This window comes from Alteromonas sp. P256 (assembly GCF_036864455.1).
GTDB lineage: Bacteria > Pseudomonadota > Gammaproteobacteria > Enterobacterales > Alteromonadaceae > Alteromonas.
In genome coordinates this window covers 576,714-634,384 of the sequence record NZ_JAZETM010000001.1, presented here as the reverse complement: position 1 = coordinate 634,384, position 57,671 = coordinate 576,714, and the positions used below count along the sequence as shown (strand labels likewise).

Annotated in this window: 44 protein-coding genes and 1 pseudogene (2 of these 45 cut by a window edge); 27 read left to right on the top strand and 18 right to left on the bottom strand. The window is 44.8% G+C overall.

The window, feature by feature from the left end; all coding sequences use genetic code 11:
* Positions 1–543: the 3' portion of an undecaprenyl-diphosphate phosphatase gene (locus V7R39_RS02760; protein WP_334027903.1), read on the top strand. The gene continues 258 nt to the left of window position 1, outside the view; 543 of the gene's 801 nt are visible here — the last part of the coding sequence; its start codon lies off the left edge, out of view; it ends in the stop codon at positions 541–543.
* 100 nt (positions 544–643) lie between these two features.
* Positions 644–1,015, top strand: a complete 372-nt coding sequence (locus tag V7R39_RS02755; RefSeq protein WP_334027901.1) for a histidine triad nucleotide-binding protein — start codon at positions 644–646, stop codon at positions 1,013–1,015.
* Between the two features lie 100 nt (positions 1,016–1,115).
* Here the strand turns inward: V7R39_RS02755 and V7R39_RS02750 are convergent, their stop codons facing one another.
* Entirely contained in the window at positions 1,116–2,816 is a 1,701-nt protein-coding gene (locus V7R39_RS02750; protein ID WP_334027899.1) for a dipeptidyl-peptidase 3 family protein, read from the bottom strand.
* Between the two features lie 380 nt (positions 2,817–3,196).
* On the opposite strand from V7R39_RS02750, the gene V7R39_RS02745 reads away from it, so the two are divergent.
* The gene (locus tag V7R39_RS02745) at positions 3,197–4,033 is read left to right on the top strand and encodes an HDOD domain-containing protein (protein WP_334027897.1); all 837 of its coding nucleotides are present in this window, start codon (positions 3,197–3,199) and stop codon (positions 4,031–4,033) included.
* 154 nt (positions 4,034–4,187) lie between these two features.
* On the opposite strand, the gene V7R39_RS02740 is transcribed toward V7R39_RS02745, so the two are convergent.
* Entirely contained in the window at positions 4,188–5,360 is a 1,173-nt protein-coding gene (locus tag V7R39_RS02740) for a benzoate/H(+) symporter BenE family transporter (RefSeq protein ID WP_334027895.1), read from the bottom strand.
* A 192-nt stretch (positions 5,361–5,552) separates the two neighbouring features.
* On the opposite strand from V7R39_RS02740, the gene V7R39_RS02735 reads away from it, so the two are divergent.
* A complete protein-coding gene (locus tag V7R39_RS02735) occupies positions 5,553–6,152 on the top strand; it encodes a helix-turn-helix domain-containing protein (protein WP_334027893.1) in 600 nt (199 codons plus the stop codon).
* Positions 6,153–6,217: 65 nt separating this feature from the next.
* Here V7R39_RS02735 and rdgC read toward each other — a convergent pair whose 3' ends face one another.
* Positions 6,218–7,129 (bottom strand): recombination-associated protein RdgC, encoded by a 912-nt coding sequence (gene rdgC / locus V7R39_RS02730; RefSeq protein ID WP_334027891.1) that lies wholly within the window; start codon positions 7,127–7,129, stop codon positions 6,218–6,220.
* A 206-nt stretch (positions 7,130–7,335) separates the two neighbouring features.
* A complete protein-coding gene (locus V7R39_RS02725) occupies positions 7,336–9,066 on the bottom strand; it encodes a HAMP domain-containing sensor histidine kinase (protein WP_334027889.1) in 1,731 nt (576 codons plus the stop codon).
* Positions 9,067–9,285: 219 nt separating this feature from the next.
* Between V7R39_RS02725 and phoB the strand changes: the two genes are divergently transcribed.
* From phoB to V7R39_RS02665, 12 genes are all read left to right on the top strand, one after another.
* A complete protein-coding gene (gene phoB, locus V7R39_RS02720; RefSeq protein ID WP_032095733.1) occupies positions 9,286–9,975 on the top strand; it encodes a phosphate regulon transcriptional regulator PhoB in 690 nt (229 codons plus the stop codon).
* A gap of 69 nt (positions 9,976–10,044) precedes the next feature.
* Complete coding sequence (gene phoR / locus V7R39_RS02715) at positions 10,045–11,346, top strand: phosphate regulon sensor histidine kinase PhoR (RefSeq protein ID WP_334027886.1); 1,302 nt, start codon at positions 10,045–10,047, stop codon at positions 11,344–11,346.
* 69 nt (positions 11,347–11,415) lie between these two features.
* On the top strand, positions 11,416–12,507 hold the full coding sequence (locus V7R39_RS02710; RefSeq protein ID WP_334027884.1) for a PstS family phosphate ABC transporter substrate-binding protein: 1,092 nt from the start codon (positions 11,416–11,418) through the stop codon (positions 12,505–12,507).
* A 16-nt stretch (positions 12,508–12,523) separates the two neighbouring features.
* The gene (locus V7R39_RS02705; protein WP_334027882.1) at positions 12,524–13,348 is read left to right on the top strand and encodes a prolyl hydroxylase family protein; all 825 of its coding nucleotides are present in this window, start codon (positions 12,524–12,526) and stop codon (positions 13,346–13,348) included.
* A gap of 99 nt (positions 13,349–13,447) precedes the next feature.
* Positions 13,448–17,536: a hypothetical protein gene (locus V7R39_RS02700; RefSeq protein WP_334027880.1), complete on the top strand. Its 4,089-nt coding sequence runs from the start codon at positions 13,448–13,450 to the stop codon at positions 17,534–17,536.
* A 94-nt stretch (positions 17,537–17,630) separates the two neighbouring features.
* On the top strand, positions 17,631–20,381 hold the full coding sequence (locus V7R39_RS02695) for a TonB-dependent receptor domain-containing protein (protein WP_334027878.1): 2,751 nt from the start codon (positions 17,631–17,633) through the stop codon (positions 20,379–20,381).
* A gap of 140 nt (positions 20,382–20,521) precedes the next feature.
* Positions 20,522–21,280 carry a DUF3450 domain-containing protein gene (locus V7R39_RS02690; protein ID WP_334027876.1) on the top strand — a complete coding sequence of 253 codons (759 nt, stop codon included), beginning with the start codon at positions 20,522–20,524 and terminating at the stop codon, positions 21,278–21,280.
* Positions 21,281–21,293: 13 nt separating this feature from the next.
* The gene (locus tag V7R39_RS02685) at positions 21,294–22,658 is read left to right on the top strand and encodes a MotA/TolQ/ExbB proton channel family protein (RefSeq protein WP_334027874.1); all 1,365 of its coding nucleotides are present in this window, start codon (positions 21,294–21,296) and stop codon (positions 22,656–22,658) included.
* 2 nt (positions 22,659–22,660) lie between these two features.
* Complete coding sequence (locus V7R39_RS02680; RefSeq protein ID WP_032096297.1) at positions 22,661–23,179, top strand: MotA/TolQ/ExbB proton channel family protein; 519 nt, start codon at positions 22,661–22,663, stop codon at positions 23,177–23,179.
* 31 nt (positions 23,180–23,210) lie between these two features.
* Entirely contained in the window at positions 23,211–23,618 is a 408-nt protein-coding gene (locus V7R39_RS02675; RefSeq protein ID WP_334027871.1) for an ExbD/TolR family protein, read from the top strand.
* A gap of 3 nt (positions 23,619–23,621) precedes the next feature.
* A complete protein-coding gene (locus V7R39_RS02670) occupies positions 23,622–24,230 on the top strand; it encodes an energy transducer TonB (RefSeq protein WP_334027869.1) in 609 nt (202 codons plus the stop codon).
* Between the two features lie 9 nt (positions 24,231–24,239).
* Positions 24,240–25,562, top strand: a complete 1,323-nt coding sequence (locus tag V7R39_RS02665) for a tetratricopeptide repeat protein (protein ID WP_334027867.1) — start codon at positions 24,240–24,242, stop codon at positions 25,560–25,562.
* Positions 25,563–25,857: 295 nt separating this feature from the next.
* Here V7R39_RS02665 and V7R39_RS02660 read toward each other — a convergent pair whose 3' ends face one another.
* The 5 genes from V7R39_RS02660 to V7R39_RS02640 form a co-directional block, all read right to left on the bottom strand.
* Complete coding sequence (locus V7R39_RS02660) at positions 25,858–26,952, bottom strand: response regulator (RefSeq protein WP_334027865.1); 1,095 nt, start codon at positions 26,950–26,952, stop codon at positions 25,858–25,860.
* Positions 26,942–29,521 carry a hybrid sensor histidine kinase/response regulator gene (locus V7R39_RS02655; protein WP_334027863.1) on the bottom strand — a complete coding sequence of 860 codons (2,580 nt, stop codon included), beginning with the start codon at positions 29,519–29,521 and terminating at the stop codon, positions 26,942–26,944. The genes V7R39_RS02660 and V7R39_RS02655 overlap by 11 nt, the downstream gene beginning before the upstream one ends.
* Positions 29,518–30,690 (bottom strand): FIST signal transduction protein, encoded by a 1,173-nt coding sequence (locus V7R39_RS02650; protein WP_334027861.1) that lies wholly within the window; start codon positions 30,688–30,690, stop codon positions 29,518–29,520. The genes V7R39_RS02655 and V7R39_RS02650 overlap by 4 nt, the downstream gene beginning before the upstream one ends.
* 299 nt (positions 30,691–30,989) lie before the next feature.
* Complete coding sequence (locus tag V7R39_RS02645) at positions 30,990–32,561, bottom strand: AMP-binding protein (RefSeq protein WP_334027859.1); 1,572 nt, start codon at positions 32,559–32,561, stop codon at positions 30,990–30,992.
* Between the two features lie 138 nt (positions 32,562–32,699).
* Positions 32,700–33,155, bottom strand: coding sequence for a hypothetical protein (locus tag V7R39_RS02640; protein ID WP_334027857.1), 456 nt, complete (start codon positions 33,153–33,155; stop codon positions 32,700–32,702).
* A gap of 50 nt (positions 33,156–33,205) precedes the next feature.
* Between V7R39_RS02640 and V7R39_RS02635 the strand changes: the two genes are divergently transcribed.
* The 4 genes and pseudogenes from V7R39_RS02635 (at position 33,206) to V7R39_RS02625 (ending at position 38,636) form a co-directional block, all read left to right on the top strand.
* Positions 33,206–34,447, top strand: coding sequence for a PQQ-dependent sugar dehydrogenase (locus V7R39_RS02635; protein WP_334027855.1), 1,242 nt, complete (start codon positions 33,206–33,208; stop codon positions 34,445–34,447).
* A 415-nt stretch (positions 34,448–34,862) separates the two neighbouring features.
* Positions 34,863–37,673 carry a bifunctional aconitate hydratase 2/2-methylisocitrate dehydratase gene (locus V7R39_RS02630; RefSeq protein WP_334027853.1) on the top strand — a complete coding sequence of 937 codons (2,811 nt, stop codon included), beginning with the start codon at positions 34,863–34,865 and terminating at the stop codon, positions 37,671–37,673.
* A gap of 243 nt (positions 37,674–37,916) precedes the next feature.
* Positions 37,917–38,069: pseudogene (locus tag V7R39_RS17770) on the top strand (hypothetical protein); the annotation flags it as partial.
* A gap of 162 nt (positions 38,070–38,231) precedes the next feature.
* Positions 38,232–38,636 (top strand): hypothetical protein, encoded by a 405-nt coding sequence (locus V7R39_RS02625; RefSeq protein WP_334027851.1) that lies wholly within the window; start codon positions 38,232–38,234, stop codon positions 38,634–38,636.
* Positions 38,637–38,712: 76 nt separating this feature from the next.
* Here V7R39_RS02625 and V7R39_RS02620 read toward each other — a convergent pair whose 3' ends face one another.
* Positions 38,713–39,555: a DUF4198 domain-containing protein gene (locus V7R39_RS02620; protein WP_334027849.1), complete on the bottom strand. Its 843-nt coding sequence runs from the start codon at positions 39,553–39,555 to the stop codon at positions 38,713–38,715.
* A 217-nt stretch (positions 39,556–39,772) separates the two neighbouring features.
* On the opposite strand from V7R39_RS02620, the gene V7R39_RS02615 reads away from it, so the two are divergent.
* The 5 genes from V7R39_RS02615 to lysC all read left to right on the top strand — a co-directional run bounded on the left by V7R39_RS02615 (position 39,773) and on the right by lysC (position 45,526).
* Positions 39,773–40,720, top strand: a complete 948-nt coding sequence (locus V7R39_RS02615; RefSeq protein WP_334027847.1) for a DNA ligase — start codon at positions 39,773–39,775, stop codon at positions 40,718–40,720.
* Positions 40,721–40,895: 175 nt separating this feature from the next.
* Positions 40,896–41,636: a transglycosylase SLT domain-containing protein gene (locus tag V7R39_RS02610; protein ID WP_334027846.1), complete on the top strand. Its 741-nt coding sequence runs from the start codon at positions 40,896–40,898 to the stop codon at positions 41,634–41,636.
* A gap of 189 nt (positions 41,637–41,825) precedes the next feature.
* Positions 41,826–43,562 (top strand): hypothetical protein, encoded by a 1,737-nt coding sequence (locus V7R39_RS02605; RefSeq protein WP_334027844.1) that lies wholly within the window; start codon positions 41,826–41,828, stop codon positions 43,560–43,562.
* Positions 43,563–43,660: 98 nt separating this feature from the next.
* On the top strand, positions 43,661–44,113 hold the full coding sequence (locus V7R39_RS02600; protein WP_334027842.1) for a DUF192 domain-containing protein: 453 nt from the start codon (positions 43,661–43,663) through the stop codon (positions 44,111–44,113).
* Positions 44,114–44,176: 63 nt separating this feature from the next.
* The gene (gene lysC / locus V7R39_RS02595) at positions 44,177–45,526 is read left to right on the top strand and encodes a lysine-sensitive aspartokinase 3 (protein WP_334027840.1); all 1,350 of its coding nucleotides are present in this window, start codon (positions 44,177–44,179) and stop codon (positions 45,524–45,526) included.
* A gap of 39 nt (positions 45,527–45,565) precedes the next feature.
* Here lysC and V7R39_RS02590 read toward each other — a convergent pair whose 3' ends face one another.
* The 8 genes from V7R39_RS02590 to V7R39_RS02555 form a co-directional block, all read right to left on the bottom strand.
* Positions 45,566–46,147, bottom strand: a complete 582-nt coding sequence (locus V7R39_RS02590; protein WP_334027839.1) for an SOUL family heme-binding protein — start codon at positions 46,145–46,147, stop codon at positions 45,566–45,568.
* 263 nt (positions 46,148–46,410) lie between these two features.
* A complete protein-coding gene (locus V7R39_RS02585; protein ID WP_334027837.1) occupies positions 46,411–48,435 on the bottom strand; it encodes a HAMP domain-containing methyl-accepting chemotaxis protein in 2,025 nt (674 codons plus the stop codon).
* Positions 48,436–48,763: 328 nt separating this feature from the next.
* Positions 48,764–49,579: a symmetrical bis(5'-nucleosyl)-tetraphosphatase gene (locus tag V7R39_RS02580; protein ID WP_334027835.1), complete on the bottom strand. Its 816-nt coding sequence runs from the start codon at positions 49,577–49,579 to the stop codon at positions 48,764–48,766.
* Positions 49,580–49,588: 9 nt separating this feature from the next.
* Positions 49,589–49,963: a Co2+/Mg2+ efflux protein ApaG gene (gene apaG, locus V7R39_RS02575; RefSeq protein WP_334027833.1), complete on the bottom strand. Its 375-nt coding sequence runs from the start codon at positions 49,961–49,963 to the stop codon at positions 49,589–49,591.
* A gap of 7 nt (positions 49,964–49,970) precedes the next feature.
* Positions 49,971–50,798: a 16S rRNA (adenine(1518)-N(6)/adenine(1519)-N(6))-dimethyltransferase RsmA gene (gene rsmA, locus V7R39_RS02570; protein WP_334027831.1), complete on the bottom strand. Its 828-nt coding sequence runs from the start codon at positions 50,796–50,798 to the stop codon at positions 49,971–49,973.
* Entirely contained in the window at positions 50,795–51,781 is a 987-nt protein-coding gene (gene pdxA / locus V7R39_RS02565; protein ID WP_334027829.1) for a 4-hydroxythreonine-4-phosphate dehydrogenase PdxA, read from the bottom strand. Before pdxA ends, rsmA begins: the two co-directional genes overlap by 4 nt.
* A 14-nt stretch (positions 51,782–51,795) precedes the next feature.
* On the bottom strand, positions 51,796–53,079 hold the full coding sequence (surA, locus tag V7R39_RS02560) for a peptidylprolyl isomerase SurA (protein ID WP_334027827.1): 1,284 nt from the start codon (positions 53,077–53,079) through the stop codon (positions 51,796–51,798).
* Positions 53,080–53,140: 61 nt separating this feature from the next.
* Entirely contained in the window at positions 53,141–55,375 is a 2,235-nt protein-coding gene (locus V7R39_RS02555) for an LPS-assembly protein LptD (RefSeq protein WP_334027825.1), read from the bottom strand.
* Positions 55,376–55,798: 423 nt separating this feature from the next.
* Between V7R39_RS02555 and djlA the strand changes: the two genes are divergently transcribed.
* Both djlA and xerD read left to right on the top strand, forming a co-directional pair.
* Positions 55,799–56,674, top strand: coding sequence for a co-chaperone DjlA (gene djlA, locus V7R39_RS02550; RefSeq protein ID WP_334027823.1), 876 nt, complete (start codon positions 55,799–55,801; stop codon positions 56,672–56,674).
* A gap of 96 nt (positions 56,675–56,770) precedes the next feature.
* On the top strand, positions 56,771–57,671 hold the 5' portion of the coding sequence (gene xerD, locus V7R39_RS02545) for a site-specific tyrosine recombinase XerD (RefSeq protein WP_334027821.1). 26 nt of this gene lie beyond the right edge of the window; the window shows 901 of its 927 coding nt (coding positions 1–901); the start codon lies at positions 56,771–56,773; its stop codon lies beyond the right edge, outside the window.

Genomic DNA, 57,671 nt, shown 5'->3' with positions numbered 1-57,671 from the left:
TGGTATGTCATTATTGCGACCATTCCTGCGGTTATTGTGGGTTTTCTTATGAAGGACTGGATTGAAGACAACGCCCGCACGGCGCTGGTTATTGCCGCAACAACCATTATTTTTGGCCTGGTATTGTGGTACGCTGATGCGACTGCTAAGCGAAAGCACGAGCTTGATACACTTAACATGAAACAAGCGATATTCATTGGCTTGGCACAAGTGTTGGCGTTAATACCCGGTACGTCCCGTTCGGGAATAACCATGACCGCAGGACTGATGCTTGGCTTAAAGCGTGAAGCATGCGCCCGTTTTTCTTTCCTATTGTCTATACCAGTAATACTGGGTGCAGGCTTATTGGCAACCTACGATTTGATTGAAGCCAACGAGGCGGTGGACTGGCAAGCATTAATGTACGGCGCTATGTTCTCTTTTGTGAGTGCCTATCTTTGCATTTACCTATTCTTAAGCTGGATTGCGCGCATAGGTATGCTTCCTTTCGTGATATACCGTCTCGCGCTTGGTGCAATACTTTTATGGTTTGTCTTTGCTTAACCTGTGGTTGAAAAGCTAAGCGAGAAAAAAAGCAGTGCGTCAGAACGGCATAACGCTAAAAGGCGCGTCAGAGTTAAGAGTGAATAAAAGGAGCAACAGGATGTCGGACACTATTTTTACCAAAATTATTAATAAAGAAATCCCCGCGGACATTCTTTACGAAGATGACATGGCGTTGGCGTTTAAGGATATTAATCCCCAAGCTCCAGTACATTTTCTTGTTATTCCCAAAAAGGCCATTGCCACAATCAACGATATTACTGCTGACGACAGGGAAATGGTTGGTCATTTATCGGTGGTGGCGGCAAAGGTCGCTAGCGATTTAGGTGTTGCCGAGCAAGGCTTTAGAACCGTCATGAACTGCAATGAGTTTGGTGGCCAAACGGTTTACCATATTCACCTGCATGTACTGGCTGGAAAACCGTTAGGATGGCCTCCGTACACAGAAGATATGAAACAGCACGTTGAATAGCGAGCTCCCTACAAAACAATGAGATAATGAAAAACGCCGCGTTATTGAGCATAACGCGGCGTTTTTTTCATATAAAGTATAAGTAAAAATGAAAGTATGATTACTCGGATAACCCCAGTACTTTTTTGCCCTGGTTAAAGTGTATATCCACTGGAATATTGGCATCGCTTAAACGAGCTAAGTCAGAGCTAAGCTGCGGCTTAATTACGCCCATTGTTTCGACAAGTTCGGCAACGCCATCATAGTCACCATCACCTTGGAGGGTAAGAATTAACTCTGATAACGCTTCAACGGCTGCGCCCATTTTTTGCATGTTGACACGATACAGTCCGTCTTCAGTCTTTTCAAAGGCACCTTGCTGTGCAAAAAAGTTAAACCTAATCATATTTGCTTTACCGTGGGCTGAGCTTGCACCAAAGCGAACCGAGCGGAATATGCCTGCCATAAAGGTGACGTAATAATCCTCTAGTGAGCCCTCTGTAATCTCACCTTTCTCAAGCAGACTTTGCACCATGTAGAGACCTAAAATATCGGCTTTGCCTTCTTCTAATGCGGAGGCGTGCTCCTTTAACGCTTGGCGAACGGTGCTTGAACCATCAAGAGTATTCTTTATGCCTAAGCCGTGAGCCACTTCATGGAACATGGTGTTGGCAAAAAAGGCGTCGAAAGTAATATGCTGACGCTGCTCAGGAACAATAAGAGTCTCTGCTATAGGCACAAGGATATTGTCGAATTTTGCCTGCATAGCATTTTTAAGTTGTAGTCGACGAGTCCCTTTTTCTAGCTGTACACGTTCATCATTGGGCAAGTTAATGGCGATGGTTTTACTGCCCGCATTAGAGTGACCTGCATAATAAATTACATCATAAGCATTAAGGTCTGCGTCAGACCCAGGCACTTCTGCTTTGTAAGCTTTTGCTACTGGCAGTCCTTGCTGTAACTCGGGTAAAAACGCAGCATATTTAGCCAGTTTCTTGCTCCATGCTAAATCTTTCACTAGTACGTATGCTTCAAACGCGGCGCGATAGCCAAATAACTGATCCTCATAGGATTCAATGGGGCCAATCACTAACTCAATAGGGTTGGTTTTCATATCCATCCACGCCATATCAGAGGCAAGGTAGTCATCGGTTAACAGTGCATCTGCTCGCAGTGTTAAGTACGCCTTAAAACTTTCATCTTCAGCAAGCTCTGCCGCTTCAAGAAGAAGATCAGAGGCTTCCATCAAATCACTTTTAAACGCTTCTGAATAAGGCTCGGAATATAAATTTCCCGCCTCATCGCGCTTAACCATAGAGTATAGCCCCTGCTTGTCAGCAAACTCTGCGGTAGCAAATTCAGCCTTTTCCATGTCATGGGGATAAAACTGTGCGCCAGCGTATTTCGCATCGAAGCCACTCATAAAGGGTGTATCGCCATTTAAACGATCCCAAGGACCGTAGTTAATTGAAGCGAAATGACGTAACTCTTCACTTTCAATCCCGCTTAAAAAAGACGCTTTGCTGCCAAAAAATGCCTGTTTCCAAAATAGCTCATCCATTATTTTTGATGCATCAATGAGAAGCGAAAGCATTTTGTGCTGATTATCGCTCAGATGGTCTAAATTAGCGGTAAGGTCGACGGGGTGATAAATGGTCAGTCTTGACTCATCCACCAGCAGGGTCTGCTTTGTGTCCGCCGTGTCTTCAAGCGCAGTGTTTGCAGAATTAGTGTCTGTGGGTTGGCTGCATGCGCCTAACAAAAATACACCGGCAAGGGCAGCTGCTACAGGAGATAGACCTGTTCTTATTATTTTTTTCATTGGTTGTTTTACCGTCTGTCGTTAGTTTTATTGATTGTACTAATTTGATTTTACATCAGAGGCAAATAGCTTCTACTATTTACTTTGTTGTTTGAAATCAAAAGTATTTTATTGTCTATTATCTATACTGTTATGGATGGCTTGTTCGCCTGTATATTTAGTTGGTCGAAATCGAAACACTGCGATAGTATGGTTAACGTTATACTATTATAAAATGCCTGTCCCGCTGAAAATACGAAGGGATGTTGTAATAAAAATGAAAGTCGAACGCACAACTATCGATTATGCCGCTAGCGAATCGCGCTTTACTGCATAAACGATATTAATATTTTAGTAAGTGATTGGCTTGAACAAGCCATAAAAAGTCTAAGGGTAGAACTATGTCTACACAGAACGCGCTCTCAACTATTCTTGTTGAAAAAATAAATAATGACACGCTTGTACTGCCTACGCTTCCAGCAATTGCGTTAAAAGTAAGAAAAGCGGCAGATAACCCTGATATAAACCTTAATGCAATGGCTGATGTTATTGGCCAAGACCCATCACTAGGCGCCCGCATGATTAAGATTGCGAATAGTGCGTACATGGGGCGTAGCGTAAAAGTAACGTCGATTGGTCAAGCCGTTACGCGAATTGGTCTTCGCCAAATTAAAAATATTTCTACTGCGTTGGCCATGGAACAGCTGTTTGTGTCAAAAAATGACATCGTCACGCGCTATTTGCAAAAAGAATGGGCGAGTACCGTTGGTATCGTTGCAAACTCAATGGCGGTGTTACAGCTTTATATAGCGAGAACGAAAAAACGTGAGTTGAGTCTGGATACCATGACGCTGGCCGCATTAGTTCACAATATTGGTGTGCTTCCTGTATTAACTGAAGCCGAGCGTCACCCAGAAATCTTTGCCAACCCCTCATTCCTCGATGTGGCAATAGATAAGCTATCTGGTCGAGTGGGTGCGAGCATTATGAAAGAATGGGAATTTGACGAAACCTTTGTTAACGTTTCACAGCACTGTAAAGACCTGAGCTTTATTCCTGAAAACGTAGACTATATTGATTTTGTTCGCGTGGGCGCAGCCCTATCAGGCGCGATGGATAGTCAAAAAGATGCCGTACTCAATTTAGCCATGCAGCGGAACGTGGTTGATGACATTAGCGTGTTGCACAGCGATGAGTTTACAGAGCTGTCAAATTCAGCGAAACAAATATTCATGTAAAGCGTATGGCTTTAAGGCCTTTGCACCTTATTTAAAAGGTATTGAATTGAAAGAAAGCCAGCACACATATTTGTGGTAGACATTGTCTATCCGAAAATACGCGCTGGCTTTTTATTGAGCGAAGCTATATTGAAGGTCAATGAAAAAGAACAAACTAAGAAGGCTTACTTTCCCTTTTTTGCACAAAAAGTAATCCGAGTCCAAGTCCAAGCCCCCACACCGCAGAGGGTAACGAAAGCAAGCTGAATCCAGATGCCGTGCACAGCAGTGTTAACAGTGCCGGTGCGCGATGAGACTGCGTTTCCATACTTTTGGAAAATGCCCCCTGAAGTGTTGCTAGCAAAGCCAGTCCTGCTAATAGATGAATGATAACGTTAGGCATGCTGACAAACAGTGCCACGATAGCCGACGCACAAAGGCCAACTATTACATAAGCAATACCAGCAGCTATTGCAGCTTTGTAACGTTGCTGCTTATCGTTGTCTACCTCATTTCCCATACAAATTGCAGCAGTAATCGCGGCAAGATTAAACGTGAAGCCGCCAAAAGGGGCGAGTATTCCTTGCACAATAGCGATGCCTGAAAGTATGGGTTTATGGTCTGGAGAGTACCCGTGGATGTGGTGAATGGCGATGCCCGGTAAGTTCTGCGATAGCGTTGTAATGATAAATAGCGGTACGCCTAAACCGATGGCGGCTGACCATGACAATGTGGGTGTGACCCACACAGGCCAAGGGGCATCGAAAACAAAACTGATGTCTGCGTTGCTGGCCTGGCCGTTCATGAAAACGGTCACTATGAGAGACAGAATTAATAGCACCAACATTAAATATTGAGGAAAAAGTCGACTGCCGGCTATATAAACCACTAAAAATGACGCAACGATATAGGGATACTCATTCACATCACTAAAAATAGCGAGGCACAGGGGCAGTAAAATACCGGCAAGAAGCGCACTAGAAATGGCGGGTGGAATACGGCCAATTTGTTTAAGTAGAAGTCTGCTTTGCGCTGTTATCAGCGATAGAAAAGCACACACTATAAAAGCGCCGATAGCGTCGCTATAAGAGTATTGCTCTACTGTGGTAAGTAAAAAGGCGGCTCCTGGTGTCGACCATGCCGTTACCACGGGGACTTTAGTGAACCATGAAAAGGCAATACAAGTCACCCCCATGCCAAGCCCTAAGGCTAGTAGCCAACTTACCACCATAGCGTCTGATGCGCCGGCACGCTTCGCGACGTCTATAACAATGACAACAGCACTGCTATAGCCAACAATGACAGCGGTGACCCCCGCGCTGATATGCCGTAAAGAAAATCCACTCATTGTTTATGCCTTCGTTTGAACGTGTTTACTGCGCTAATGTTGAAAAGTGATCGCCGCTATTACAATGTTGTGCGTTATAACGCACAACTTTCACATGGTAAGAGTAGCACTTGTGCGCTATAGCGCACAAGTGCAAAAAGTAACGTATACTGAGCCGAAAGGTTTTAATGATTTCTTGGCAATAAGGTAGGTATGTTGAAAGATAGCGGAAGTAAAATTACCCATAATGTGGCGCAAAATTTACGACGGGTAAGGGGCGAAAGAGAGCTATCACTCGATAGTGCGTCTCAGTTAACCGGCGTATCAAAAGCCATGTTAGGCCAGATAGAAAGAGGGGAGTCGAGTCCAACCATTGCTACGCTGTGGAAAATAGCCACTGGACTACAGTGCTCTTTTTCTTCGTTCTTAGGGAATACTGCAACAACACAAACAAGCAGCCAAGAAAGCAGTCAGCAAACCAGTAATGAAAACAGCGCACTGCAACCGCAGGTTGAGTTGATTGCCGACCCTAATATGCAGGTTGTAACCTTATTCCCCTTTGATCCGCTCACGTCATTTGAGGTGTTTGAATTGGTTTTAACTCAACACCATGAGCAACACTCCACAGCCCACCAAGCAGGTGTAACTGAGCGTATTCATGTTATGTCTGGCGTGCTAAGTGTGATGCAAAAAGGCCAGTGGGAAACGCTAAAAGCAGGGGAGCAATGCGTATTAGCGGCAGATCAGCCGCATGCTTACAGAGATGATGCGGGTGAGACTCGATTTATCGCAATAATACACTACCCTCAATAATACATTACCCCCAATAGCTGTCTTTGGGGGTAATCAACACGCTTTAGAGTGTGTGTTAATGAAAACTACAGGTCGTTGTCATTCAGTTTCAATGTATCTCGAAGAAAGTTTAACAGCGTGGTTATTTCCGCTGACATCAGGGCAAACTCTGCATCTAAACGAGCTTCAACCTGATCTTTAGGAACGTCGTCAGTTTCTTCTTTAATGCGATCGGTAAATTTAATGCGTTTCACCGCACCATCTTCACACATTATCGCCGATAGACTTTCAGCATATTCAAACGCCACTTTTTGAACAAGTTTACCTGCAGATAAATGCAGGCTAATTTCGTCGCTATCAAGAGGCTGATTTTTACAGCGAATGACACTGCCAGTGTCGTCAGCAGATTTTAATTCTGCTTCTTCAAGCAAATCGATGTTATCTGGCGTCGCGTCTGTTACCCAATGCGTTAACTCGCTTTGCAGGCTATGACGGGTAAATGGCACTACAGGCAGTGAACCAATCGCCTTTCTTACCATAGCGAGAAACGCCTCGGCTTTGCCATCTGATGAGGCATCCACTACCACTAAGTTGTCCGGTAGCGAAATAAATCCATGGGTATAGCTATTTTTTGTGAATGCTTGTGGTAGCAGGCGCGTTTGAATTTCTTGCTTTAAATCTGTTTTGGCTTTTTTGCCAACCGCAGCGCCAGTTTCCATTTCTATCTTGGCAACCATTTCTTCAAGTTCAGCATTAACAACCGCTGCAGGTAAAATCTTTTCCTGCTTTTTCAACGTTATCCAATAGCGCTGCTGAACACAGTGAAACATGGTGCCCGACTTGCCAGCTTGAGAAAAAGGTGAAGCAAATCCCATAGTCGCCATATCTTGGCTGCCGCAAGGCCTAAAAGCATGCTCGTTAAGCTTGCGTTCTAAATCGTCATCATCGAGCGACAGTGGCTGTGTTAATTGAAATGCTTTTATATTTTTAAACCACATAGAAGGGAAGATCTCATTCAAAAATTAGGGCGCAAGCGTATCAACCTACGCGTCACCGCGCAATTGGAAATGCATGGTTAGAAGTGCTTGGGCAGCCTTGCACGTTTTCAATTGAGCAAGGCTTGCAATGAAAAGCGGTAGAAAAAGCTTGTGCGCCTTAGTGCGTGTTGTTAGCCCAACATTTGTAGAGCAACGTTCAACACGTCTTAATGTTGGCTTATTGGAAACGTTATGGTGTAACGAAGGCCTTTACCTAGCTCACTTTGGGCATCAATTTTACCATTCAACGATTGAGTGACTAAGTTATACACAATATGCGTACCTAGGCCACTGCCACCTGAGCCTCGTTTAGTGGTAAAAAAGGCATCAAATAACTGAGAGAGTTCGTCTTTCGCTAGGCCTTTACCATCGTCTTCAAAATGCATGACTACTTGGTCATCAACTGCTTCAACATTTAAATTGATGTTTCCAACTGCTTTATCTTCAAATGCATGGTTAAGAGAGTTTATAGTAAGGTTGCTTACAATTTGCGCTATGGCGCCCGGTGCGCAGGTGACTATTAGTTCTGGCGGGCAATTTACCGTAATATTGTGTTTAGTTTGTTTGTAACCTGACTGTAGGGATTGAAGCACTTCGGCAATATATTCGCCTAGGTCAAAGTCGCGCTCATTCTCGCTGGTTTGGTCTACGGCGACTTGTTTAAAGCTGGCAATCAAATCTGACGCTCTGCCGAGGTTGTTAAGGAGCAATTTAGCAGTCTGGTCGGCCTCATCAATAAAACTTGCCATGCTTTTACTGGTTAAGCTGGTGTCTTCAAAGTCTTGCTTAAGGTTAATAAGTCGCTCTTGTAGAAAGCTTGCAGCAGTAACACTGACCCCAAGAGGTGTGTTGATATCGTGGGTAATGCCGGCAACAAGCCCGCCTAGCGACGCCATTCTTTCTGACTCAACCAATTGCTTCTGCGCTTGATTCAAGGTTTGCATAGAGCCGGCCAGCTCATCGTTTTTCTTGCGCAATTCGCTTTCAATATACTGCCGATTCTTGTTTTCTTGACGTAACTCTCGCTGGTGGGAGATAAGCTCATCTTTTTGTTGCTCAAGGTCGAGCATGATTTGCGACAATGATGCAGTCTTTTTCGCCACCTCTTGTTCGAGTACCAAGTTTTGGTCGTCTAGTTTTGTGTTTGCGGCGGTAAGCTCATCTTGAGCGCTTTTTAGCTTGTGATTTGAGGCAATTAAGTCATCAATGACACTATTGTATGAGTCTCTTAATTGCAGTAGTTCGTTGTCGTCTTTTACTTCAAGAGTTAGTTTACTCTCTTCTGGGCGTTCGGGGTCGAACCTGCCCATTTGTTCAGTAATATTCTGCAGAGGCTCCGATAGCATAGTGCGAAAGGCCGTCATAAATAGAAAAACAAGAAAGGTGGTTTTCACAATCGCGTTGCCTATAAGGAAAAATACCCCTACCTCAATTCGACTGAAAATAGTGTCGAAACTAGAATATAAGGTGACATCGCCAACGGTAGACTCTCGGCCTGCGAACTTAAACACCAGAGGAAAGCTGTAACTAAATACGCCACCGGAATGGTCTTCAATCACCTCACGCTCTACTGGATTAGGTGAACGACTTTTACGAATGCCTTGCTCGGTAATAAAGTTGCCGTTTTCGCCACGTACTTGCAAACCCTCTACAATGGGGATAGACATAAGGCCTTCGGCAATTGCTCTTACCTGGTCATCGTTAATTTCCCACATGGCGCGGGTTAAGCTAGAAGAAAATGTATTTTTAAGGGTTTGAAGCTCTTCTTCAACGTGGTTTTTTGTACTGAGATATTCGGTGAATATTTGACCCACTGTCACAATAAGTGTAAGCGCAAAATATACTGAAAGTACTCTTGTTAAAAGCTTCCTTGATAACCCTGTTTTAACCGCAGCCATCGATAAACTTGCCCCTGTCTAAAATCGAGTAGTGTAGCTCTTTGCGCTTTTGCCTCGTAAGAATATGCAAATTTCTATTAATTAACAAGATTATGTGTTCAAACTATGTACTGAGTAGAATATATGCAAAACTTGACACATAATTGTAATGACTTTAATAAAAATGTCACAGACCACATTAATAATAGCGAAAAATTAGAAATGACTAGGAAAACAAACATGTCTCGCACAATATTGGTGGTTGAAGATGAAGCCCCCATTCGTGAAATGCTAAAATTCGTTTTGGAACAATCGAGTTTCACTGTAATTGAAGCAGAAGATTTTGATATTGCCAAAGAGAAAGTGTGTGAGCCATATCCTGATCTTATTCTGCTTGACTGGATGTTACCTGGTGGTAGTGGTGTACAGCTGGCCAAAAGCCTAAAGCAGCATGAGTTCACAAGAGATATTCCAGTGATTATGCTTACCGCAAGAGGCGAAGAAGAAGATAAAATTCGCGGTTTAGATGCAGGTGCAGACGACTATATTACCAAGCCATTTTCCCCTAAAGAATTAGTCGCCCGAATAAAAGCTGTCATGCGCCGCGTAACGCCAACGTCAAACGAAGAGCCTATCGAATTCAATGGCCTTAAGCTTGAGCCGGTTTCTCACCGCGTTACGGCAAATGATGAGCCATTGGATATGGGCCCGACAGAGTTTAAGCTACTGCACTTTTTTATGACGCACCCAGAGCGCGTGTACAGTCGAGAGTTACTGCTCGACAATGTGTGGGGTACTAATGTGTATGTTGAAGATAGAACGGTAGATGTGCATATTCGACGATTGCGCAAAGCTATCTCGAGTCATGGTCATGATGCTATGATTCAAACCGTTCGTGGAGCCGGATACCGCTTTTCAGGTAAGTCTTAACGCCCCACACTAGGGACACATTGTGCTATTGGCCATGTGTCCGTAAATTTCTGTAACACGAGTTCCACTATGTACTACCCCTTCTCATGGTTCAGAAGTACAGTCCGTTTATTATTATTCTTGATGGCGTTTGCCATTGGAGGATGGTTAATTAACGATATGGTATTTGCTGTGGCCTTTGGCGCTGTCATTTTACTGCTATTTAATTATTGGCATTTGTACAAATTAAATCGCTGGTTGTGGCATAGCCGAAAGATGTCCCCCCCCACAGTACGTGGCGTTTGGGAGCACATTTATGAAGGGATTTACTATTTACAGCGCAGAAACCGCAATAAGCGAAAAGAGCTTGGTGAGCTGGTAAAGCGCTTTAGGGAAGGTTCAGAGGCATTGCCTGATGCTGCCGTGGTAGTTGATTCTAAGGCCTGTATTTTATGGTGTAACCGATTAGCAAGACTTGAGCTTGGGTTGAAGTGGCCAAAAGACGCCGGGCGTCGGCTCGACAATTTAATTAGACACCCAGAGTTCATTCAATACTTTCATGCGGGAAATTATAAGTACCCCATTGAAGTACCCTCGCCGACAAACGCTAATAAAACCTTCGAATATCGAATTATGCCCTATGGTGAGGAGCATTTGCTGCTCATTGCCCGAGATATTACCCGCGTATCCCAATTAGAGGCCATGCGCAAAGATTTTGTCGCCAACGTGTCTCACGAACTCCGCACGCCGTTAACGGTAATTAACGGATACTTAGAGATAATGCCGGAAAGTGACGATGCTAATCCCTTCATGAAAAAAGCCATGCATGAAATGGAAACCCAAACTCATCGAATGCAAAATCTGATTGAAGACCTGCTAGTGCTGTCCAGAATAGAAGCCAGTTCAGAAAGGGTATACGAAAACGTCGTTAATATTGGTTCTATGCTTGCGCTAATAGAGCGGGAAGCCCAGGCTCTCAACAAAGAAAAGCAACATACAATCAAATTTCATATAGAAGATGACTTGTTTGTATATGGCGTGGAAACAGAATTACGCAGCGCTTGTTCTAATTTAGTATTTAATGCCGTGCACTACACGCCTCCAGGTGGTGAAATCAATGTTTATTGGAGTCGTCAACCTGCCGGTGCCCAGTTTTCTGTAATTGATAATGGTGACGGCATTGAGCCAACGCATTTAAATCGACTTACCGAGCGTTTTTATCGGGTTGATAAAGCACGCTCTAGAAAAACCGGTGGCTCGGGATTAGGGCTTTCTATTGTGAAACACGTGCTTAGCCATCATAATTCGTTTCTCGATATAAGCAGTGAGATTGGTAAAGGCAGTCACTTTTCATTTGTGTTAGACAATGAGCTTATCGCCGAGCAATCGTGATTTCAGGTAATGAGTTCTGGTTTATAAATAAAAGCGTGTGAATGCAGGTGGGTGAATGAAGGCGTTTGAATGAAAAGAGTGAGTTTGGTCAACAGGGTTTCTTCGTTATGTATGGTGACTGTATTAGCTGCGTTAATGATTGCGAGCGCCGCGCAGGCCAGCATCATACATGCCAGTAGTGCGCAAAAGTCATTGACCAACGCAGCAAGTAATGGGAATGAAACGCCAACTGTTTCGACTAAGCCGACGATACCCAGCTACGAGAGAGTGCCAGGCGTTGCCGGTAAACTCTCCTCAGTAGGGTCTGACACACTTGCCAACCTAATGACGTTTTGGTCGCAAGAATTTAAAACTTTATATCCACAGGTGGGGTTTCAAATTCAAGCATCGGGCTCATCAACTGCACCGCCCGCGCTTATTGAGGGGACGGCGACGATCGGGCCAATGAGTAGGGCGCTAAAGCCCAGTGAGATTCGCGACTTTATCAATGTGCATGGTTATCCACCGACGGTATTAAAAGTAGCCATGGATGCGATTGCTATTTTCGTGGATAGAAGAAACCCGCTTCAAGGTATGACGTTAGAGAACGTTGATGCCATTTTTTCTCAAACGCTATATTGTGGTGCAGAAAAGCAAATTAACCGCTGGTCCCAATTGGGCGTGGATCAAAGTGGATATCGGTCCCCAATTCGACTTTATGGGCGCAACTCGGTATCGGGTACGTATGGGCTGTTTAAAGTGACGGCTTTGTGCGATGGCGATTTTAAAAACATCGTGAATGAACAACCGGGGTCGGCATCGGTAGTATTATCAGTAGCGAGCGGAACCGGCGCTATTGGCTACGCAGCATATGGTTATAAGACTGCCGGGGTAAGGGCGCTCGCGTTGGGTGAAACTTTGGATAGCTTGATTCCTCTTTCTATCGATACAGTGCGAGATGAGACGTATCCCTTTGCGCGTTTTCTCTATTTGGTGGTGAATAAAAAGCCGGGAGAGCCGTTGCCAACGCTTGAACGAGAGTTTATTCGCTATATTTTATCGCAGCAGGGACAAAACCAAGTCATTCGAGATGGGTACTTTCCCATTCGTGAAGATGTATTGTTACGGCAGCGTCGTCTATTAGACGATGAGAAGCAAAGCATTGGAGTAGCGAGTGAATAGTACGTGGAAGCGCTGGGTGTTAGAAAATACGCTTAAAGGCGTAAGCGGAACAGAACTTTATTTTACGCTAATAAATCATGGATTTGTGCATGATCAAATTGTGCCTTTATTAGGAGCGAATTTATCGGAAAGCCAAAAACAGCAATTGGCTAACAGGTATAGAGTGTTGGTACCAAAACCGGCTTTTCTCGGTGATGAAAAAAGTGCTGATTCTTACTCTTCCAATATTACAAATTCTGACACAGTTGATTATGAAACCTTTGGGAATAGTGATTTTTGTGTCTATAAGCTAACTGGGTGCTTCGATTCAGATTTGTGTGACGCGGCCGTCAACAGCATAAAAAAAGGGTTGAGGCCCTCCACCATTACCACAGTGAGTAGTGATAAGCCTCAACAATACCGTACTTCCAGTACATGTGACTTCGCCAGCCTTGAAGCCGATTTGGCAGAACGTTTGAGCGAAAAGTTAAAATCTTTAATGGGCAAAGTGCACGATACGTCCGAACCCATTCAGGCACAACACTATGATATAAACCAGCAGTTTAAACAGCATACCGACTACTTTGAGCCGGGTTCTTCTGAATATAGCAAGTTTGCCGGTCGTAGGGGACAGCGTAGTTGGACATGTATGGTGTATCTCAATTCAGTTGAAAATGGTGGCGAAACTGAATTTTTGCATTTAAAAAAACGCTTTTCACCAAAACAGGGGGACGTTTTGGTATGGTGTAACGTTCAAAAAAACGGCGTTGTAAATCCTAAAAGCCTTCATCAGGCGCATCCTGTAAAGTCAGGAGAGAAATACATAATTACCCAATGGTGCCGCCTCCCTGCCCCCAAATGAACCTTTTGTTACACTGTCATAGTGTAACAAAAGTGTCATTAATCTTAGGTAGTCTTCTTCGCTGATTAGTACAAGATCTTATTTCCAGCGGAGAAATTAATGTTTATAAAGCAAAGCTTCAAAATATCTGCAGTAGCAGCGGCACTTGTGTTGGCTGGTTGTGGCGGCGACATCAATATCAGCGAAGGCGACGTTATCGACAATTCTGATAACTCTTCTGTTGTTAACAACCCAGCTCCAACCCCTACACCAACACCTACTCCAACACCAACACCTACTCCAACTGATGCAAATAACCCGTTCACTCAAGGTTTAGCAACAGATGTTTCTGCAGAGTTCCCTTCAATTACTGACAAGCCAGTTTATCGTCTTAATGAAGGAACTACTTTTGTAGAAGACGTTACTTTCACAGCTGACGCTCATTGGGTTTTACAAGGTCGTACAGCAGTTGGCGGCGATAACGTAGACTCTGCAGTGCTTTCAATTGAAGCAGGCACTACTATCATCGGTGAATCTGGTGAAGATTTCTTAGTAGTTCGTCGTGGTTCACAGATTGAAGCTGAAGGCCGTGCTGATGCACCTATCGTATTTACATCGGTTCAAGATGTAACAGGTCAAGAGACAGACATCGGTCAGTGGGGCGGTTTAGTTGTTCTTGGTCGTGCTCCTGCTAACAGCTGTGGCGACCAAGTTGGCGAAACAACAGAAGACGAACTTGCTAACTGTGGTGTAGCTGCAGAAGGTGACGCCGGTCAATTCGGTGGGAACATTGCTGATGACGATTCTGGTTCAATTCGCTATGTTGTAGTTAAGCACGCTGGTCGTACACTAGGTAATGGTGACGAGCTTAACGGTATTACGCTAGCGGGTGTGGGTTCTGAGACCACAGTGGAATATATCCAAGTACACCAAAACCTTGACGATGGTCTAGAGTTCTTCGGTGGTACTGTAAACGTAAGCCACGTTGTACTAACTGCAAACGGTGACGACAGCCTAGATTGGTCTTTCGGTTGGACTGGACACGCACAATATATTTATATCCAACAAGACGCTGCTGCTGGCGACAATGCGTTTGAAGCAGATAACAGCGAATTTGATGCCGCAGCGCGTCCTCTTACTAACCCACGCATCTCTAACGTGACTGTAGTTGGTGCACCTGAAACAAACGGTGTGCGTCTGCGTGCAGGTACTGCGGGTAAAATCAGCAACTTACTTGTTGTTGGTCCTGAAGGCTATAGCAATTGTCTACGCGTAAACGGTGACGAAAGTGTTGCCAATGCAGAAAGTGGCGAACTTGCTATTACTGGCAGCATCGTTTCATGTGCTGACGACGCAGAGCAGTTCACATCAGGTGACATCGGTGGTGTTTCAACGCAAGCGTGGTTCCTTGCTCAAGAAAGCAACCAAGTACTTCCTACTGCTCAGCTAAGCCTTGCTGCAAACGGCTACGCGCCGCTGGCTGATTCTGTATTGCTAACTAGCGGTGTAGACCCTCGCGATATCGAGCCAGAGTTCGAAAATGCACAATATGTTGGTGCCTTCGACGGTCAAAACAACTGGATGACAGGCTGGACAGTAGGTATCAATGGCGGTTTCCCAACTGACGTTCAAAATGCATTTGACCAAGGCCTAGCGGTAGACGTTTCCTCTCAGTTCCCACAGATCACTGACAAACCAGTTTACTTGGTAGACAGAGACGTTACGTTCACATCAGACGTTACTTTAACCAATGACGCACACTGGGTACTAAGCGGTCGCACTGCTGTTGGTGGTGATAACGTTGATAGCGCGACTTTGTTTATCGAAAATGGAACAACTATCATCGGTCAGGCTGGTGAAGACTTCCTAGTGGTTCGTCGTGGTTCTAAAATCGAAGCGCTTGGTCTAGAAAATGCGCCAATCACAATGACGTCTATTCAAGACGTTACTGGCGAAGAAACTGATATTGGTCAGTGGGGTGGTTTGGTTGTTCTTGGTCGTGCTCCAGCAAACAGCTGTGGTGACCAGGTGGGTGAGACTACAGAAGATGAGCTAGCGAACTGTGGTGTTGCTGCAGAAGGTGACGCAGGCCAGTTCGGTGGAAACGTTCCTACTGACGATTCAGGTACTATTCAGTACGTTGTAGTTAAACATGCAGGACGTACGCTAGGTAACGGTGACGAGCTAAACGGTATTACGCTTGCTGGTGTTGGTTCAAGCACTAACGTTAATCACATCCAAGTGCACAAAAACTTAGACGACGGTCTTGAATTCTTCGGCGGTACGGTAAGCGTTCGTTATGTTGTATTAACTGACAATGGCGATGACAGCTTAGATTGGTCTTTCGGTTGGACAGGTAATGCACAGTTTGTTTACGTTCGTCAGAACGAGGAAGCTGGCGACAATGGCATCGAAGCTGATAACAGTGAATTTGATGCTGGCGCACGCCCTCTTACTAACCCAACTATCGCAAACATGACTATTGTGGGTGATAACACGAACAACGGCGTACGCCTTCGTGCAGGTACTGCAGGTAAGATTCATAACTTAGTGGTAACTGGTCCTGATGGTTATCAAAACTGCTTACGTGTTAATGGTGCAGAGTCAGAGGCACTTGCCACATCTGGCGACCTAACCATGACTCACTCAACAGTGGCATGTACAGAGGCGACAAACTTTGGCAACGATTTTACTCGCAACTGGTTTACTGGCCAAGACAACAACTCGGTAAGCACAGCAAACGCGCTGCGTTTAAGTGTAGACGGCAGAACACCACTTGACGGTTCTCCGCTTCTAGGTACAGGTCTTGACCTATCAGAAACTAACGGTTTCTTCGTTCCAACTGATTATCAAGGTGCATTCGGCGGAGAGAGCGATTGGACTGAAGGCTGGGCATTCTTACCAGGTAACTTCCCAACTAATCTTCAAAACGCCTTTGAACAAGGTTTGGCAACTGATGTTTCAGCTGATTTCCCGCAAATCACTGACAAGCCAGTTTATTTACTTGGTGCTGACAGCACGTTCACTGCTGACGTTACACTAACTAACGATGCGCACTGGGTGCTTAACGGTCGTACAGCAGTAGGTAACGACAATGTTGACCCTGCAACGCTATGGATTGAGCAAGGTACTACAATCATTGGCCAACGTGGCGAAGACTTCCTAGTGGTTCGTCGTGGTTCTAAGGTACAGGCTTTAGGTACAGCTGCTGCACCTATCGTGATGACTTCTATCCAAGATGTAACTGGTGAAGAGACTGACATTGGTCAGTGGGGTGGCTTAGTTGTTCTAGGACGCGCACCAGCAAACAGCTGCGGTGACCAGGTTGGTGATACTACCGAAGACGAACTAGCAAACTGTGGTGTAGCTGCAGAAGGTGATGCTGGTCAGTTCGGCGGCAACGTTGCTGACGATAATTCAGGTACTATCAACTACGTAGTAGTTAAGCACGCAGGACGCACGCTAGGTAATGGCGACGAGCTTAACGGCATTACGCTTGCGGGTGTTGGTTCTGGTACTGCTATCGACTACATTCAAGTGCACGAAAACTTAGACGATGGTCTTGAGTTCTTTGGTGGCTCAGTAAGCGTTAAGCACGTGGTATTAACTGCAAACGGCGATGACAGCCTTGACTGGTCATTCGGCTGGACAGGTAACATCCAATATGTACTCATTAAGCAGGACGAATCTGCAGGTGACAACGGTATTGAGGCTGATAACAGTGAGTTTGATGCCGCTGCAAGACCGCTTACTAACCCTAACGTGGCTAACCTAACTGTTATTGGCGACAATACAACTAATGGTGTTCGTCTACGTGCAGGTACAGCTGGTTCACTTTTCAATGTATTGGTTACTGGTCCTGAGAATTTCGGTAACTGCCTACGTGTAAACGGTACAGAGTCTCAAGCACTAGCTACCGACGGTACACTATCAATGCAAAGCTCAGTAGTAGCATGCTCTGAAGCTAATAACTTTGACTCAGACTTCTCTCGTGACTGGTTCACAGGTGAAGCTTCAAACAGAGTTGTTGCTCCAGATGGTCTAGGACTAGCTACAAACGGTTACCAGCCTGCGGCAGGTTCGGTTCTTCTAGAAGGTGCTACTGATGTTCAAGAAATCAACAGCTTCTTCGACAGTGTTGACTTTGTTGGCGCGGTAGGCGAAGAAAACGACTGGACTGAAGGGTGGGTTACTGTAGGTCTGGAATAGTCACATAAATCGCACGACGCAATGTGGCGCTCTCTAAGAGCGCCACGTTTTATGCGTTAAAGCACGTGTTGTTCTAGATTTTCGGAGTTTAATAATGAGTGATATTTCCCGCTTACTATCGAGGCCATCTCGCCTTGGTATAGCAGTGTGCGCCGCCCTAGCGTTTGGCACTACCACACCGTCTCTTGCATTAGCTCAAGAAGCTGAGGCATCTGAAGACGAAGTTATTGAAGAAGTAGTTGCTACGGCTTCTCGCTTAAAAGGTACCGCTACAGCAGTAATGCAAGAACGTAAGAATCAAGCGTTTGTTGCAGATATTTTGGGTGCTGAGCAGATAGCCCGTACGGGTGATGGCGACGCTGGTGCAGCACTTCGACGTGTAACCGGCCTAACGTTGGTAGATGGCAAGTTCATTTATATTCGTGGCTTAGGTGAGCGTTATTCAAGTACGCAGTTAAACGGCATGTATGTGCCAAGCCCCGATCCAACTCGGTCGGTAGTACCCCTCGATTTATTTCCATCGGACATTATTGAAAGCTTGAGTGTGCAGAAGTCATTTTCTCCTGATATGCCTGCACATTTTGGTGGTGGTAATGTTGACATTCGTACCAAATCAATTCCAACAGAGTTTATATTTAGGCTGTCCGCTGGTATTGGCACCAATACGAACAACTTCGATGATGGATTTTTCTACGATGGCGGAAGCGATGATTGGACAGGACGTGACGATGGAACACGCGCACTACCTACTAGCATTAGCAGTCGCTTAGATGCCGCGCAGTCAAGCGCTGGTATTGAAGGTAGTTTGTCTTTTCCATTAACCCTTGAAGAACGTCAGGAAATGCTGTCGGACATCAACTGGGATATTGGCCCTGACCAAATAAGTGTCGACCCCAATACCACAGCTCGTGCAACGTTGGGTAACTCCTTTGAGACTGACTACGGTAAGTTTGGCTTTCTCTCATCGGTTTTCTATCGCAATGAATGGAATGTAAAAGACCAAACGATTGGCGCCAATATGGGTACCGTTGGGTGTTCTGAGCTACCTGAAGAACAAGTGAGTGGAACCAAGTGTTTTGCTCAGTTTTTTGATGGTGTTCAGACTGAGCAAGCAGTCACTTGGAGTGGCATGCTGAACTTTGGTTATGAATATAGCAATAATCACCGGTTCTCTCTAAACAATGTGTTGCTGCACGATATGAGTGACCGTTTGAGACAGCGTGATTTTACCGACGTAAACGAAACAGTTGCCGGAGTACGCGAGTTTGAGCGCGTCGATATTGTGTATGAAGAACGTCGTATGTCTTCCACACAGTTGAAAGGTGAGCACACTTTCCCAGAATATAATTTTGCAACATTCGATTGGTATGTTGGTACCAGTCGTGCACGCCGTTACTCGCCAGGTAATCTAGACCTGATATTTGAGTTGACGATTGAAGACGGTAATGTTGTTCAGAAGCAATTGCAAAATGTATCGGCTACCAGTGTAAATCTTGAATGGCAAGACTTACGCGACGTAGCGGACAACTTTGGCTGGGCAGCGAGCTTCCCGTTCACAATTGGCAGTGCGGAAATCGACCTTAAAGCGGGTGCTGATTTTTATGACAAGGGTCGTAAAGCTACCAACATTCCTATTGAGGTTACGCATCGCTCGTTAGACCAAGAGTTATCACGCGGTGACAGAATTGATGAGATTTTTTCGCAAGAGCGAATTAACAATCCAGATTTTTATCGCAGCGGTTCAGGTCAAGGCTTATTCCTTTCAGGTATGGCCGACGGTGATGAGTTCTCAGCTGGTATGAAGCTAGACGCTTATTACCTAATGGCAGATGCATTTATTGACCAGAAGTGGCGCGTAAGCGGTGGTTTCCGTTACGAAGATTTCCGTCAAGTATCGGTACCATTCACTGCGCACTCTAATCAATTTTCTGAGTCTGTAGAGGATTTAGTCGACTTTACCTTCCAAGAAGACGACTTTTTCCCATCATTAGGTTTAACCTATATTCTTGACGATGAAATGCAGTTCCGCTTCAACATCAGTCAATCTACGATACGTCCAGATTTACGTGATGTGAGCTCAAGTTTCTTTATCGACCCAATCACACAGTTCCTTGTTCGAGGTTCGCCTTTGCTGCAAAGCTCGAAGCTTGACAACGCTGACTTGCGTTGGGAGTGGTATCGGGATGGTGGCGATAACGTCTCTGTAGCGTTGTTCTACAAAGACATTACTAATCCTATCGAGCTTATTGAGTTGGGAACCGTTGGTGGTGCAGCACCTAACTTGCTGACAGCCAATGCTGAGCAGGGCGATTTGTACGGCGTGGAGGTTGATTTCCTTCAGGGGCTTAACACCCTTGGTGAGAAATTCGATAACTTCTTTTTATCCGGAAACTTCACGCTGTCAGATTCTAACGTGACCATTGGTGCCATCGATGACGATGAAATTTCATTGTTTGAAAGCCAAGTACTAGATGCGCTTGACGCTACAAGTGCTTCTAATATTGTAACTAATAATGAGCGTCGCTTGGTGGGTCACAGTGAATGGGTTGTGAATTTACAACTTGGTTGGGACTCTGATAACGGAGAGCACACAGCGACACTTGCATATAATGCATTTGGCCCGCGAATTATTGTTCCGGGTACGCGTGGTAACGCAGATGCTGAGGAAGAAACTTTCCACTCGTTAGATTTAACTTACACCTACTTCCCAGATTTTAATTCTCAAATACGTTTGGCAGTTCGAAATATATTTGATGAGCAAAAGGAAGTACTGCAAGAAAACCTACCGATATTTCGCCAGCAAGAGGGCATTGACGTAAGTGTGAGATACACCTACGAATTCTAAGACAGGAAAGGGGCGTAAGCCCCTTTTTTATTGCACTTAAAATTCTTTGTAATAAAACTGTCACGGAAAACTCCTATCCTACCCGCTGATTTTTACAGTCGGAAATTACCGATATTTCCTAATTTGAAAGGTTTGAATGTATGAAGCTTATCAACGCCTTGCTTGTTGCTAGTGTGCTTAGTGCCACACCAGTGCTTGCACAAGACGATGAAGTCTTAAAGCCCGTTGTCGATGAGGCAGCGAAAATAAACGAATCTGCGGCAAAGTCGCAGGAAAAGATCAACGGAATTACCGATCAAATTGACAGCAAACTTCAACAGTTCAAAACATTGATGAAAGAGATCGAAGGCCTTGAGGTTTACAACACTCAGCTTCGTAAGCAAATCAATAGTCAAGAGCAAGAAATGGCAGATTTGAACGCTGCTATCGATGAAGTATCGGTTGTTGAGCGTCAAATTACACCATTGATGATGCGTATGATTGACGGCTTGGCTCAGTTCATTGAGCTAGACATGCCATTTCTTCCAGAAGAGCGCGCAAACCGCGTAGCTGATTTACGTGCCATGATGGATAGAGCTGATGTCGCTGCTTCTGAAAAATTCCGCCGCGTGATGGAAGCGTTTCAAGTTGAAATGGACTACGGGCGCACAATGGAAGCTTACAGCGGCCTTCATTCAATTAACGGTCAAGAGCGTGATGTAGAATTTTTACGACTTGGTCGCACTGCACTTATTTATCAAACGCGCGACGCGAGCATGCAGGGCGTGTGGAACAAGCAAACCCGTCAATGGGAAGAGCTTGATAGCAGCTACCGTACACAAATAACAAAAGGTCTGCGCATGGCAAAGAAACAGCTTGCCCCAGACTTGCTAATGCTGCCAGTAGCAATTACAGACTAAGAGGTTGATGAGAATGTTTAATACAGTAAAACGTATCGCTGTTGGTCTAATAGCCCTTGGTATCAGCGCTGGTGCAATGGCACAAAGCGACCGTGCAATGGACCTAGACGCCTTGCTAAAACAGCTTGAAGAAGGCCAATTTGCACAATCACAGCAAAACAAACAGCGCGAACGCGATTTCCAGGCTCAACGTGCAGAACAAGACCGTATTCTTCGCGAAACCCGTGAAAAACGCGACCAAATGCTTGCTCAATCTGAGCAACTTGAAACACAGTTTGAAGAAAACGAGTTTAAACTAGCTGACCTTAATGGTGCTCTGGACACTCGTCTTGGTTCACTTAAAGAATTGTTCGGCGTATTACAGCAAATTGCTGGCGATACAAAGAATAAATTCTATAACTCTGTTATTTCAGCGCAAATCCCAGGTCGTTCTGACTTTTTAGACAGAATGGCACAGGACATGGGCTCAAGCTCGAAGCTGGCATCAATTGAAGAAATTGAGCGCGTATGGTTTGAGATGCAGCGTGAAATGACCGAGTCTGGCAAAGTAACTACTTTCACAACCGACGTTGTTGAAGCGGGTGGTGAGAAAGTGAACAAATCTGTAGTTCGTGTAGGCCCATTTGCCTTGGTATCAGACGGTAAATACCTAGACTACAACGGTGTCACTGGCACAGTATCAGAACTTATTCGTCAGCCAGCCGATCGTTACAACGATTCAGCGGCAGAGCTTCAAGCATCAAGTGGCGAGCTTGTGCAGTTTGGTATTGACCCAACGGGTGGTTCAATTCTTGGTCTTCTTGTTCAAGCGCCTAATATGAAAGAGCGTGTGGAGCAAGGTGGTCCGGTTGGCTATATTATTCTAGTAGTTGGTGCAATTGGTTTGTTATTGGCATTAGAGCGTCTAATTACCCTAACACTTACTCGTATGAAAGTGAACAAACAGCTTAAGAGTAAAGAAGTGAATACAAACAACCCTCTTGGCCGTGTGTTGAAAGTGCGCGACGAGCACCCTAATGCTGACGTAGAGGCGCTAGAGCTGCATCTTACTGAAGCAATTCTAGGTGAGGTGCCTAAGCTAGGTCGTAACTTAACTATTATCAAGATTATCTCTGTTGTGGCACCGCTTATGGGTCTACTCGGTACAGTAACCGGTATGATTAATACCTTCCAAGCAATCACGTTGTTTGGTACTGGTGACCCGAAACTGATGGCTGGCGGTATTTCAACAGCACTTGTCACAACGGTTCTTGGCTTGGTTGTAGCAATTCCTATGACATTGCTTTACGCCATGCTTAACACACGTTCTAAAAACATCGTGTACATTCTTCAAGAACAAGCATCTGGCGTTATCGCAGAGCGTTCTGAGCGAGGCTAATTATGATCGAGTTTCTAGAAGCAATTCGCGATTTCACAGAAACAGGTGGCCAGGTTCTCCTGGTCATCGGTCTGCTGATATTCGTTATGTGGCTTTTGATCCTCGAGCGTGCAATGTATCTGTTGGTTTGGCACAAACAAGCAAAGAAAGATGCGGTCGCAATGTGGAAAGCGCGCAACGACCGTTCATCCTGGTTTGCTGAACAAGTCCGTCAGAAAACGATTTCGCAGTTAACTATACGGCTAAATGGCAGTATTCCGATTATCCAAGCACTTGTAGCGCTTTGTCCGCTGTTGGGTTTGATGGGTACAGTAACCGGTATGATAGAAGTATTCGACGTTATGGCTATTTCTGGCTCGGGTAACGCCCGTTCTATGGCCTCGGGCGTATCGAAAGCGACTATTCCTACTATGGCAGGAATGGTTGGAGCACTATCTGGTGTCTTCGCTGCTACCTGGTTAAATCGTATGGTGAAATCTGAACGCACGCATCTTGAGGATGCATTGATTATTCAACGTTAATGCGACGTCGCATTAAGGTAAGGTATTTATTATGAAGCAGCACTTTCAAAATTTGGTCGATGAAGAAGAAGCAGCCATCGACATGACGCCCATGTTGGACGTCGTATTTATTATGCTGATCTTTTTCATCGTTACTGCATCTTTTGTTAAAGAAGCAGGTATCGATGTGAACCGTCCTGAAGCAGCAACGGCTGTTAAAAAGGATCGCGCTAACATTCTTATCGCTATTTCTGATAAGGGCGACATTTGGATTAACAAACGCCGCATCGATGTGCGTGCCGTACAGGCAAATATCGAGCGTTTGCACGCAGAAAACCCTCAGGGTACGGTCGTAATTCAAGCAGATAAAGAATCGACAACTGAAACCTTGATCAAGGTAATGGATGCCTCGCGTGCGGCAGGTGTATTTGATGTTTCGATTGCAGCGCAAGAGCAATAAATCATGCCACGATATATAATCGCATTTGTTATTTCCCTTGCGATCACGTTAGGCCTGTTCTTCTTGATGCAGTCATTGATCAAGATGGGTGGAAGCGCACTAACTGAGCCGCCTCAGGGAAGCGTGCTTGACTTTGTGAGGGTTAAGCAGGATGAGCAGGTTGAGAAAAAAGACCGCAAACCTAAAAAGCCGCCTAAGCCTGAGCAGCCGCCACCACAAATGGAGCAGCCGCAGATGGATTCTCCCACACCGAATGCTGAGGGAACATCAATGGACTTTGGTGCGGATGTTGGCGACGACATTTCACTAGACGGCGGGCTAGCTCTGGAATCTGGTGATGGTGAATATTTACCAATTGTTAAGGTTGCGCCGGTTTATCCAAGACGTGCACTTCAGCGTGGTATCGAAGGATTTGTGATTGTTGAGTTCACCGTAACCAAGCAAGGAGCGGTGCGCGACCCAATAGTGATAGAAGCAAATCCAGAAGGGTTGTTCGAGCAAGCAGCAATAGATGCGGCAATGAAGTTTAAATACAAGCCGCGTGTAGTCAATGGTGAGCCTACAGAAGTGTCTGGTATTCAAAACCGTATTACGTTCCAAATTGACGGGTAGTAGAACAAGATGAGAAAACAGACGAATACATTGTTTAGCGCTATCGCGTTTGCTATCGCCTCAGCGACTGTTTCTATTCCAGGTTTACTGCTGGCAACCGAAGCAGTAGCTCAAGAGCAGAAGGCTAGTGAGAAAAAAACGCGTCGAGTTCCAACGCTAAGAGGCAAGGTGTACGAGCAGCTGGCGCGTGCACAGGCTGCGGCGGATGAGTCTGGTGATGTGAAAGAGGCTCTTGCCATACTAGGTGAAGTTGAAGAAAAGAAATCTTCGATGAACGCCTACGAACAAGCCATGATGTATAATTTCTATGGCTTCATCTACTACAACGATGAAGACTATGATAAAGCGCTTGAATCATTCGCTAAAGTCGTTGAGCAACAACCAATCCCAGAAAAGTTTGAGATGACAACGCTTTTCAGTCTTGCCCAACTTAATTTAATGCAGGGTAATTTTGATGAGACTATTACATATCTTGAGCGCTGGGAGTCGTTGAACGCGGGCCCCATACCACCTAAAAATAAGGTAATCAAAGCACAGGCTTACTATCAAAGCGAGCAGTATGAGCTAGCTGCCGATTGGATATCCCAAGCGGTAGCCGACCACGAAGCTGAGGGAATGTTACCTGATGAATCTTGGTTGATCCTTCAGCGGGCCGTTTTTTATGAGTTAAAGCAGCCAGAAAAAGTAAAAAATGTTTTGGTAAAAATGGTCAAGTTGTTTGACGAACCAAAGTATTGGATCCAGTTAGCGGGCATGTACGGCGAACTTGGCGAAGAGAGAAAGCAGTTAGCTATGATGGAAACTGCCTATCAACGAGGCTTCATAGAATCTTCGGCAGATATCTTTAATCTTGCACAGCTTTATTACTATCATCGTGCACCTTACAAAGGGGCTAAGTTGATGGAACAGGCGATGAATGAAGGTGTGTTGGAAGAAAACCTTCGTAATCTAAAGTTCTTAGGTCAAAGCTGGTCGTTAGCCAAAGAGCAAGATAAAGCCATACCTGTCATGATGCAGGCGGCAAACCTTGCAGACAATGGCGAGCTTGATGCACAACTTGCTCAAATTCTCTTGAACGAAGAGCGCTGGGACGATGCTATTGCCGCTGTCGATAGAGCGTTAGAAAAAGGTGATTTGAGGAATCCTGGTTTAGTGTATCTAGTTAAGGGCATGGCGCTATTTAACAAAAAACAGTATGCATTGGCATTGAATCAACTTGCAGAGGCAGAAAAACACCAGAAGAGCCGCGCTATGGCGCAGCAATGGAAGTCTTTTGTGCAAGGTGAAAAAAATCAGGCAGAGCGTATTGCTGAAGAGTTAGGTGCTAGCTAGGTTGACCAAGGCACTAGCTGAATTGACCAAGGTACGCTAGATGTAATCGTTTAAAGCTACTCATCCAAAACACTAAAAAAGACCATAAAGCAGACACTGCTTTATGGTCTTTTTGTTATGTGGCGGTCTTTATACCAGCCCGCATAGATAGTTACCCACACAGCGAGATTTAAAATGTTCGTAATCGCGGCGTGTTACCGCAGGTGCAGTGGCTCTACATCAAGGTAACACAACAAAGAGTACGGACATTTTAAACTTGCCCTTCTGAATGAGCAATTATCTATGCGTACTGGTATTAGTATTGCTCGTCGGGTAAAAAACTAGCGACCGATGGCACAATGCCCCGGGCTTCAAGACGGTTCCAATAGGCTTTAGTATTCAGTAGGTCTTCTTGTATATCCAAAAATACGTCTACCAAGTTGGGGTCGAAGTGTTTTCCCGATTCTTTGAAAATATAATCAAACGCTTCTTCATTCGCCCAAGCCTTCTTGTAGGGGCGCTTCATGGTAAGTGCATCAAACACATCAGCAATAGCGACTATTCTTGCGCTTAGCGGAATATCGGCTCCTTTAAGCCCATTTGGGTAACCAGAGCCGTCCCACTTTTCATGGTGGCACAACGCAATTTCAGCGGCCATATCAAACAGTGGTGTCTTACTTTGGGACAGTATTTTATGACCTATTGCAGCATGGGTTTTCATAATGCTCATTTCATCATCGTGAAGCTTTCTGGGGGCTTTTAATATGTTGTCAGGAATGCCGATTTTTCCTGTATCGTGCATGGGTGCGGCCTGTGCGAGTAAGTTTGCACTGTCATAGTCCCATCCATTGGCTAGCGCTATGCATTTACTGTACGCGGCCATACGCCATATATGATGGCCCGTGTCGTTATCGTTATAATGTCCTGCAGCTGCTAGCATAGTAATAGCGCTTTGTTGACTAAGCTGTAAGTCAGCAGTACGTTGTTTTACTAGCTCTTCAGTGGTGCGCATTTGATGTGCGAGGGATATGTGAGTTTTTACTCTGGCTAGGGTGATACTGGGCGAAACGGGTTTAGTAATATAGTCGATGGCGCCTAATGCAAAACCTCTTTCTTCATCAGCCGCTTGAATGAGTGCAGTGACAAAAATAACGGGTATGTCTGCTAGTCTGTTGTCTGACTTGAGTTTTCGACACACCTCGAAACCATCCATTTCAGGCATCATGACATCGAGCAAAATAAGGTCTGGTGTGTACTTTTGCACGATTTTAAGTGCAATCTTGCCCGATGGAGCCACTTTTATATCGTAAAAAGGACCCAAAATACCGCTAAGTAAATCTATATTGGCTGGCTCGTCATCAACTACGAGCACGCTAAATTGCTTTTTGTTTGCCTGCAAATTATTTCTCATTGCTCAATCTTTCCAATAGATCATCTGAAAACTCAAGTGCGTTCTCAAAATCGTAAACAGAGCAAAGTTGCTGTATGTTTTCGATATAATCGAGATATTCACTATCGCTATACTTTCTGCGTATCTCTTCAATTTGCGATATTGCTTGGGCGTCAAACGACTCTAGCAGTAGCATGAGATCTTGCATGTTCTCTATCAGAGGCTGTATTGACCCATCTGACGGTGCTATTGATGGGGCTGCCGTTTCTACTTCAAGAGTATGTGCTATAAGCCTCAGGGTTGCGTCAAGATGCTGTGACAGAGTGGCGATACCCTGCTTTATACTATCGTGAGTCTCAAAGTGTTTATTAAGCAGCTCAACTAAAAAGTGATGTAGCGAAAAAGCGCCAATATGCTTTGTATCATCTAGCATTTGACCAATTAGTGGTGTGTTTGCAGCTATTGTGTTTTCTGAGCTCTCAGCAATATCGAGCAGCGCCGTTACTATATGAGGGTGTTTATAGGCATCATAAAAACTACATAACGACGTTAAAAAAACATTGTCAGCGGGCGGTGCTTTAATTTCTATGTATCCCGAGTGAATATGTTTATCTATGGTATGAATAATGAAATCTGCTATTGCGGGTTTCACAAGATACTGACACATTCCAGATTCGAGAGCTTTTTCTCTCACTGCCACAGACTCATCAGTACTCAGCGCGATTATGGGAGTGGACCATCTGTCCTTCATAGAAAGTTGATTAGCAACGTCATGCCCGGATATATCAGGCAAGTGGCAATCCAGTAATATGGCGTCAAAGTTATATTTATCACACATCGCGAGAGCTTGTTTACCCGTTAATGCTGAAGTGACTTTCATGCCGATGTTGCGCAGTATTTGCTGACTTATTTCAATACTTATCGTATCGTCGTCAACGATTAGAGCGTGTTTACCTGTAAGCCGTTTTTTGCGCCATTTGTTAGTTTCTAGACCGTCATGATTAAGATTTCCTGTGCTCTTGTTCGACTGAGAAAAAATCGTTAACAAGTCTAAATCAGTAAAGGGGAGTTCAATGGCATCAATATTCTCAATTTGAGCATTTTTTAGTTTATTTGCCACGTTCACTTTTGTTCGAGAACTGATCACAGTGGTTAAATTTAGATGTTCAAATTCGCCTAAGCGCACCTGAGTAATGAAGCGTTGCCACGCTTCATTCTCGTCAGGTAAAAAAATCACTGATATATCAGCATTATCTGGAAGCGTATCTTGGCTACTATCTATAATCTCACAATCTATTTGTAAGCGATGCAGCGTGCGTTTTAATATTTCGCATCCTTGTGCCACAGACGCACAGCTTTTGATACATAGCGCTTTCTTTGGGAATGCTGTTTTTGAAGTAAGGTGAGAGGTAGGAAAAGGTGCCCGGTCAGTGGCAAGGGGGAGACTGTTAGATTCTTTTATAATTGGTAAAGAAAAATAGAACTCACTGCCTTTTCCCTCTTCGCTTGTAAAATTGAGCTTGCCACCCATATTTTCGACGAGGCTTTTACAAATAGTAAGCCCTAACCCCGTTCCGCCAAAATGTCGTGAAATTGATGTATCAGCCTGCACAAAGGCGTCGAAAAGCTTAACTTTATTCTGCTCGCTAATTCCCATGCCTGTGTCAGTAACACTAAACACCACACCTTCGGATTGAGCTGATATGCTCATAATAATAGTGCCTGTGAAAGTGAATTTCACCGCATTACTCAGCAAATTAAGCAACACCTGATAAATTTTTTCACTATCTCCTCTAAATGGCTGATGTGGATCTATACGTATATCGAAAAGCAATTGAAGATGCTTATCGCTCGCTTTTATTTGAAACACGTGTGCCAATTTTTCTATCGTATCGGTCAGTGAAAAAGTGTCATTGGCAACGTCAATTTTACCTGCCTCAACCTTCGATAAGTCTAATATATTGTTGATAAGGTCGAGCAAGTAGGCCGCATTCTTTTTTACCTTTTCTAGATAAGCCTGTTTGTTTTCTGCATCTTCAGCATCGAGTGCCAAATGAGTGAGGCCGATGACGGCATTCATAGGCGTTCTTATTTCATGGCTGATAGTGGCTAAAAATTCACTTTTTGCCTTATTTGCACTTTCTGCATCGTCCAGTGCGCGCTGTACTTTTCTCTCCACTGCCTTTTGTTCATTCGTCAGCTCAAGCATCATTTCAGATAGCGTGGAAATGTTGGCAAGATTATCTTTGATAGGAGGCTTGTTCTGATCGACTAATAGTAAGTTCACAGAAGAGCGAAGTGTATCCACCACTTTCTGTTGCACTACTAGCTCATTGCGTATTTGTTCGTTTGCGGCGAAAAGTTCCTTTGAGCTAAGTGCTAAACTGCGCTCGCGCAGCGTGATATCACGCTCGTGAAACTGATAAGAATCGTCTACCCGCTTGATAAGGTGTTTTAACCCCCGTTGTAACGCGCGTTGAGACAATTCACTGGTATGTGTGCCATCTAAAGACGATAGCCATTGCTCAAGCTGTTCGGTGCTTTTCAATCCGAATGCTTTTCTTAGCTGCCTAGTAAGCAATGAGTTCAAGAGGTGGTTTCCTGAATTAGCGTCATCGACATGGTTTGATTATATAGCTTGCTATCAGATTGATTATTAAAAGGGCAAATTTCGCCGTAGGAATAAAAACCGGCAATGCAGGTATTAGTCGGTAAATGTTCCTGCACACACTCCAGCTCCTCTTCAACGCGGTCGCCCATCACCAGCTTTCTGCCAACACAGCTGGTCACTAATGCCACGCTATGTGCTGGCTGAGAACTCGGAGCTGTCAGGGCGTTTGACACAGCTAGTTGTGCGCCATCAATCAGGTTGTCGGTAGAAGCGTGCATGAGCCTTACGTATTGCATTTCTTTAACATCTCCGGCGAGTATTAAACTGCCATCTTCCTCATTAATGCCAAGTATGGTGCGGATAAGGCCAGTGCCTTCTTGATCTTCGCCGATAACTTCTAATGGGAACAGCAAACCATTCGCAGGCAAGTCTGCGGCATACTCACCCAGATACTCTTTATAGATGGCTAAAGCTGGCGCATTGTCCAATTCGTAGAGGACATTTTCTTTGGCTTTTGTGACGCTGCGAGAAGGGCCAAAAGAGCGCCAACCCCCTGATGCGCCATAGCCAAAAGATAGGTTGTCGCCATAAAAGCATACCGCCACCACGGTATCCTCGCGTATACCCTGAGGGCTAATAACATAGGTCTTTTCAAAAGAGGCGTTATCGCCAGCGAGGCCACCACTAACTTTTACATCACTGGAAAGTGAATGCGCTAGCCCGTGAATAAGTGCAGAGCCATTAATGGCAAGCCCTGGTGCTAGTGCGTAAATACCCTTTAAACCTAACGGTTCAATGTGTTGCCCGAGCTTTTCTCCGGTATCAAAGGAATTTTGCATACTAGTAAGTGTAGAGGTGTGAACTTTTACCGAACTACCGCATTCAAATTTCATAGCAATCATAACGATAGTGTCGTTTGAAACTTGGTCAGAGCTAATTTCTCCTGCCGTACTACACCCTACAATGTTAGCGGTAATCTGGCTCAGATCATCAATAATCTTGCTAAAGCGTTCAGTAGGGCGTGATTCATCTTTGAAAAATGCCGGTGCGGCATAAAGGATAATCAAAGAGGGATTAAACTGCTCTAGCGCGCTCCGTTGAGTTTTGATTTCTTCAAACGATTCAAAGGTAAACGATGTGGAAAGCATAGGCGGTAATCTTTTATATTATCTATAGGTTATTTATAGTGATAAATGCCACTTGCATCAACTTATTACCGCTTATTGTTCAGCTTTTAATGCTAGTTACTTAGCCCAACTCGCCCTAATGCTGAGAGTTTAAATTCGGCTGCTTAGATTTTGTGGTGTTATAGAGCAGCGGTATAGGGAAGGGGAAGTGAATTAACATGGCATGCTTCTGAAATCGTCAGCGACATGCCATTGTTCGAAGTAGAGTTAACCTTGATTGTTCAAAACCGATTTGGCATTGGTTTATCAGTTCTTGTTGACTAACCTTTGTCTCTTAGTTCGCGGCGAAGAATTTTACCAACCGTCGATTTAGGAAGTTCCTCTAAAATCTCAATTGACTTAGGCACCTTGTAGTTAGTGAGCTGCTCTTTACAAAAGGCGATAACGTCATCTGCTTTGATATCGTTACTCACGGTAATGAATGCGCAAACTCGTTCACCTGTTTTTTCATCTGGCTTCCCAACCACCGCGGCTTCCATGACGTCGGGGTGGGAGGTGAGAATTTCCTCTATTTCATTAGGATAAACATTAAAGCCAGAAACGATGATCATGTCTTTAAGTCGGTCGACTATTTTTATTGCGCCTGACTCAGTGCGTACGCCAATATCGCCGGTTTTAAAGAAGTTGTCCTCGGTCATTACTTTTGCAGTTTCGTCGTCGCGCTGCCAATACCCAAGCATAACCTGTGGTCCTCTTACTGCGATTTGGCCTGACTCTCCATCGCCAACAGGTTTATCATAACTGTCGAGCAGCGTGACTTCAGTATCTTCAAGCTCATGCCCGACGGTGCCAATTTCTTCTTTTCCAGGGATATTAAACGATACCACTGGTGCAGTTTCAGACAGGCCGTATCCTTCAGTGATAGTATTACCGGTAACCCCCTTCCAAATAGACACAGCGGCTTGCGTTAATGCCGTGCCACCTGACATTGTTAGGTGTAGTTTTGAGAAGTCGAGTTTGGCAAATTCAGGGTGACGACCTAATCCAACAAATAACGTATTAATACCGGCAAAAGCAGTGATTGAGTGCGGCTTAAGCGTTTGAATGAAGCCGTCGATATCTCTTGGGTTCGGGATAAGTACAATTTGACTGCCTTTTGAAAATAGCGCCATCATGCACACCGTAAAGGCGTATATATGGTAAAGCGGCAAGGGGCACACTACGATTTCTTGGCCGTCTTTAAACTGCTGACCTATTCTGTCGAGCATTTGGATGCAGTTGGCTAGTACGTTATTGTGACTCAGTGCCGCCCCTTTACTTACACCCGTAGTTCCGCCAGTATATTGCAACATGGCCAATTCTTCTTTTTCTACCGCTGGGCGTTTGAACTCTGCAGTTTTAGCGCCGGTTTCGATGGCACTTGATAGTGATACAGTGCCTTCGATAGAAGGTGCCGAGCTCGGGTCTAGCAGTTCGGTGGCAGACGTTGTAATGACAGTGCGAATAGTGGTATCGCTTTTAATTGCGTCATACTTAGGGAGTAAGTCACTAAGGATGATAAGTGCAGTGGCACCGCTGTCTGTAAACTGATGCTTCATTTCGCGTTCAGTGTAGAGCGGGTTGGTATTTACCACCACAAGGCCAGCACGAAGGGCTGCATATACCGCAATAGGGTTTTGTATGAGGTTTGGAAGCTGGATAGCCACACGGGAGCCAGGTTCAAGCTTGGCCTCATTAACAAGGTAGCGGGCAAGTGCGGATGATTTCTCATCAATCTCGCTAAACGTAAGGGTTTGCCCCAATGCAGTATATGCGGGTCTATCAGCAAACTTCGTTAATACACTTTCGATATAATCAGCTAAGCAGGTGACGTTTTCTGGATAAGTTATCATATTGCTTGTTCCTAGTAGGGCGCGGTTATTCAATAATAGCGTAACATTAGCAAAGTTAACTTTTCATTTACATCTTTGTTGGTTTATAAATTATTATAACCAAAAGTAATATTAATGGTTGTGAACTATCACCGTGAGTTAGCGTAAGCGGCCGTAGACAATGCCAGATACAAAGCCAGCAATACATTGAGCTGCAATGCCGAGGTGACTTCTAGCGCCCGCTATAAGCGTCACGTCTAAAATAGGTTGCATAGCCGCTAGCATGACTAAAAAGCCGATAGCGCCTGCGGCGCCAAAAATGCCTGCGGCGCCATTTTTTGTCAGCGTGAGAGCGCGCTTTTCAAGGAGGCTGTTAAGTCTACTCGCGATGAAAAAACTGAGCGTGAGTGTCACTGCAATAATGGCACCGTAGGTTGGTAGTAAACCAGACAGGTCCTCCAGCACCATAGTAAGCCACTTGGAAACTGGAATATCGATGTCAAGTGCCGCCAACTCAAACAGAACAAAGTGAGAGTGTAATACGCTTGCGAAAACAAAAGCGATAATCCAAGCAGGTATAAAACTAAAAAAAGTCTGTCGTAAAAAGGCGAGCATTAAGCACCACATTGAGCGTGTATAAATTTAGCGTATGAAACGGGTATACCATGATAGTGTTATTAAAGAAACCAATCTCGAGAGTGGATATGAAGGTAACGAGCGCACTGATTGTAGCCAGTACAATGCTGATAGCGTGCTTATCTGTAAGCATAAAGGCCCAAGAAGCCATATCAGAAAAGCCACATTCAAAGGAGTCATTGCTAAAAGAGCCAGTGTCAAAAGAGGCAGTGTCAAAAGAGCCATTGCTCACAAAGAGCCAATATACAACAAATGTAGTCATCGATGGGCTTTCATTTCCCAAGTCTATTGAAGTACTGCCAAGTGGGGTAATCCTAGTTACTCAACGTGACGGACAGTTAGCCATTATCAATGAATCAAATGCGCAATCTAGGGTAAAGGTTAGTCTGCCGGGTCTCTATACCAAAGGACAAGGAGGCTGGTTAGATGTTATCCCCGCTGACGATTTTGATACCTCATCGACGCTGTTGTTATCTTACTCAAAAGGGACGGACTCAGAGAATAAACTGGTGGTGGTATCTGGCCAATTTTCTTCAGCATCCGGCGTCACGAATATTCAGCCAGTGTTTGAGATTAATACGTTTAGAGACACCCCTGTGCACTACGGCGCTAAATTGCTAAGTTTAGGTAATGAGGAATACCTGCTGACCTCTGGAGATGGCTTTGACTATCGTGAGCAGGCGCAGGTAGTAAGTTCGCATCTTGGAAAAGTACTGGGTTTTACTATCACCGGTGAGCCACTTGCTAATGCGCCTTTCCCTGAGAGCCCGTATGTTTACACCTTAGGGCATCGAAACCCTCAAGGCCTTGTTATCACCCAAAGTGGCGATATTTTACTTAACGAGCATGGGCCAGATGGTGGCGACGAAATTAATAGAGTAACTCGTGGTAATAACTACGGGTGGCCGGTGGTGACTTTAGGCGTTGATTATTCAGGTGCGCAAATCTCCCCCTTTGATCATTATGACGGTATGGTAAACCCAGTGCTTGATTGGACGCCGTCAATAGCGCCCTCATCAATGGCTATTTATAATGATGACAGATTTACGGCGTTAAAAAACACAGCGATTGTTACAGCACTTAAAACAAAGCGCGTATACGCGGTGCCATTAAAAAATCTGAGAGAGGGCAGTGTGGTAAAGGGCGCAAGGTTGCTATTAGATAAAATAGACACTCGCTTGCGAGATGTGGCAATCGATAAAAACGGCGACATTTTACTGCTTACCGATGGGGAGAAAGGGAAAGTCATTAGAATTTCGCCTGTAAACTAGGCCGTGCACTATTAGAGATTAACAAGGCCCGATGGCACCATATTGAGGTGTTTTGTGCATTATTTGAACTGGTACAACCATAACCAGCAAAAATGTCTGACATAAATGTAACACCATTGCTTATTTAGCGCATGAGAGTGGATTGAGGGAATTTTGCACAAAGTGTTGCCCGTAACTCTTGCAAGTGCATGAATAATAATAAGTAAATCTAGATTTCTCCATCTGTGCTAAGTCGTTAACGCAGTTGCGGCTAGTGTTAATGTTAGCGAAACACGACAGCTGGCCACTTGGGCTGATTTACTTCAAAGATTACGTAACGAGCAAAAATCAGTTAAAATAACCAACAATTTTATATGCGTATAGCTAAGACCGACTTAACACTACGCCCACGTAAAACTATGACCGAGAGAACCCTATGAGTTTGTATTCAGAATATCTGGCAGAAATCGAGACCCGTAAAGCGGAATTAGGTCTACACCCTAAGCCCATTGATAGTGCTGATTTACTATCAGAAATCATTGCTCAAATTAAAGATACAAGTAATGAGCATCGCGAAGATTCTCTTAAGTTCTTCATTTACAACACCCTTCCAGGCACCACTAGCGCTGCTGGCGTAAAAGCGACTTTCCTGAAGGAAATTGTACTTGGCGAAGAAAAGGTTGATGAAATCACGCCTGAGTTTGCATTAGAACTTCTTTCTCATATGAAAGGTGGCCCGTCTGTTGAAGTGCTTCTTGATTTGGCACTTTCAGACAACGAAGCGGTTGCGAAACCAGCTGCTGAAGTAGTGAAAACACAGGTTTACCTTTACGAAGCTGATACAGAACGTTTAGAAGCGTCGTTCAACGCAGGCAATGCAATAGCAAAAGACATTCTAGAGAGCTACGCAAAAGCAGAGTTCTTTACTAAATTACCTGATGTACCAGAGAAAATTGATGTAGTGACTTATATTGCAGCAGAAGGTGATATCTCTACTGATTTATTATCTCCAGGCAACCAAGCTCATTCTCGCGCAGACCGCGAGCTACACGGCCAGTGCATGATCACGCCTGAAGCGCAGCAGGAAATTGTTGAGCTAGGTAAAAAACACCCAAATGCCAAAGTAATGCTTATTGCAGAAAAAGGCACAATGGGCGTAGGTTCTTCGCGCATGTCTGGTGTGAATAACGTTGCACTTTGGGCCGGTGAACCAGCAAGTCCTTACATTCCATTTGTAAACAAAGCACCAGTAGTTGCAGGTACTAACGGTATCGCGCCAATCTTTTTAACAACCGTAGACGTTACTGGCGGTATTGGCTTAGACCTTAAAAATTGGGTTAAAAAGACGGATGCTAACGGTGAAGTAGTTCGCGATGCTAATGGCGACCCAGTGCTAGAAGAAGCATACTCTGTTGCTACTGGCACCGTGCTAACTATCGATACTAAAGCGAAGAAGCTGTACAACGGCCAAGAAGAGCTTGCCGATATATCCAGCGCTTTCACTCCGCAAAAAATGGAGTTTATGAAAGCCGGTGGCTCTTACGCGGTAACGTTTGGTAAGCAGTTACAAACTTTTGCAGCGAAAGTGTTAGGTACAGACGTACCTGAAGTGTACGCGCGCTCCAAAGAAGTATCAGAAAAGAACCAAGGCCTAACGGCTGTTGAAAAAATCTTTAACCGCAATGCGGTAGGCGTTAAATCTGAGACCCCGCTTCACGCTGGTTCAGACGTGCGCGTTAAAGTAAATATCGTAGGCTCACAAGATACAACCGGTCCGATGACATGCCAAGAGCTTGAATCAATGGCAGCTTCAACGATTTCTCCGCTTGTAGACGGTGCATACCAATCGGGCTGTCACACAGCATCGGTATGGGATAAGAAAGCGCAAGCGAATATTCCTAAGCTTATGTCTTTCATGAATAACTTTGGCGTAATCACGGCACGTGACCCTAAAGGGGTTTACCATGCAATGACTGACGTAATTCACAAAGTATTGAACGATATTACTGTTGATGATCGCGCTATCATCATTGGTGGTGACTCACATACGCGTATGTCGAAAGGTGTCGCGTTCGGTGCTGACTCCGGTACAGTAGCGGTAGCACTTGCTACTGGTGAAGCGGCAATGCCAATTCCAGAGTCGGTAAAAGTGACCTTTAAAGGTGAAATGAAGAGCCACATGGACTTCCGCGATGTGGTTCACGCGACTCAAGCGCAAATGCTTAAGCAATTTGGCGGTGAGAACGTATTCCAAGGTCGTGTTATTGAAGTGCAAATTGGTACTTTGCTTGCTGACCAAGCGTTCACGTTTACTGACTGGACGGCTGAGATGAAAGCGAAAGCGTCAATCTGTATCTCAAATGATGAGACGATGATTGCGTCTCTAGAGCTTGCTAAAACACGTATCAAGATCATGATCGATAAGGGCATGGACAACGATGCGAATATGCTTCAGGGTCTTATCGACCTTGCTGATAAGCGTATTGCTGAAATCAAGTCTGGTGAAGAGCCAGCGCTTGCACCCGATGACAACGCTAAGTATTACGCAGAAGTGGTGGTTGATTTAGACCAAATCGATGAGCCAATGATTGCTGACCCTGATGTAAACAACGACGACGTGTCTAAGCGTTACACGCACGATGTTATTCGTCCAGTTTCATACTATGACGGAAAAGCAGTCGACCTAGCATTCGTTGGTTCTTGTATGGTTCACAAAGGCGACATGCAGATTATTGCTCAAATGCTTCGCAATTTGGAAAAGCAAAATGGCAGTGTCTCGTTTAACGTGCCGCTTGTTGTTGCACCACCAACATACAATATTGTTGATGAACTAAAAGCGGAAGGCGATTGGGATATTCTTACCAAGTACGCTGGTTTTGAGTTTGATGATGCTAAGCCAAAAGAGTCTGCGCGTACTAAGTATGACAACATCATGTACCTAGAGCGTCCAGGGTGTAACCTTTGTATGGGTAACCAAGAAAAGGCAGAGCCTGGTGATACGGTTATCGCTACGTCTACTCGTCTGTTCCAAGGACGTGTTGTTGCCGACTCTGAAGAGAAAAAAGGTGAATCGCTGCTTGGTTCGACGCCATTAGTTGTGCTGTCTGCTGTGTTAGGTCGCTTCCCAACTATGGACGAGTACAAAGCGGCGGTTGAGGGGATTAACCTTACAGACTTCGCTCCACCTGCTGAAGATATGGCCGTTGCGCCTAAATTCACGCCAGACGTAGCGATTCAAAACGTTTAATGTAAACGTCTGATTTTGGCGTAAAGCAACGTTTATTGAAACCAAGTTTAACCCTTAGAAGCCCCGACATTAGTTGGGGCTTTTTTTTGCACGCTCTTAGGTATATATCCGGTCAGATAATTTTTTTAGTATCTGAAACGCTTCTGTTCGTGACTTACGGCTAATTCACATGTTGCGCATTTAGCCTATACGCAAGCCTTGAAAAACATTTAAACGTTTAAACGTTTAAAAAATGACGGGGCTGAAACGACATTAGAATTGCGTAATAAAGGTGTAAATACTCCTGTTGTGGCATTCACGGCATCGGTAGTGTCAGATGAAATCGACAAAGCGCTATCCTCAGGAATGAGTAGTTATATAACAAAGCCCGTGGACAGTAAAAACTGTCTACACTAATCGCTCGCCGCCTCGGCTGAAAGTGTGTCTTGTTGAAAAAGCAGCCTTTGTTTAGGTGATTCGTTAAAAATTTTCTAGTTTAAGTTAAACATTAGGGCGTTGATTTATTTCATACTTTCTATCGACTATGATTGCAATGATGATAAACGACAAAGGTTAGCGATGCATAAAAAACTAAGCGCCCTATCAATAAGTTATGAAAATGGGGTTATAACCAGCAAGCTTTATGGAATTTTCAATGGGCGTAGTGCAGAAGAGTATCGCGAGCACCTTTTTAAGTTAGTCATGGGTTTAAACATGAAACCTTTCGCTTTGCTTGCAGATATAAGCGAGGTTGAAGGGGCAACGCCTGAAGCGTTCGATATGGTAAAACACATTGTAAATCGCCTACCTGAAATGGGACTAATAGCCAAGGCGTATGTATTCAAGGGCCCTGTTATCCGCGGAATGATGTTTCAAAGAATCCCCGAGTTGAAACATATGGATTATTTGTTTTTCACCGATTTTGATGAAGCGTCACAATGGCTATCCAGTGAATACAAACAAAAGCTGTCTGCCTCATCCTAAGTAGGGGAGGTTGTTATTTGGTCTCCGCCACTCAAATCGAGATGGCGGATTGAAGCGTCAGCGCACTGTCGTTGCATTAATTTTCACGGTTTACTGTAAACGTAAGGCTTGAAAAATACGTTTCAAAGTCGGCTTTAATATTATTTTCAAGCGGAACTCCCCAAACGCAATTTAGTTTCACTGCCCCAGATTCTTTGAAAGTAAATGTTGCTTGCCCTTTCTCATCGGTAAGGAATGACTGCGTTTCGTGAGATGCATTTTTAAGAGGCACAGAATCAATTAAGGCATCTCGTAAAGGCTTGCCTTTGAAAAGCACTTGAACGGTGAGGGTGTTATCTTCGCCTAATGTGAAAGGGTGGCTAAGGGGGACAATTTCTAGTGTATGACCAATTGGCTTGGTAACGTTGTCGGTAAGTGTTTCTCCCACTTGTACAATTGCTTTTGCTTTTCGGGAGTACAGTTCTTCTCCATCGTAACCTTCAAGGCCTTTGTCTTTTCTATATTCAACGACTTCTTTAAGCCCTTCTTTTTTAGCGTAGTCGTTAAATTTGTCTGCTTTTAGCACGCTCACACTGTGATAGCTTTCAAAGCCGATAATATAACTACCAGCTTGCAGCGTAGAGGTTTTAGCCACCCCCGGTAGTAAGCTAGACTTGGGAATAATGCCTGCTGCCATATCCTCAACCCCTGTTGAGGTGTAGTTGCGAAGAGCCACTATTTTATCCCACGTTAAATTCCAGCTATCAATGTCTTCTTTATGACCCACCTTAAACTGCACTGCTATTGGCGATGCTTCCTCAAAATGAAACTGCGTTGGCTCAAGCCAAAAGTCGTGAGCCAATGAAAATGGCGCATAGGCTGCTACCGTGAGTGTCGCTAGGCTACCGAGTAGTGCTTTTCGTATTTTAATTGCTTTCATCTATTTACATCCGTTTTCGTTTAAATAGCTCATCTTTAAAAGACAGCTCTCAGAGAGCTGCATGCCCTGATCTGTACTCCTTTACTTTTGCCTTTATTCTATTTGCTGAATTCCGTAACGCTATAGAACAGCACGCAGAACCCATCTGAAGCACAGTTTATTTAATTACTAATAACCTTACGTTTAATTTAACTAAGTAGATTCACAGAGATACATCATGAGCACGAGTAAGCGAGTTAAAGCAGGGCTATTTATGCTTGGCAGATTGGCGTCGGTATTAGTATGGTTGTTGCCATGGATGTTAATTGCGGCATGCACTAGCGTAATCGCCAAGACGCCCGGTGATATTCATCAGCACGTCCCCACACAGACTGCGAATTTATACACCGCGTCTCATCATACTGTGGCACTTAGCGATTATTTGATAAGTGAAAAGCTTGATGGCATTCGGGCAAGATGGACGGGAACAGAGCTTCTCACCCGAAAGGGCAATATTATTCATGCCCCAAAGTGGTTTACGCGGGCTTGGCCAAACACTACGCTAGATGGCGAGCTGTGGTTTGCGCGAGGTAAGTTTGAAGATACAGCGTCTATTGTGCTTACTGACATTCCTGACGAGCGCTGGGAAAAAATAAAATTTATGGTGTTTGATATGCCGCTGCTCATGCAGTCTTTTGAACAAAGAGCACAAGAGATAAAGCGACTGACTGACACAGTAACTAGCCCAGCGCTTCTCGCAATTCCTCAATTTGTGCTGCACACCCATGAAGCTCTACAAGCAAAGTTAAACAGTGTGGTAGATGCTGGCGGGGAGGGGCTTATGCTTCACCATCGTCAGGCTCGATATGTTGATGGTCGCAGCGCCCATTTACTCAAGCTTAAGCGCCATCAAGATAGCGAGGCAAAGGTCATTGCCCATATTAAGGGAAAGGGTAAATTTAAAACCACGATGGGCTCGCTGTTAGTAGAACGGGCCGATGGCGTTCAATTTAAACTTGGTAGCGGATTTTCAAACAACGAGAGGCGGCACCCGCCAGAGATTGGTGAGTGGGTTACGTATAAATTTTATGGGTATACCAATTCGGGAAAGCCTCGTTTTGCCAGCTTTATGCATATTCGCCCTGAAAAAGATTTGTCAGAAGCTTCAACGGCTAATGTTAACTAGGACGCGTTGTTGAAAGGTAGTGTGTAGTGAACGCGTATATTGCCGCTAAATTGCAAAATAGAGATATGTGCTATACGGTTGTATTTCTTAATTAGCGCCTTGCTCAAACTGGTAACGTTGCTTTTGGGGCTTAAGACAGGATAGATAAGGTAGTCGCAATGCAGTTTTTATAGAAATGTTGTTCCTCACTGTAATCGTTTTTTCTCTTGCCGCATGTGAAAAGTCACCGAATGGCAGTCAGGAAAATGATTCTACTGTTACTGCTGAACTCGATAACTGGTATCTCGAATACGAGAAAAGCGGTCGTTTAGAGAGCATGTTAGACCAATATTACGGTTTCTTTGAGGTGTTCGACTATGTGGACACGCGCACGTTCATTCGCCGAGTTGAAAAGCGGTTTCCTGAATACACGCAGTATTTCAGCGACGCTGCAACAATGTATGACTTACCCTTTCACTTACTAGCGGCACAAGCGTATCAAGAGTCCCATTGGTTAGCGGATGCAACAAGCCCCACAGGTGTGCGCGGTATAATGATGCTGACACAACAAACAGCTAAAGAAGTAGGGGTTAATAACAGGCTAGATCCTAAGCAAAGTATATTTGGTGGTGCCCGCTACCTTGCTAAAATCAGAACCCACCGATTTGTCGATGAAGTGGAAGAACCTGATCGCACCTGGCTTGCGCTAGCTGCGTATAACGTAGGCCGTGCCCATTTACACGATGCGCAAACTTTGGCGCGCAAACTTAATTTGAACCCCCATAAATGGGCCGATATGAAGCAAGTATTGCCCTTACTTAGCGATAAGCGATATTACAAAGATTTACGCTATGACTATGCCCGCGGTATAGAGCCTTTAAGGTACGTGCAGCGAATTCGTGAGTATCAGCATATTATAGAAAATGAGTTAGATTAGGGTGTACATTGTGTAGTGTAAAGAGCATTAAGCCAATGCTGTTTGTTAACTGTTAGGGGGTATGCTTATTCAGTATAATAAAGGCGGTTTACTGTCCTGTTAGCGCAGGGTATGCACGTAATCAAAACGCGCCATTAAAGCACTGCATCAAAACACGTCATCAAAATAAAATAACAAATGGAATTGAACTTGGATCATCCTAACTATGCACAATATTCGCTTTACGAGCTCAACGATGCCTTATCAAATATCGATAAAGAAGCCCACCCAGAGCGTGTGAAACAGATACTAAAAGAAATTGCCTCACGACACGATAGCCCAGGCGTGCAGCAAGACAATGCAGGGCAACTTAGCCAATCACAAAACGGCTTCACACCACTAGTGGAAGCACTTCATCCAAACTGGTTTATTAGATATTGGCGGGGCCAAGTATCGCTGCCAATGAGCTATTGGGTTGTTGGTATTGCGACGTCGCTACTCATCTATGCTTTTAACGCGCTTATAGCAGTAGCAATGGAGCAAGCAACGGCTAAGTGGCAGTTAGGAGGGCTTTCTCTTGTACTTTATACGTTTATTATTACTGTCGTTACATGGCAGTCCGTTGGTCTATTCAGAACCGCCTTAAAGCACCCTTTGCGAACGGGCCGTTCAGGATGGGCAAATGTTGCGATTATTATGCTGGGTATTAGCTTACTTACCTTTTCAGTCACCATGTATAACACGGGGTTTCCACTGATGAAGGCCAGTATTGAAATGCTGGTGGGTGATGGCCCCTATGAAAAGACTGAATTCAGAGTTCTCAATGATGGCCATGATTTGGAACTAATGGGTCACATCGAAATTGGCTCAAACGAACTGCTCAAAGAGCAATTGGCACTGTATCCAAACATAAATCGCATTCACCTTCATAGCCAAGGCGGTCGAATTCTTGCTGCAATACGCATGATGGATACCATTAAGCGCAGTGGTGCAGAGACTTACGTGAAAACTGAATGTGCATCCGCCTGCACCTTACTTTTTGTTGCCGGGGCAAAAAGAACGCTCGGCGAAAATGGTAAGCTCAAGTTTCATGCTCCGGGTGTTGGGACTGCATCGGCCCACGATAATACCGAGCTCGGCGCTGATATGAAAAAAGCCTACGAGGGCGAAAACCTTCCTGTATGGTTTATTAAAAAAGTAATGCGTACTCCTAACGACACATTTTGGGTACCGACGTCCCAAGAGCTACTTAAGGCCAACATTGTTAACGACGTTGTTGACTCAAGGTTATACCCAATAAGCGGCTTAGGACCTGATTCTTCTATAACACCAGCAGAAATAGAGTCTGGTCTTTTAACGCTAGATTTTATGGTAGCGATGAAGCAGCACGACCCTGACGCATACCAGCGAGCCATCGACATTAATCTAGCCGGCATGCTGACGGGCAAAAGCCAAAACCACATTAGCAATGAATTTCGGGTCTTGTTGTACGATGAGTTATTGCCAATATATCTTTCGACAGCAAGTGATGAGGCAGTGGTTCAATTTTGGCAGTCGCAAATAGCCCAAATGAAAGCGCTGCAAACAGATTTTCCCCTAGCGTTTGCTTCGTTTACGTATCCTGAAGAGGTTCCTGACGAAAACAGCTATGGCAATGAAGGAACCGTTTCTCCCGAACTGAGGGCACAGGAGCAAGATGCGATTGCTGCGTTAATCCGTACTTACCAGGAAGCCCATCTCGTCATGGATGAAGAGACTCAGCAAGAGTATATTCAAAAGGTGCTAGCTATTATGCGCGAACAAAACGACTCCTACATAGATGTGGTTGCTTCTGCCGCGTCATATGTGGGGGAGCCTGAGTTGCTATGCGAAGTGTCAATTGCGTTAAATGAAGCATTTTTATCTTTTGGCGTTGCAACGAGCGCACCGTTACTGAGAAGTTTTTGAGGTAACTGCACCATTGGATGTTACCCAGATTAATGTATAAACTACTTATCCAATAATAAGTCGAATTTGGCGACTTTTTACGCTTATAGGAACGTCTAATGGACAAGCTTCTCTTTGTATTAATGGTTACTTGCTTATCGGCTGGCTGCGTGCAGGCGCAGGTGGACCCCGTTGCTAGAATGAACGAAGTCAGTTTTGATCGTATCTCAATTACCATGGGTGATAAAAAATACGACGTTCAGTACGCAAAAACCTTTGAGCAGCGTGCTCAGGGGCTTATGTTTAGAAAAGAATTATGTGAAGATTGTGGAATGTTTTTCACCTTTGATACCGTGAAGTACGCGGGTATGTGGATGAAGAACACTTTTATACCCTTAGACGTAGCATTTATCGACAGAAACGGTGTCATTACTGATATAAAACCTTTGATGCCCCATAGCCTAGAATCTGTAGGCTCATCGAAAAAGGTACTGTACGCACTGGAAATGAACCAAGGGTGGTTTGCCAATCACAACGTGAAGGTTGGAGACCAAATAACAATTCATCGTTAAGCTGCGCTATATCAATGCGCAGTACGCCAGTAAAAAACTGGTGCTAATCTGGAGTTAAATAAAGTGACAAATGCCTTATCGATAGCTAAGTTCGGCGGAACCAGTGTTGCCAATTATACTGTAATGCAAAACTGTGCTCGAATTGTTGCCGGTAATAAGAATACGCGTATCGTTGTGGTAAGCGCATCAGCGGGCGTAACTAACCACTTGGTTAGCTTGGCTCATACCCCTATGACGCAGCAGCAGATAGATGAAACATGCCAAGCTATCACTGACATCGAGCTTGCCATACTCGACAAGTTACAAGACAAACCGTCGGTAGAAACTAAGCTTAATGATCTTCTAGAGGAAGTCCGCGCGTTAGCGTTTCACGAAGAAATTTTGCACCGCAATGACTTAAAAGACCAGTTGCTTTCAATGGGCGAGCGAATGTCTTCTCTTATGTTTTCATCGGTACTTGCTGAGCAAGGTGTGAAGACGATTAATTTTGACGTGAGAAAAGTACTGCGCACGGACAGCGAGTTTGGAGAAGCGGCGCCACACATTGAGCAAATTGCCACTTTGGCTGAGCAGCTGCTTGCACCTGAAATTGAAAACGCCATTGTGGTAACACAGGGTTTTGTCGGTGCAGACGAAAATGGCAACACCACTACGCTGGGGCGAGGGGGTTCTGACTTTACCGCTGCGCTTCTTGCAGAAGCTATGAATGCCGAGGCGTGTGAAATATGGACCGACGTTATTGGTGTATACACCACAGATCCCCGCATAACCGATACCGCACGGCCACTGCCTGAGTTAAGCTTTGAAGAAGCAGCTGAAATGGCTACGTTTGGTGCTAAGGTACTTCACCCTGCCACAATGGAACCGGCGCTGCGCAAAGACATTAAGGTGTTTGTAGGTTCAAGCAAAGAGCCTGAGAAAGGCGGTACTTGGATTGTGCGCGACTGCGAGTTTGAGCCGCCTTACCGAGCGATTACACGTCGTAAAGAGCAAGTCATGGTGACAGTGAAAACACCTAAAATGATGTACGCTCAGGGCTTCCTGCAGCAGGTGTTCGCTATTATTGCCAAGCATAAGTTAAGTGTTGATTTGGTGACAACATCTGAAATTTCCGTGTCATTTACGTTAGATAACCCGGCTAACTCTGTTGCTCAGCGTCTTAATAAAGAGACCATTGCTGAATTAGAAACAATTTGTGACGTTACCGTTGAGAAGGGTTACGACTTGGTCACAGTGGTAGGTAATAACATGCAAACCGCGGTGGGCGTGTCGAGCAAGATTCTGGCAGCGGTATCTGATTTTAATCTACGCATGATCTGTTTTGGCGCGAACCCTCACAACCTGTCTTTCCTGGTTAACGAAACGAATAGCAGTGACGTCGTCAGAAAGCTTCATAAAGCGCTGTTTGAGTAGCATTATAGTGTAGTGTGAGTACTAACTACTTACACTGCTTTATTTTACCGGAATAATGACCTCGTGACGTTTATTCCACGGTAGGGTAAAAGGGGAGTCGTAGCCTAGGTAACTTGGGTTGCCGGCAATGTCATAACCCTGTTCTTTAAGTGTTCGCAATAGTGTTTCGGCATACGCCTGTCGCTTATCGTCATTGTTAAATCCGGAATAGCGAATTACTGCCACTTTCCTTGCCGGAACTTCAACTAATGATACCTCAGGATGTAAGGGGACGGGCGCGTTATCCACGTTGTATTGACTTGGCAGAAAAAACATCATGGTGTTTTTTGAGGTAACCTCAACAGGCGACGTCATGGCGATTTTTGCACTTTCTACCTGTTCGTTACCCACTTCTACCGGTGATGTCATCGCAATTTCACTGCGTGCTTTGTTTTCACCAGAGATGTAATTAAATAAAAGCCTAAATGCGCCATTGTCGCTGTTACCTTTCGACATTACCGCAAGAGAAGCAGGGTACTCTCTCACTTCAATTTCCTCTGCAAGGGAGTCAATCGTTTTGTAGGCGATGGTTTCGCTGTCTTTATAATAGGTTTTATCGGCACGGGCGGAGAAGCTAGGCATGAGTAATCCACACAATAAGGTAAGCGCTAGAAGTTTCACGGTGATGCTACACGTTAGTAATATTTGCAATTCATACGCGGTTGCATCGATATTTGGTCACATAGCTTCGCAGATGGAGATGGGCATGTAGATTTTGTTGGCGATTGGAAAGATGGCGATAAAGATGCGGGATGCAGGCAGTTGAATGTCGAAAAAGCGTGTTATAAAAAAAGCCCGTATTAACAAGGTTAATACGGGGCTTTTTCGCATCGATAGAAGGTAATCTACACCTTAAATTGGCGAATAGACTGCTGAAGTTCATCAGCTAGCCTTGCAACCTCATGGCTTGAATCAGACGTTTGCTGAGCACCTGCGGTAGTCTCTTCAGCAATACCTACAATCGTTTCAAGTTTCTGACTGATTTCTTGTGAAACCGTATTTTGCTCGCGGGCAGACTGCTCAATTTGAGAGCTGACATCATGGGCTTTATGAACTGCGTCAGAGATAATATCAAGGGCTTGTGTTGCTTTCTCAGTTTGCGATACGCAGGCCGCAGTTTGCTCTTTACCTTGATTCATCACAGATACTGCGCGCTCAGCACCTGCCTGAAGTACTTCAATCATGGCATTAATTTCCTGCGTAGATTGCTGCGTACGGCTTGCCAAGGTTCTTACTTCGTCGGCAACCACTGCAAAACCTCTGCCCTGCTCACCAGCACGAGCGGCCTCAATAGCAGCGTTTAGTGCAAGCAGGTTAGTTTGGTCTGCAACACCACGAATAACATCGAGGATACCGCCAATGCTCGCGCTATCTTGATGTAGTTTGTTAATAACGTCGGCAGCGTCTTGCACGTCTTTCGCCAATATCTCAATGGTGTTTTTGTTTTCAAGGGAGATTGAGCGGACGTTTTCTGCTTCTTTGTCAGCATGACGAATTTGGCTAAGTGTATCTTCAGCGCTCTGCACAACTAATTGAGACGTAGAATGCATTTCTGTGGTGGCAGTAGCGACCTGACCAATTTGAGACTTCTGATCTTGAATGGAGTGAGTCGTTTGCGCCGTCACAGCCGAGGTTTGTTCCGATGCAGCGGCTAACTGCTCTGCCCGAACGTTAATACCAGTGATAAGTTCTTTTAAATTGCCGATAAGCGTGTTGCAGTTTCTTGCTAGTAAACCAAATTCATCCTGAGCAGAATCATCAAGACGATGAGTAAGGTCACCTGAGGACGCCACGGTAAGTAGCTCGTTTACTCGGCTTAGCGGAAGCGTAATAGCGCGAACCGTGATGTAACCGATAAATGCAGCGACGGCGATTGACGCAAGCACAACAACAATAACGAACGTGTTACCCGTAGTGATGGCGGAGTTTACTTGTGATTCTATATCGCTGGCTTTCTTGTCAGCTAAGGTCAATAAACGGCCTAGCTCCAACGTACCTTGATTTATATTAGCGTCAGAGGCGTTCAGCGCTTGCTCAGCGTCATTACGACGCTCAAGTCTGTCTACATGAAGCTGCATCACACCATCATTCGCCTTGATGGCGTTAATGGCGTCGTTGACTAAATCGTTTATATCATCAAGGGTTCCAGAATCGTCGCGGCCATCGGCAACTGCGTTCATTTCACTTAACTGAGTAACCACCTTGTCGACCACTAAATCAACTTCATTACCCAGTGTTTGAGAGCGTTGTAGTGTCTGCGTTTTAATGTACTCATAAGATACAGTGAGCAAAGACAGAAGAGAGGTCTCAAGTTCGCTACCAATTTCAGATGCACGGCGCAGCTCAGGAATACGCTGAACCGAGTCTAAATCAGAAAAATCGAGAAGGTAGGTTGATGCGTCATCAGCATTATCTTCTGCGTCACCTAAACGGTCAGCGATGGTGTTGCGCAAATCAAGATACTGCTTATGATTGGCATACATAGCATCTACGTTCTTGGTGTAGGCTTCATAGGCGTCGCGAACTGAATTAAGAGAACCCTGTAGTTCAGCATCTTTGCTGACAGCTTGTGCTAGCTGGTTGTACTCAGAGTCAAAGGTATCTTGTGCGGCATTAAAAGAATTACGCTTTTCAGACAGATCAGATAACTCTTCTTCTATATAACTTTCGAAGGTAAGTCGTCCCATATTCAGGAAGCTCGCTTTAAGCGCATTACTTCCCGCAACACTCGGCAGAGCGACGTCGTTAACTTCTTCAGTTGCTGAACCAATGGAGTTGAGGTTAACGAGGGATACGATACTCACAACAATGAGCAGCGCACTTATCGCTACAAATCCACCAATGACGCGAGTGGCTACGGTTATTTTCATCGGAACTCCTGATGGGTGTTTTTGTTTTTGTTTTCCACAATATTACCTCGCAAACCGTTCAAAATATACCTCATTGTTTAAGGTGTGGCCTAGCGTTGAGTATGTTTAGTGAACATTTTTATTGTAGAACATTAAAATAATGTATCGACTACAACTACTTAATGTTTACCCCTATTCTTAAATTTATGACATTTATTTTTCGTTCAGACCAGTCGCGTCGCAAAAGCCGCTTATTTTAGCGCGGCTTATTCTGGTATTAATAGTACACAAGTGCGAGATGAGGAGAGGGAAGTAGGAGCAAAAAGTATATGGAAAGTGGCTTTAACCCTCAAGCCGTGAGCGTGATGAGCTCACCAGAAGTATGGTTCAGTAAGGTTAAGGTTTGTCCCCATACATAGCCAGTATCAAGACCAACGAATTGAGGCGACTGTGTCTCACCAGAAAGGGCTGCCCAATGACCAAATATAACCTTTTGTTTGGCTTTTAGCTTCGGGTTTTGCACTTTAAACCATGGCTTGATGTCATCTGTCGCGCTATCAGGATGGGATTTATTGTCAAAATTGAGCTCCCCAGATTCAGTGACAAAGCGCATTCGTGTACACGCATTGACGGTAAAGCGGCGCTGCTCTTCTTGGCTAAGTTCTTTCGACCATTTCACTGGCGTGTTGCCATACATGGTTTTTAAGAGGTTGACGTAATCAGGCCCCTTTAAGGCGTCGGACACCTCGTTGCTTAGCGACAGCGCTTTTTTCATTGACCAGCTTGGATAGAGTCCAGCATGGACAATGAGCGTATGTTTGTCTAACTTGGCCGCTAACGGAAACTGACGAAGCCATGTCTCTAGCTCTTTGACATCGCTGGCGTTTAGCAGAGGGTCTAAATTGTCAGACTTTTTGGCTTTGTGAATATCATTAAGCGTAGCTAAAAAGTGAAGGTCGTGATTGCCAAGTACGCTAGAAAAACTGTTTCCAAGAGACTTTAAAAATCGCAGTGTGCTGAGGGAGTCTTCTCCGCGAGCCACTAAGTCGCCCACGGCGTAAAGCGTGTCTTTGTCAGGGTCAAACTTGGCTTTGTCTAAAATGCGTCGTAACCCATCGTAGCAGCCCTGAATATCGCCAATGACATAAGTGTTGCCTTTAGCCATTATTCATCCTTAATGCAGTATATGGGGAACCGCAAGTCTAAATACATCGATAGGGAGTCTGAAGCGCTCACCATTTTCACGCTCCATTTCATAATACCCTTGCATGTTGCCTACAGGGGTATCGATTACCGCTCCACTAGTATATTCAAAACTTTCATTAGGTTTAAGTATAGGCTGTTTTCCCACAACGCCTGCACCCTCAACCTCAGACGTTTTTTCATTCGCATCAGTAATACGCCAGTAGCGATTAATTAATTGAACGGTTTCATCACTCTTGTTTTCAATCGTAATGTGATAGGCAAATGCGAACTGCGCTGAATCGGAAGGGAGATGTTCAGGTAAGTGGCGAGTTTTCACTCGCACTTGGATATCTAATTCATGCATAGAAAAACTAAGACTCTTGATGATATTCTTTGCTAGAGACGGCATTTGCAATAGTAGCAAAATCAGTCAGTGAGAGCGTTTCAGCGCGACACTTCGGGTCAAGACCCAGCGCAGTGATTTCTTCTTCACTTAAACAGTCTTTCAGAGAATTACGAATTGTTTTTCTGCGCTGGTTAAATGCTTGAGCACAGACTCTTTCAAGGGTGCTTAGCGATTCTATCTTAACAGGCGGTACACTGTGAGGTACAAGTTTAACGACCGCTGAATCTACTTTAGGCGGCGGGTTAAAAGCACCTGGTGGTACATTTAATACAGGAATAACGTGACAGTAATATTGCGCCATTACCGAAAGGCGGCCATAGCTTTTTGAACCAGGGCCAGCGGCCAATCTGTTTACCACTTCTTTTTGCAGCATAAAGTGCATATCTTCAATGCAGGGCGCGTGATCAAAAAGGTGAAACATAAGTGGCGTTGAGATGTTGTATGGAAGATTGCCAAATACTCGAAGTTTGCGGTCGCTATCGGGCATTTCTCTTGATAATGCGCAGAAATCCATTGTCATTGCATCTTGCTCAATAACGTTGAGTTTTTCACCGTTAAATGGGTGTTGACGCAAGCGCTTAGCCAAATCTCTATCAAGTTCAATAACAGTGAGTCTGTCTACTTCTTCGCATACCGGGTCGGTAAGCGCGCCTAAACCCGGTCCTATTTCAACCAGGTTTTGTTCATTTTTGGGAGCGATAGCCGCAACAATCTTTCCAATTACATAATCGTCGTGAAGAAAGTTTTGCCCAAATCGTTTTCGTGCCGTGTGGCCTAAGTGTGTTTTACTCATTGTTGATGCTGCGCAAGCTCGATGGCTTTTTCCAATGCTTTTCTGAAACTACCGGCGTCGGCATTACCAGTACCGGCTAAATCAAGCGCTGTACCGTGGTCTACCGATGTACGAATGAAGGGTAAACCCAGAGTGATGTTTACCGCCGCGCCGAACCCCTTGTACTTTAACACAGGTAAGCCCTGGTCATGGTACATCGCCAACACAACATCGGCATCTTGCAGGTATTTAGGTTGAAAAATGGTATCTGCGGGAAGTGGCCCAATGATATCAAGCCCTTCTTCGCGAAGTTCGTTGAGCGCAGGCGTTATGGTACGGATCTCTTCAGTACCAATATGACCGTCTTCTCCCGCATGAGGATTCAGTCCACACACGTAAATACGTGGTTCTTTAATACCAAATTTAAGCTTTAAATCGGTATGAATAATATGAATCACTTTGTGAAGGCGAGCACTCGTGATGGCTTTTGCAACATACTCTAAAGGAATATGTGTGGTGGCCAGTGCAACGTTGAGCCCTTCTGTAGAAAGTAACATCACCACATCAATCGTATTTGACTGATAGGCAAAAAACTCAGTGTGACCACTAAAAGAAACACCCGCTTTGTTGATAATGCCTTTGTGAACTGGGCCGGTCACCACAGCATCAAAATCACCATCAATGTTGGCCTGGCAGGCTTGGCGCAGTGTTTCCACTACGTACAGGCCGTTCTCACTATCGAGTGTACCGGCCACAACATCTGCCGACTTATCGATATGCTTTATAAACAATGACCCCGGCGCTTGAATATCAGCGTTGTCGGGGTCGTAATCGATTAGCGTTAATTCAATGCCAAGGTCCCTGGCACGTGCCGTAAGCATATCGCTATCGGCAAATACAACAAGCTGAGCCTGCCATTCTTCTTGGGCCAGTTTAACGATTAAATCTGGCCCGATGCCCGCCGGTTCGCCCGGCGTTACTGCTATTTTAATTGGTCTGCTCATGAATAACTTATAGTTTAAGACTCGATAACTTCGATATACGCTGCGTCACGCATTTCACGAAGCCAGTTTTCTGTTTCTTCGGCAAACTTCCTATTAAAGATCAGCTGATAGGCTTTTTCTTCTTTGCGCTTATCGGTGGCATCGTCAACGCGACGCTCAATAAGCTGAATTAAATGCCAACCGTGAACTGAGCGCACAGGCTCACTAAACTCACCTGGCTCAAGGTTTGCCAGCGCGTCTTTAAATGCAGGTACGTAGTTATCTGGGTTAGACCAACCGAGATCTCCGCCGCGAAGGGCTGAACCAGGGTCTTCTGAATATTCTTTAGCCAGCTCTTCAAATTCAGCCTCGCCTGCTATTAAGTCTTCTTTAAAACCAGCAAGCATGTCCTTCGCTTTATCTTCACTGAGAATAATAGAAGGCTTAACCAAAATATGACGAGAATTCACTTCTTGCACCGTCACTTTTTCAATACCGCGGGTATCAACGACTTTTAGTATGTGGAAACCGGCGCCGCTTCGAATAGGACCTACCAATGAATCCACTTCTTTGTTTTGCACGGCTTCAGCAAACAGCGTCGGCATTGCGTTGATGTTTAACCAACCCATGTCACCACCTTCAAGGGCTTCATTACCCGACGATGACGCGATAGCAATTTTAGTGAAATCTGAGCCAGACTCGAGTAACGAGATAACCTTTTCCGCTCTTTCACGAGAGGCTTGGATGTCTTCGTCGGTTGGGTCGGCAGGGAAACCAATAAGAATATGACCAAGGCGGTATTCCGCTTGTTCAGCACCTTGCTGCTCTATAAGGCCCATTAACGTATCAATTTCTTGTGGCGTAATATAAACACGACGACGAACATTAGCCCGTCTTACTTCGCCCATGATGATTTCTTCGCGAATGTCTTCGCGGTAGTCGTCATACGCAATGCCTTCTGCAGCGAGTTGAGTTCTTAATTGTTCCATAGAGGCATTTTGATTCGCCGCAATGTTACCAATGGTTTGCTCTAGCTGTGGATCGCTAATTTGAATACCCATACGCTCAGCCATTTGAAGCTGGAGATTTTTGGTTATTAAGCGCTCAATGGCCTGAGTTCTTAAGGCGCGATCTGAGGGAAGCTCTTGATTGTTCGCCTCTGCGTTGCGCTTTACTTCTTTTACTAGTGCAGCGATTTCGCTTTCTAGCACTACACCTTGGTCAACAATCACGGAAACGCGATCAAGCATGACCTCTTGTGCCATACTGCTAAATGAGAGTACTGCACCTAACATCAATGCACGGATAATGAACTTCATACACACTCTTTTATTATTGGTTAATGTATTAACGCACGTTTAATCGGTGCGTAATTACGGGTTAATTTAAACTATAAGGCTGTCGATAGCCAAACATACCGTCTTCCAGCATGCTTCTTCTGCTCGCCATCGAGCCAATTCCTTTGAAAATAAACTGCAGTGAAATCCCTGAATCAAAATCGTCTGTGGTTTGCTCACCATTATCGTTAAAACGATTGTTAAGGGTTCGCTGGGCCACAAAGCGCACAGCCCAGCAGCAAGATTCATATTGCAGGCCTGCGTAGGTTTCGACACTGCGATTTCTTTCTAAATCTCTATACGTTCTGCCAACCCATTGCCAGTTTTTGTTGATAGGCCAGCTGGCAGATATTCCAATTTGATCAATTGTCTCGCCACTTAAATTGCGAACATAGCGATGGCTAAGTTGGAGAAAGCGAGATGCATCTTTTCTGTATTCTATTCCAACGCTGCTCAAGTCAACCTTATCGGTATCCGTTGTCACCTGAACGTCGGAATGGAAATACCAATTTTGGTCAAAGCGCCAGTCTATCTCGGCGGCAAGGGCAGAACGGTCCTGATCTTTTGTTGCTGCTATCACCTTGTTGTTTTCAAGATAGAATATCTGACCCACACTAAGAACGAATTGTTCCCGATTGTTTTTATCTAACATGCGAGTCGTTGCGCCAAGGGTAATTTGATTGTTGTCGTTGATTCGGTCAAGGCCGGTAAATTCTTGCCCGCGAAACAGGCCTTCAACGTCGGTTAAAAGCGCCGTTGAGTCGTATAAACCAATAGCAGTTTGGTCTTCAAATGAGGTATATAAGTACTGTACTTTCGGCTCAAAGGTCATGGAAAATTCATCATTGAACCAAGAGGTATCCCTTTCAAAATATAGCGCACCGTACAGTCTAGCTTGCCCAAGACTTCGCTCAACATCTTCCTCTAATGCGGTTCCATCAACATTGTCTTGCTTGTATACGGTTTGAAACAGCGACGTTTCAGCTACCACTTCTCCCCATGCCGCTCGTAAAGGTAACGCCAATGTAGGAGCGATGTGAAAACGTGTGGCCGTTGGCGCGGTATCAAGTGTGTTGTCGAAATGGGCTATTTCCGAGTCTAGGCTGAACTCAAAATAGCGCCACATTTCGGTACGGTAATTAACTTTGACTTGAGGTACTGCACGATAACTGTCGGCGGTATCTCCAAGTACTTCAAAGTCTTTTACCTCAACGTTGACTGATAAGTTTTCGTCGTAATAGCTAAGTCCGACGCTGCGATATAGGTGAGTGTCGGAACGGCTGTAATAATCAGATCCAAGGTCAAGCAGATAGTTATCGTCGCTTAACCCGTTGAAATCAATATTAAGTAGCCAGTTATCACCAACAAGGCCTTGATGCTGTAATCGATAAAAATAGCGGTCTGGATTACCGTCAATATCGCTATCGCTTGGAAGGTATTCCACATAGGCCATACCCTCGCTTTTTTCCGTTAAATAACGAAACTCAGTGTTGAGCTGAACCCCGCGTCTCGTCATTAAGCGAGGGGAAATGGTCATGTCGTAATTAGGGGCGATATTCCAGTAAAAAGGCTGGGTGTAGTCTACGCCTGTTCGACTGGAGCTGGTTAACTCTGGAAAAAGCAGGCCTGTCTGACGCTCATTGCTTACAGGAAAAGCAAAGTAGGGCAGGTAAAATACCGGTACGTCAGCGATGTAAAAGCGAGTGTGCTTGGCTTGGCCCCACGCGGTGCCTTTCTCCAAGCTTATTTCGCTGGCCCTGATTAACCAGTCTTCATCGCCTTCTGGGCATGTGGTAAAGCTGACTTCCTTAAGTATTATCCCGGTATCGGTGTCCAACACAATATCTTTTGCTGCGCCCTGACCAACAAAACCGGTGAGTTCATACTTGGTATTGGTCATTTCTAAGCGTTCTTCTTCAGAACGCAACGACACCGTATCGCTTTGCACTTTTAGCGCTGAATCTTGGTAGGTCACATCGCCCTTGGCGATAACATCTTTGCCACCACTGTTCACTTGTGCTTGAGATGCACTAATCACTGCAGTGTCCGAGGTTATATCAACGTTGCCAGAGAACAGAGCAACCTTGTTTTCAACAATCTCAGTACGATTTGCTTCTACCTTTATATGGCCTTTTTCCATTAGCCTACTGCTACTGAACGAAACCGGTTCAGCACTGCAAAAAGCCAACGGAGTAGCTAACGATGTGGAGGTGTCCTGTGCAAACGCGACTATGGGCAATAGAGTCGCGAAAACGAGCAAGGCGCAGGTATTTTTCATGCGTAAAAAGGCGGCCTGTTAAATAATATAATGCGTTTAACCCCGTATAAGACGCTGTAGGTCTTTTTAAGTTCGGTGCTGTGTTTAAAATGTGCTGGCGGCAGACGTTTAAAACGCAGCGGGCCACGTTGAGAGACTGTCGATACACTGTCGATACACTGTCGAGAGACCACCAACGTTTTGATGTAGACTACAGCCGGTCAATTCTAAGCACTTCTGAACCAATTACCAACCGTTCCTCCAAAAAATATCACAATAATACGCATTTTTAAGTTGAAGTAGGGCTTTTTACACACAATAACCCTCTAAGAATGGCAAATACATCAAACATTGCTACTTCACTGCAGGCATGTCTTTGATATAGTTGTTGTGACAATCACAAAGCCGATGTTGCCAAAGGTAGCACTACAGGAGCGCAATTTAATGTCTTTTTGGGGTAAGGTTCTCGGAGCCCTCTTTGGTTTCATGTTTTTGAAACATTTTCTTGGCATCGTTTTAGGGTTAGTGGTTGGCCACTTTTTCGACAAAGCATACAGCCAAAACTTCAATAGAATGGGCGGCTTTGGCCGATTCTTCAGCGACCAAAACTCCCTCAAACAGCAGGCCATATTCTTTCATAGTTTGTTCAGCGCCTTAGGACATCTTGCAAAGTCTGATGGGAAAGTGACAGACAGAGAAATTCAGATAGCCACTTCGCTAATGGATGAAATGCAGTTAACCGGTGATGCCCGTCGAGAGGCCCAAGATGCATTTAGAGAAGGGAAAGCACGAGACTTTCCGCTTGCCGATATGCTCAAGGGTTTTTATGAGGCAACCCATGGTCGACGAGATATTCTACAAGTGTTTTTGGAGATTTTGATTCAAGCTGCGTTTGCCGACGGCCAGCTTTCGCAAGAAGAATATGTGGTGCTTGAAAAGGTCGCTAAGCCTCTTGGTTTTAGACGTCGTGACCTCGACTACTTAATTTCTATGTTTGAAGCTGAGCTTCGCTTTCGCCAGCGGGAAGGTCAGCGAGGAAACCAGCGCGGACAAGCAAACGGAAGACGTCAGCATTCACGCCAGCAGCAAGCGCCATATTCAGCGCAGCAGACTCTCGATGATGCCTATCGTATTTTAGGCGTTAGCGCGTCAGACGATGAAAAAACCATTAAACGGGCCTATCGCAAGAGAATGTCAGAGCATCACCCGGATAAGCTGATTTCAAAAGGCTTACCTGAACAGGCGATGGAGATTGCGAAGAAAAAAGCGCAGGATATTCAGTCTGCTTATGAGCTTATTAAACAGCGACGTGACTTTTAACATGGCGTGCAGTGCGTTTTTAAACGGAGAGTTAAACGGCGCTTTTGATGGGCTTTATTTAAGGTTTTCAAATGCTAACGCTATTGTGATATTTCCATGACACAGACAACAAGACAGTTAACCTATGTGCCTGGGGCTAGCCAAGCGCACATTGATAATTTTATTGAGATGCTGTGGCTAGAGAAAGGACTATCTGAGCATACCCAGCAAAGTTACCGAACCGACTTAAAAAAACTCGCGATTTACTTTAACAACGAGGGAATAAAAGACCTTGCTGTTGTCACTAATGAGCAGCTTCAAGACTATTTAGCCTACCGCTACGAACAGGGCCTATCGAGTCGAAGTACTCAGCGGGCGTTAAGCGCTATTAGGTCGTTCTATGTCTTTTTGATTGCTAAACAGGTTCGCGTAGACAGCCCAGTGTCGACCCTTTCTAACCCTAAAACGCCCAAATCATTGCCGACTTCACTTAGTGAACAGCAAGTGGAAGACCTATTGGCTGCGCCGCTCACTGACGATCCTATCGAGTGTCGAGATAAGAGTATGCTTGAAGTGCTGTATGCCACGGGCCTTCGAGTGAGTGAGCTAACTGGGCTGACTATGGATCAGATAAGTTTGCAGCAAGGCGTGGTTCGCGTAGTCGGTAAAGGCGATAAGGAGCGCTTAGTGCCCCTTGGCGAAGAGGCCATCGAGTGGCTTTTAGTGTACATTAAAACGGCAAGGCCCATGCTGGCTACTAAGCAATCTGACGTGGTGTTTTTAAGTCGCCGAGGGCAGCAAATGACCCGTCAGACCTTTTGGCATCGTATTAAATATTATGCGGTTAAAGCGGGAATAGAGCAGCATTTGTCTCCCCACACATTAAGACATGCTTTTGCTACTCACCTTTTAAATCACGGCGCTGATTTAAGAGTGGTACAAATGTTATTAGGGCACAGCGATTTATCGACAACGCAGATATACACCCACGTTGCCACCGAACGACTGCAAACGCTCA

Bases quoted from the DNA above. Each gene is read 5' to 3' on its own strand.
- V7R39_RS02755 (WP_334027901.1), top strand. From the start codon at position 644: ATGTCGGACACTATTTTTACCAAAATTATTAATAAAGAAATCCCCGCG.
- V7R39_RS02750 (WP_334027899.1), bottom strand. From the start codon at position 2,816: ATGAAAAAAATAATAAGAACAGGTCTATCTCCTGTAGCAGCTGCCCTT.
- V7R39_RS02745 (WP_334027897.1), top strand. From the start codon at position 3,197: ATGTCTACACAGAACGCGCTCTCAACTATTCTTGTTGAAAAAATAAAT.
- V7R39_RS02740 (WP_334027895.1), bottom strand. From the start codon at position 5,360: ATGAGTGGATTTTCTTTACGGCATATCAGCGCGGGGGTCACCGCTGTC.
- V7R39_RS02735 (WP_334027893.1), top strand. From the start codon at position 5,553: ATGTTGAAAGATAGCGGAAGTAAAATTACCCATAATGTGGCGCAAAAT.
- rdgC (WP_334027891.1), bottom strand. From the start codon at position 7,129: ATGTGGTTTAAAAATATAAAAGCATTTCAATTAACACAGCCACTGTCG.
- V7R39_RS02725 (WP_334027889.1), bottom strand. From the start codon at position 9,066: ATGGCTGCGGTTAAAACAGGGTTATCAAGGAAGCTTTTAACAAGAGTA.
- phoB (WP_032095733.1), top strand. From the start codon at position 9,286: ATGTCTCGCACAATATTGGTGGTTGAAGATGAAGCCCCCATTCGTGAA.
- phoR (WP_334027886.1), top strand. From the start codon at position 10,045: ATGTACTACCCCTTCTCATGGTTCAGAAGTACAGTCCGTTTATTATTA.
- V7R39_RS02710 (WP_334027884.1), top strand. From the start codon at position 11,416: ATGAAAAGAGTGAGTTTGGTCAACAGGGTTTCTTCGTTATGTATGGTG.
- V7R39_RS02700 (WP_334027880.1), top strand. From the start codon at position 13,448: ATGTTTATAAAGCAAAGCTTCAAAATATCTGCAGTAGCAGCGGCACTT.
- V7R39_RS02695 (WP_334027878.1), top strand. From the start codon at position 17,631: ATGAGTGATATTTCCCGCTTACTATCGAGGCCATCTCGCCTTGGTATA.
- V7R39_RS02690 (WP_334027876.1), top strand. From the start codon at position 20,522: ATGAAGCTTATCAACGCCTTGCTTGTTGCTAGTGTGCTTAGTGCCACA.
- V7R39_RS02685 (WP_334027874.1), top strand. From the start codon at position 21,294: ATGTTTAATACAGTAAAACGTATCGCTGTTGGTCTAATAGCCCTTGGT.
- V7R39_RS02680 (WP_032096297.1), top strand. From the start codon at position 22,661: ATGATCGAGTTTCTAGAAGCAATTCGCGATTTCACAGAAACAGGTGGC.
- V7R39_RS02675 (WP_334027871.1), top strand. From the start codon at position 23,211: ATGAAGCAGCACTTTCAAAATTTGGTCGATGAAGAAGAAGCAGCCATC.
- V7R39_RS02670 (WP_334027869.1), top strand. From the start codon at position 23,622: ATGCCACGATATATAATCGCATTTGTTATTTCCCTTGCGATCACGTTA.
- V7R39_RS02665 (WP_334027867.1), top strand. From the start codon at position 24,240: ATGAGAAAACAGACGAATACATTGTTTAGCGCTATCGCGTTTGCTATC.
- V7R39_RS02660 (WP_334027865.1), bottom strand. From the start codon at position 26,952: ATGAGAAATAATTTGCAGGCAAACAAAAAGCAATTTAGCGTGCTCGTA.
- V7R39_RS02650 (WP_334027861.1), bottom strand. From the start codon at position 30,690: ATGCTTTCCACATCGTTTACCTTTGAATCGTTTGAAGAAATCAAAACT.
- V7R39_RS02645 (WP_334027859.1), bottom strand. From the start codon at position 32,561: ATGATAACTTATCCAGAAAACGTCACCTGCTTAGCTGATTATATCGAA.
- V7R39_RS02640 (WP_334027857.1), bottom strand. From the start codon at position 33,155: ATGCTCGCCTTTTTACGACAGACTTTTTTTAGTTTTATACCTGCTTGG.
- V7R39_RS02635 (WP_334027855.1), top strand. From the start codon at position 33,206: ATGATAGTGTTATTAAAGAAACCAATCTCGAGAGTGGATATGAAGGTA.
- V7R39_RS02630 (WP_334027853.1), top strand. From the start codon at position 34,863: ATGAGTTTGTATTCAGAATATCTGGCAGAAATCGAGACCCGTAAAGCG.
- V7R39_RS02625 (WP_334027851.1), top strand. From the start codon at position 38,232: ATGCATAAAAAACTAAGCGCCCTATCAATAAGTTATGAAAATGGGGTT.
- V7R39_RS02620 (WP_334027849.1), bottom strand. From the start codon at position 39,555: ATGAAAGCAATTAAAATACGAAAAGCACTACTCGGTAGCCTAGCGACA.
- V7R39_RS02615 (WP_334027847.1), top strand. From the start codon at position 39,773: ATGAGCACGAGTAAGCGAGTTAAAGCAGGGCTATTTATGCTTGGCAGA.
- V7R39_RS02610 (WP_334027846.1), top strand. From the start codon at position 40,896: ATGTTGTTCCTCACTGTAATCGTTTTTTCTCTTGCCGCATGTGAAAAG.
- V7R39_RS02600 (WP_334027842.1), top strand. From the start codon at position 43,661: ATGGACAAGCTTCTCTTTGTATTAATGGTTACTTGCTTATCGGCTGGC.
- V7R39_RS02590 (WP_334027839.1), bottom strand. From the start codon at position 46,147: ATGCCTAGCTTCTCCGCCCGTGCCGATAAAACCTATTATAAAGACAGC.
- V7R39_RS02585 (WP_334027837.1), bottom strand. From the start codon at position 48,435: ATGAAAATAACCGTAGCCACTCGCGTCATTGGTGGATTTGTAGCGATA.
- V7R39_RS02580 (WP_334027835.1), bottom strand. From the start codon at position 49,579: ATGGCTAAAGGCAACACTTATGTCATTGGCGATATTCAGGGCTGCTAC.
- apaG (WP_334027833.1), bottom strand. From the start codon at position 49,963: ATGCATGAATTAGATATCCAAGTGCGAGTGAAAACTCGCCACTTACCT.
- rsmA (WP_334027831.1), bottom strand. From the start codon at position 50,798: ATGAGTAAAACACACTTAGGCCACACGGCACGAAAACGATTTGGGCAA.
- pdxA (WP_334027829.1), bottom strand. From the start codon at position 51,781: ATGAGCAGACCAATTAAAATAGCAGTAACGCCGGGCGAACCGGCGGGC.
- surA (WP_334027827.1), bottom strand. From the start codon at position 53,079: ATGAAGTTCATTATCCGTGCATTGATGTTAGGTGCAGTACTCTCATTT.
- V7R39_RS02555 (WP_334027825.1), bottom strand. From the start codon at position 55,375: ATGAAAAATACCTGCGCCTTGCTCGTTTTCGCGACTCTATTGCCCATA.
- djlA (WP_334027823.1), top strand. From the start codon at position 55,799: ATGTCTTTTTGGGGTAAGGTTCTCGGAGCCCTCTTTGGTTTCATGTTT.